The sequence below is a fragment of the Curtobacterium sp. GD1 genome (assembly GCF_020882855.1).
GTDB lineage: Bacteria > Actinomycetota > Actinomycetes > Actinomycetales > Microbacteriaceae > Curtobacterium.
In genome coordinates, this window is sequence record NZ_JAFEVQ010000013.1 from 57,672 (window position 1) to 115,158 (window position 57,487).

A 57,487-nucleotide genomic window follows, 5' to 3' on the forward strand; every position below is an offset into this window, starting at 1 on the left:
GCACGACCACGCCCCACGGCGACCCCGCGAACGCCGCGAGCACCGCCCAGAACAGCGCGATCCCCACCGTCGCGTACACGAACGCCCACGCCACGCAGCCCGGGACCATCGCGATCGTGTACCGCCACCACGGCACCCGGGCGATGCCGGCGGCCGCGTTCATGATCGTCTGCAGCCCCACGGTGAGGAAGCTGACCGTGACGACGGGCAGCCCCCAGCGGTCGAGCAACGCCGAACCCCGACGGACCGCCGCAGAGTCGAGCCAGCGGCCCCAGCGGGACCGCGCCGCGCCGGTGACCGCGAGCCGTGCCAGCCAGTAGGTCGCCTGCGCGCGGCAGAGCACCACGACGAAGAGCGCGAGGACCAGCCACCAGAACGGGAGCCCCTCGAGGAAGGACGGCACGGGCGAACCGTAGCGACCCCGACCGGGAATGTCCCGTCAGCGGCGGTCGGCGTCCTCGCGGATCTTGATGCCGTCCAGGACGTCCTGCGCGCGCTTCTCGTCCTGCTTCTCGATCTGCCGGGTGTCGCGTTCGGGGAGCTGGATGTCCTCCTCCGCACGGATGCCGGCCTGCAGCTGCCGTCCGCGCTCGAGCTCTGCGTCGAACTCCGCGCCGAAGAGCAGCGCGTTGTTCGTGATCCACACCCACAGCAGGAAGACGATCACGCCACCGAGGGATCCGTACGTGGCGTTGTAGTTCGAGAAGTTCCCGACGTAGAAGCCGAACCCGACGCTGGCGACGACGAGGATCAGGATGGCCACGATCGAACCGCCGCTGACCCACCGGAACTTCGGCTGCTTGACGTTCGGCGCCCAGTAGTAGAGCACCGCGACGACGATGATCGCGATGACGAGCAGGATCGGCCACTGCACGATGCTCAGGACGGTCGCGGCGGCGTCGCCGAGCCCGATCACGTCGCCGAAGCTGCGAGCGAGCGGGCCGGACACGAGCGCGAGCAGCCCGAGGACGAGCAGGACGACGGTGAAGAGCGTGACGCCGAGCATGGTCGGGCGGAGCTTCCAGATCGGACGCCCCTCGCGGACGTTGTAGATCCGGTTCATCGCGCGGCCGAACGCGCCGACGTACCCGGAGGCCGACCACAGCGCACCGACCACACCGACGATGAACGTGATCGGCGCCGCGGGCGAGCGCACGAGTCCCTCGATGGGGTCCCGGAGCAGGCTGACGACCTGCTCGCCACCGATGTTGTTGACGAGGTCGAGCAGCGTGTCGATCGTCTTCTTCGGGTCGGACACGAGCCCGAGGATCGAGACCACGGCCAGCAGACCGGGGAAGAGCGCGAGCACGGTGTAGTAGGTCAGGCTCGCGGCGAGGTCGGTGCACTGGTCGCTGGAGAACTCGCGGAGCGTCTTCTTCAGCGTGTAGACCAGCGTGGGCTTGGTGAGGTCCGCCGGGCTGTCGGGCTTGCGGGGGTCGTCGGGTTCGGGTTTGTGCTGCTCGCGTGCCACGGGACTACCCCCTCGCCTTCAGTGCCTGCTTCGAACGCTTGGCGGCCTGCTTGCGGTTCTTCGTCGCGCGGCGCTGGACCGCGGCGATCCCGGCGCGCTGCTTGACGCGTGCGCGGTGCTGCGGGTCGCGTTCGAGCGACTCCTCGGCGGCCTTCGCACGGGCCTTGCGCCCCTTGCGTCCGGGCTGGCTCTGCTCGGCGGCGCCCGGGCCGTCGCCACCACGGGCCCCGAACGGCAGCAGCGCGGTGAAGGCCGACGATGCGGGCGGCTCGGCGAGGTGCCCGGCGGGGTTGTTCCGGATCGCGATGCCGACGATGATCGCCGCGACACCGGCTGCAGCGGTCACGCCCATCGCCACGAGCGGGGTGGGGTCGCGGTGCCAGCGCTGCTTGGTCTTCGCGATCGCCAGGCGGGTGCGCGCCGGGATGTCCGCACGACGACGGATCTCGGTCACGGTGTCCGTGATGCCCTCACGTGTGCGGACGTTCGCGAGTTCGAGCTCGGGGAGACTGTCCTTGGCCATTCCCCATTTCGTACACGCTCGGGCCGGGGTCGTGTCCAGCCCCGGGCGTGTCCCGCGCACGGCGGACGCGGCCGGCGGGCACCGCCGGTGCCGATGCCGGTCTCGCGAAAGCGACAGATCCGCGGGCCGGCCCGCCGTCCGTGTCGCGAAAGCGACAGGGTGCCACGGGAACGCGGCGGCAGACTGTCGCTTTCGCGGGGCGGGAGCGCGACCAGACGGCGGCCTGGAGGCGCGGGTCGGGCCCGCACCGCGCCTCCAGTCCGTGCCGCCGGAGCGACCGACCCGTGGGCCGGCCCGTCGTCTGTGCCGCGGAAGCGACAGGGTGCCGCGGGACCGCGGCGGCAGACTGTCGCTTTCGCGAAGCGGGCCCGTCGGGCGTCAGGACGGGACGACGACGTCCTCGGGCAGGCCCGACGCCGCGGAGCGGCCCGCCGCCTCCATCAGCGCGAGGCTCCGCAGGTTGTCGCGACCGCTCGTCGCCGGCGCGGGACCACCGGACACCGAGCGCGCGAAGGCCTGCAGCCCGCCCTGCCGGTCGGTGTGCGCCATCGTCGGCAGCTCGACCGCCTCGGCCTCGTCGTCCTGCGTCCGGCGGACCGTCACGCGGTCCCCGGCCACCGCGTTCGGCTCCCCCGAGCGGCTCGTGAACCACAGTTCGCCGTCCTCGCCCTGGATGCTCCACTCACCGGCCCAGGCCGTCCGGGGGCCGCGCGACAGCCAGCTGCCGCGGTAGCTGACCACGAGGCCGTCGTCGAGCTCGATGATCATCGAGGCGACGGCTTCGTCCTGGTACTTGCTGTACGACGGGTACGACGACTTCGCGAACACGCGGACGGCCTCGCGACCGGTGATCATCCGGAGGAGGTCGAAGTGGTGGATCGCCATGTCGTTGATCATCGCGTGCGGGAACCGGTAGTGCGGGTGCTCCTCGAACGCGAGGTCGTTGTCCCACTGCCGGAAGTCGACGTTGATCGCCGAGAGCTCGCCGACGGTGCTCGCGGCGAGCAGGTCCTGCACGACCCGGGGTGCGGGGTACCAGCGGTAGTTCTGGCTGACCTGCAGCACGAGCCCGAGCTCCTCGGCACGACGGACCGCGGTGACGGCCTCGTCCGTGGTGTTGGCGAAGGGCTTCTCGACGAGGACGTGCTTGCCGGCCTCGAGCGCCTCGAGGGCGAGCGGCACGTGCGTCACGGCGGGGGCGGTGATCACGACGGCATCGGCTTCGATCCCGGCGAGCGCCTCGGTGAGGGACGCGAACGCCGCCGACTCCGGCAGGCCGAGGTCCGACCGCACGGCGTCCAGTGTCGCCGGGACCGGGTCGACGATCCCGACCACCTCCACTTCGGTGACCTCCGGGATGGCGGTGCGGGCCCAGTTGCCGCCCCACCCTCCGAGACCGACGTGGATGATCCGGACCGTCATGCGTGCACTCCTTCGTGGCTGGCGCCCCACGACTCCCGCGGCGCGTGCGTCCAGTCTGTCAGGGCACGGGTCAGTGCGTGAACGCGTACGCGATGAGTGCCATCGTCACGATGAACCCGGCGAGGTAGTTGATCCAGAGGAACCGCTTCCACCCGGCGTTCGCGGACTCGGCGCCCGCGTCGGTGACGTTCCACCACGGCAGCACGTTGAGGGCGTACGGCACCACGACGATCGCGGCGATCGGTCCCGGGAACGCCGAGAAGAGCAGGGCGACACCGGCCACGAGGTACGCCACGAACGCCAGGCGTACGGTGGCCCGGGCGCCGATGACGGTCGCCACGGAGCCGATCCCGCCGGCCCGGTCGGCGAGGACGTCCTGCACGGCACCGAACGCGTGCGACGCCACGCCCCACAGGAAGAACGCCACGCACACGGCGACGAGCTGGCCGGTCCAGTGCGGGCCGGCGAGCGCCAGGCCGTAGATCGCCGGCGACACGAAGTGGGTGCTCGACGTGAGCGAGTCGAGGAACGGCTTCTCCTTGAAGCGCAGCCCCGGTGCCGAGTAGGCGATGACGGCGAACACGCTGATCGCGAGGACGAGCCACGACCACGGCCCGTTGCCGGACACCGCGCCGAGCACGACGAGCGCGACCAGGAACGGCACGTTCGTGACGACGACGGCCCAGAGCGTGGTGCGGTGCACGCTCTTGTCGAGCAGGGCACCCTCGACCCCGCCCTTGCGCGGGTTCCGCAGGTCGGACTCGTAGTCGAAGACGTCGTTGATGCCGTACATCGCCAGGTTGTAGGGCACGAGGAAGTACACGACGCCGACGAGGAACGCGACGAGCGAGAACCCGCCGCCGCCCTCGACGCCGACCCCGCTGCCGAGCAGGTACGCGGCGCCGAACGGGTAGGCGGTGTTCACCCAGCTGATCGGCCGGGACGACACGAACAGGGCGCGCAGGGTCGACGGCCTGGAGGCGGTGCTCGCGTTCATCGGGTCGGTTCCTCTTCGTGGGATGGCCGGGTGGGTCGGTCGAACAGGACCCACAGGCTGGGGAGCAGCACGATCGCGGCGATCGAGTACGCGAGGTCCTCGACCGGGATCGCCCCGATCTTCGCACCACTGATGAGCGCCGGGTCGTACGCCACGATCCGCAGCGTCACGATGACGTTGTCGAACACGATCGTCATGACGAGCAGGGCGATGCCGGCGACGAGCCCGGTCACGAGGGCGATCCGCCGGCCGGTCGGTGCGCGGCGGCCCCGGGCACGTGCACGTCGTGCGGCGACGACCCCGGCGGCGACGGCGACCACCGCGACCGCGGCGAAGAACGGCAGCGCGAGCAGGGCGTACGCGCCGGAGCCGGTCACGATCGGCTCCGCTCGGCCCGCCGCAGGCCCCGCGCGACGAGGGGCTGCACGAAGCCGACCAGGTTCATGGTCGTGTAGCAGAGCAGCAGGAGGAAGAAGAGCTCCTCGAGCGGGACGTCCGGCGCGAGGAGGACCCCCGTCAGCAGGTTCTGCGGCCCGATGAAGAAGATGCCGAGGGCGACCCCGAGCACGTCCCACAGCAGGAAGAACGCGACGCCGACGACCATCACGGCCGCCGCACGCCACGGCGCCCGCCAGAAGAACAGATGGAGCCGGGCGTCGAGGACGGTCATGCCGACGAGCGACACCAGCAGCCCGGCGAGGTAGAGCCCGGGCATCAGTCAGTGGCGCCGGGCCGCCGGAGCGGTGCCGGGAGCGGTTCGGTGCTGGTGTCCCCGTGGATGCGCTTGAGGAGCACCTCGGCGCTGATCAGGCACATCGGCAGCCCGATGCCCGGGATCGTCGAGGCACCGGCGTAGTAGAGCCCGTCGACCTTCGCCGAGGCGTTCTTCTCGCGGAAGAACGCGCTCTGCTTGAGGGTGTGCGCCGGCCCGAGCATCGAGCCGCTCCAGGCGTTGTAGTCGTCGGCGAAGTCCCGGGGACCGATCGTCCGGCGGACCCGGATCCGGTCGCGGAGGTCCGGCACGCCGGCACGCTCGGCGACGACGTCGATGGCGCGGTCGGCGATCCGCTCGACCTCGTAGTCGCCGGCACCGTCGATGCCGCCCTTGCCGATCGACAGGTCGGCGGGCAGCGGCACGAGGATGAACAGGTTGCTCGATCCCCGCGGGGCGACCGAGGCGTCGGTCTCCGACGGAGCGCAGACGTAGATCGACGCCGGGTCGGGGACGTGCCGGTCGGCGCCGAAGATCGCGCCGAAGTTCGCCTTCCAGTCCTCGGTGAACACCAGCGTGTGGTGCAGCAGCCCCGGCACGGGCCCGTCGACGCCGAGGTAGACGAGCACCGCGCTCGGCCCCGGATCGCGCTTCGCCCAGTGTGCGGCGGGGTACGTGCGGTGCTCCGCGTCGAGCAGCTGCAGCTCGGTGTGCCGGAGGTCGGCGGCGCTCACCACGAGGTCGGCGGGCGCCGTGTGTTGCTCACCCGCGCGGTCGCGGTGGACGACACCGGTGACGTGGCCGTCCTCGACGACGATCCGCTCGACCTTGGCGCCGGCGATGATCTTCGCGCCTTCACGGCGGGCGACGCGTTCGACGGCGGAGATGACCTCGGTGATGCCGCCCTTCGGGTAGAGCACCCCGTCGGCGAGGTCGAGGTGGCTCATGAGGTGGTACATGCTCGGCGCCGCGTACGGGCTTGTGCCGAGGAACACCGCCGGGTAGCCGAGGACCTGCCACAGGCGGCGGTCCTTGACCGCGGACTCGGCGAAGGTCGAGAGCGGCTCGATGAGGAGGCGCGCGAGCTTCGGCAGCCGTCGGAGGACGTCGGGGGCCGCGAGCTTCGTGAGGTCCTGGAAGGTCGTGTAGAGGAACCGGCGGATCGCCATCGCGTAGGTGTCCTCGGACGAGGCCAGGTACTTCCGCATCCGTCTGCCGGCGCCCGGCTCGACGGACTCGAACAGGGCGATGTTCGCCTCCCTGTCGGCGCGGAGGTCGATCGGGTCGTCGTAGCCCTCGCTGTACACGCGGTACCCGGGGTCGAGCTTCTCGAGGTCGAGTTCGGCGTCGGCCGAGGTGCCGAGCAGCTGGAAGAAGTGGTCGAACACCTCGGGCATGAGGTACCAGGACGGGCCCGTGTCGAACCGGAAGCCGTCCTGCTCCCACGACCCGGCGCGGCCGCCGAGCTGCCCACGCTGCTCGAGCACGGTCACCGAGAAGCCGTCCCGCGCGAGCAGGGCGGCGGACGCGAGTCCGCTGATGCCGCCGCCGATGACGACGGCACGTCGGGCGGGCACCTTGCGCTTGGTCGTGGTGCCGGCTTCCTTCGGACTGGAGGCGCGGGGCGGGGTCACGCCGTGCCTCCCGTCCGGTGGTGGGTCGCGCGCGACCGCAGCGGCGCACGTCCGGCGAGCACCTGCGCGGCCAGGCGGGCCTTCACCGGGTTCGGGACGCGCACCCGGGTGGTGACCAGGCGGTCGGCGGGCGTGGCGGCGATGCGGTCGTTGAGCTCCTGGAAGAGCGCGTGCGCGAGGCCGACTGCGTTCCGCGCGTCGGCCGGCAGCAGCCGGACGGTGCGGGCGGCCCGGTCGAGGTCGGACTGGACGTCGGCGACCAGTCGCTCCTTCGTCGCCTCGTCGAAGCTGCGGATGTCGACTCCCGGGAAGTAGGAGCGGCCGAGCACCTCGAAGTCGGCGTGCAGGTCGCGCAGGAAGTTCACCTTCTGGAACGCGGCACCGAGCGCTCGGGCCCCGTCGACGAGCACGGTGCCGTCGAACGTCGGCCGGCCGGCGCGGTGGACGAACGCGCGCAGGCACATCAGGCCCACCACCTCGGCCGAGCCGTACACGTAGCGGTCGAAGGACTCCTGGTCGTGCTCGGTCCGCTCGAGGTCCATCCGCATCGAGGCGAAGAACGGCCGCGTGAGCTCCGGGCCGAACCCGGTGACCCGTGCGGTCCGGGCGAAGGCGTGCACCACCGGGTTGACGGAGAAGCCGAGCGCGATCGCCCGCTCGGTGTCGGCCTCGAGCTCGTCGAGGACCGTCCGGGCGAGGTCGTGGTCGAGTCCGGCCTCGGTCGCGGGTCCGTCGACGACCTCGTCGGCGACCCGGACGAGGGCGTACACGTTGCGGATGTGCTCACGCGTGTCCTTCGTGAGCAGCCGACTGGCGAGCCCGAAGGACGTCGAGTACCGGTCGATGACGACGCCCGACGCGGCCTCGGCCGTGGCGTCGTAGAGCGGGAGCCGGGTCGTGGGACGCGACTCCGTTCGGCTGTGGCTCACCGGGCGCGCTCCACGAGTTCGGTCACGAGGGCCTCCAGGCGGTCGGCGAGGTCGTACGGCAGTCCGGCGAGCTCGGCACGGGCGAGTGCGGTGTGCTCGGCGATCCGCGATTCGGCGGCGGCCCGGGCGCCGCAGGTGACAAGGGTCGCACGGAGTTCGGCCGCGCGCTCCTCGCTGAGGTCCGGGTCGCCGAGGTACGGCGCGATGTCCGGCCAACACTCGGTCGTCGCGGCGTGGGCGATCAGCATCGTGCGCTTGCCCTCGCGCAGGTCGCCGAGGACGGTCTTGCCGGTCGTGCCCTCGTCGCCGAAGACCCCCAGCAGGTCGTCGACGATCTGGTAGGCGATCCCGATCTCGCGGCCGAAGGCACCGAGCGCCTCGATGATCGGTTCGGGGGCGCCGGCCAGCACCGCACCGGACTGCAGTGGCGCCTCGAACGAGTACACGCTCGTCTTCGCACGCTCCATCTGCAGGACCTCGTCCACCGTCGGCATCACCCCGAGGGCGAGGTCGACGTCGGTCATCTCGCCCGCGGCGCTGGCGAACACGGCCTCGTCGAGGAGCTCGAGCAGGCGGGCACGTCGGTCACCCGTGACGCCGGCCGACTCGATGAACCGGGGTGCGCCCGCGAGCGCCAGGTCGCCGGCGATGACCGCGGCGCTCATGCCGCGGTGCTCGGCGGTGGGCAGCGGCAGGCCGCCCGTCGTGCCCGTGTCGCGGAAGGACCCGGCCACGTTCGGCTGCCCGCGGCGCGACCAGTCACGGTCGATGACGTCGTCGTGCACGACGAGCGCGGTGTGCAGCAGCTCGTACGCGGCACCGACGTGCGCGGCGGCGTGCAGGTCGTCGCCGCCGAGGCCGGTGTAGGCGGTGAGGACCATGCGCGGGCGGAAGCGCTTCCCGCCCATGCTCGCCTTGCGGAGCACCCGCCAGAGTTCCCCGGACGGTCGTCCGTACCGCTCGGCGCGCGCCGACGACACGGCGAAGAAGCGCTCGAGGCAGTCGTCGACGAGCGCGAGGTCGATGTGCGCCACGGTGGCCGCTTCCTCGCTCATTGGCCTAACCTATCGATGCAGATGACGACTTTCCCTGAATCCGTGGTGCTCCTGGCCGATGACCGTACCCCGATCGGTACGGCGGACAAGTTCACGGTGCACACCGACCACACGCCCCTCCACCTGGCCTTCTCGTGCCACGTGCGGAACACCGACGGCGACGTCCTGGTGACCCGTCGTGCGCTGTCCAAGAAGACGTGGCCCGGGGTGTGGACGAACACGTTCTGCGGCCACCCCGGTCCCGACGAGTCGTTCGAGGACGCGATCGCTCGACGGGCCTCGCGTGAACTCGGCATCACCGTCCGCGACGTCGAGCTCGTGCTGCCGGACTTCCGGTACCGCGCCGTCGACGCCTCCGGGATCGTCGAGAACGAGGTCTGCCCGGTCTTCCGCGCGGTCACCGACGACGTCCCGGCTCCGGCCGACGACGAGGTCGCCGAGTACGCCTGGGTCTCCGAGGCCGCGCTGCGCGAGTCGGTCGCCGGAGCACCGTTCGCGTGGAGCCCGTGGCTCGGGTGGCAGCTCACCGAGCTCGCGACGGCCGGTCTGCACATCACCCGCTGACCCGCGCGCGCCCGCCCGCGATTGTCAGGGCGCGTCATCGACAATGGTCGGTATGACCACGACGGAACGCGATGTCGCACCGCGGGCCGGAGCCGACGCCGTGCTCGACGCACTCCGCGACGACCCGGTGATCGCCAGCGTGAAGGACGCCTCCGCGCTCGACGAGGTGCTGGCCTCCGACCGGGGCGTCGTCTTCGTGCTCTACGGCAGCGTCCTCGACGTCGCGGACATCGTCGCCCGGGCGAAGGACGCCGGCAAGACCGTGCTCGTGGACGTCGACCTGCTCGACGGCTTCGCTGCCCGGGACGTCGTCGTGACCTGGATCGCCGAGCACACCCGAGCGGACGGCGTGCTCTCCACCAAGTCGAACCTCGTGCGAGCCGCCAAGCGCGCCGGGCTCGTCGCCGTGCAGCGCTTCTTCCTCGTCGACTCGTTCTCGTACCACCAGCTCCCCCGCGTGGTCGAGCAGGCCGGACCCGACGCGATCGAGATCCTGCCCGGGTGCATGCCGCGCGTGATCACCTGGCTCCGGGACGACACCGCCGTGCCGGTCATCGCCGGCGGCCTGGTGTGCGACAAGGCCGACGTGATGGCCGCCCTCGGTGCCGGAGCGGTCGCGGTCGCGTCGTCGAACCGCGACGTCTGGGGCATGTGAGCGTTCGTTCACTTGGCTCCGCCGACTCGACGGAGTAGGGTCGGGCGTCGGTCACGGGTGTGGCCACGAGGCTGCGCACCGCGGCCGACGGACCAGCAGAAGGGCAGGTGAGGCGCGATGTCGGGTGACCATCCTCGATCGGGCCGGCCGCCCCTGACGGTCGTCGCCGTGCCCGTTCGCTGAGCAAACCCCTCCCCCCGGATCACTCCGGGGTCACTTCGCGCCTGCCTGCTCCCGAGAGGAGCACGCACATGGCACTGATCGACAACGCGATCTACGTCGAGGGACGTCGCGTCGGGTCACCGTCGACCCTGTCGCTCGCCACCGGGGGCGACCTCGCCTGGATCGGGCTCTTCCGCCCGGACGACACCGAGCTCGAGGCCGTCGCGACCGAGTTCGACCTGCACGAGAACGCGGTGGAGGACGCCCGCAAGGGACACCAGCGCGCGAAGCTCGAGCGGTACGGCGACACGCTCTTCCTGGTGCTCCGACCCGCGTGGTTCGACACCACTGCCGAGACCGTCGAGTTCGGTGAGGTGCACCTGTTCGTCGGCGACCGGTTCGTGGTGAGCGTCCGGCACGCCGAGCGTCCCGACCTGGCGGCGCTCCGTGCCCGGGTCGAGGCCGACCCGGAGTTCCTCGCCCGGGGCTCCGAGGCCGTCACCGCCGCCGTGCTCGACGAGGTCGTCGACGGCTACGCCCCCGTGGTCGAGATCCTGCAGGACCACGTCGACGCCATCGAGGACCAGCTGTTCGCCGGGCAGGTCGACCCCGGCGTCTCGAAGCGGATCTACCAGCTCCTCAGCGAGGTCCTGGCCTTCCAGCGCGCCACGAAGCCGGTTCCCGCGATGGTGAAGGGGCTGCTCCGCGGCGCCGACAAGTACGGCGTCGACGACGAGGTCCAGCACCGCCTGCGGAACGTGCTCGACCACGCACTGCGGGTCACCGAGCGGGTGGACTCGTTCCGGGCCCTGCTCGAGAACGCCCTGACGCTGCACGCGACCCTGGTGTCGCAGGAGCAGAACGAGGCGATGCGCCGCATGACGAGCGCCAGCCTCGCGCAGGGCGAGGAGAGCCGGCAGCTCGCACGCGCCGCGCACCGGCAGGGCGAGGAGGTCAAGAAGATCTCTTCGTGGGCGGCGATCCTCTTCGCCCCGGGACTCATCGCGGGGGTCTACGGGATGAACTTCGACCACATGCCCGAGCTCCACTGGCGGTACGGCTACCCGGTCGCGATCCTCGGGATGCTCGCCCTGATGGGCGTGCTCTGGGCGATCTTCCGCAAGCGCAACTGGCTCTAGACGGACGCAGCGACGGACGGTCGCAGCGACGGACGGGAGGCGCGGTGCCAGCTGGCACCGCGCCTCCCGTCCTCCGAGCGGTCGCGTCGCACCCGTCAGCCGACGATGGCCGCCGTCCGCCGGTAGACCTCGTCGGTGTGCGCCGTCACGTCCGCGTGCACGGCACGCAGCGCGTCGTACACCGCCGCGGTCGACGGGTCCGGCGTGAAGCGGTCCCGCTCGACGACCATCGCCGCGGCCGCAGCCTCGAACGACGGGTGCACCCCGGTCGCGACCGCCGCGCAGATCGCCGCCCCACGCCCCGCAGCGCTGTCGCCCACCACACGGATGGTCGGCGCCTGGAACACGTCCGACATGATCTGCATCATCAGGTCGGACGACGAACCACCGCCGGAGACGACCACCCGGCGGTACGCCGTCCCGAGCTCGGCGGCCATGGCATCCCCGCGGTCGCGCATCGTCATCGCGATGCCCTCGAGGATCGACCGGTACACGTGCGCCCGGCCCTGCCGTCCGTCGAACCCGAGGATCGAGCCCTTCCGGAACGTCGCGTCGGCCGGCGCGAGCCAGTCCAGGACGGTCAGCAGCCCGTCCGAGCCCGCGGGGACGTCGGCGGCCTCGCGGCCCAGTCGGTCCTCGGCGCGCTCGCCCGCCGCGTCGGCCGCTGCCGCGAAATCCGGCCCGAGCAGGTCGCGGAACCAGCTCACGGTCCACATGCCGCGACGGATGCCGCCGGACTCGTAGAGGTAGCGGCCCGGCTCCGAGCCGAAGTTCGTCCAGAAGTCGGACGCCCCGTCGATGTTCCGCTCGCCGACCGACATGCCCGCGATGTAGGTGCCGAGTGACACGAGGAGCGTCGTCGGGTCGAGGAGTCCGCAGCCGAGGGCCTCCACGGCCTTGTCGTTGGCCGTCGCGACCACCGGCAGGCCGACCGGGAGGCCCGTGGCCGCCGCGGCCTCGTCCGTGACGGTGCCGAGGACCTCGCCCGGCGCGACGAGCTCGACCAGCTGGTCGCGTCGCATGCCGGTCGCGGCATACGCCGCTTCGTCCTCGCTCCACCGCCAGGTGTCGGTGTCGATCGGCCAGACGCCCTGGTAGTTGGCCGCGGTGTCCCGGAAGGCCCCGGTGAGCCGGTGCGTGACGTACCCGGAGGACGTCGTGACGTACGCCACGTCGTCCTGCTCGGCGACGAAGGGCGCGCCGACGCGGGCGTCCATCCAGCTCAGGACCGGCTGGGCGAGCGACCCGTCGGCGCGGAGCACCGCCCGGCAGAACCGGATCGTGCAGAGACCGACGCCGACGATCTCGGACGGGTCGCCCGGGAACGCCTCCATCGCGATCCGGCACGCCGCCGCGATCGAGTCCCAGAGATCGTCGTCCGGGTGCTCGACCACTCCAGGTGCCGGCGTGTGGTTCGGCCGCAGCGGCACACGCCCCTCGGCGACGACCCCGCCCCGCTCGTCGAAGACCGTGACCTTCGACGACTGCGAGCCGTTGTCGATGCCGACGAGGTACCTGGTCATGCGCCGGTGCGCCCGCTCGTCGCGCGACCGAACGTGGTGTCGGGGTCGGCCGCGGCCGGCTGGATCGCGCCCGGCTCCGGGAAGATCGTGCCCTTGTTCATGATGCCCTTCGGGTCGAACTGCGCCTTGAGTCCCTGCATGATCGCGAACGCCGAGCCGTGCTCCTCCTCGACCCAGGGGGTGCGGTACTTGCCGACACCGTGGTGGTGGACCATCGACCCACCGTGGCGCAGCGCCTCCTCGACGATGATCGCGTTGAGGGGGATGTGGTACTTCTCGATCTCCTCCTCCGGCGAGCAGTCGATGCGGTAGTCGTACACGAAGTACATGTTCGTGCCGGTCTGGTAGCTGTGCGACGAGTGGCCGCCGAGCATCGTCAGGTCGCCGGCGTACGGGTACTCCTCGCGGATGCGGCGCATCACCGCGTCGTACACGTCGCCGACCGCCGACCAGTCCGCCGAGACCTCGGTCGTGTAGCCGAGCTGCTTGTCGCGCAGCATGACGGCCTTCTCGGCGTCGATCTTGTCCTGACCCCAGTTGAGGTTGTCGAACCACGCCTCGATGAGCGCGGGGTCGACCTGCTCGTGCGGGTGCTGGGCGAGGACGCGCTGGATCTCCTCCGAGGTCGCACGGACGATGCCGGCGGGACCCTCGGCGACGAACACCACGACGCACTTGTCCTTCGAGAAGTGCGAGAAGTGCTGGTTGGCGTCCTCCGGCGAGTACAGCCGCACGACCGAGGGGTGGAAGCCGTTCGTGATGACCTCGCGCAGGATCGCGACGCCCGTCCGCATGTCGTCGACGAGCGCGCCGTGGAACTCGTTGTTCTCGGGCTGGTACTTGAAGAGCTTGACGGTGACCTCGGTGATGACGCAGAGCGCACCCTCGTTGCCGATGACCACGTGGCGGATGTCCGGGCCGGCCGAGCGGCGCGGGACGGCCTTGATGCGACGGACCTTCCCGCCGGGGAACACGGCCTCGAGCCCGACGACCATGTCCTCGATCGCGCCGTACAGGGTGGAGAACTGCCCGATCGAACGGGTCGCGACGAGGCCGCCGTACTGGGCGAGCGGCTTCGACTGCGGCGAGTGGCCGGTGGTGAGGCCCTGCAGGCGGAGCTCGTCCTCGAGGCGCTGGAGCGGCACACCGGCCTGCACCGTGACCTGCATGTTCTCCGGGTCGATCTTCAGGACGGCGTCCATCCGCGAGCAGTCGAGCACGATCGTGTCGACGACGCTCGTCTCGAGGCCGCCCTCGGTACCGGTGCGACCGGTGCGCGGGACGATGTTGACGAGGTTGTCGTCCGCGAACGCCAGGATCGCGGCGACGTCCTCGGTGGACTCGGCGTTGACGATCGCGACGGGGGTCGGGGCGTCGTGGATGCCGTGGACGGACTGGTACTTCTTGAACCGGTCGACGCTGGCGTCCTTGAGGTGCTGCTCGTCCGTGTCGATCTGTTCGGGGCGGACGATGCCGGCGAGACGCTGCAGGATCTCGGCCCGGTCGAGGGTGGCGATCGAGTCGATCATGGTGGTGAGCCCTTCGTTGGTGTGTTTCGTTGCTCTGGTCTGGTGGTCTGTTCCCAGGAGGCGCGTGGCGGCGCCGTCACGCACCTCCTGTCCGTCGTCAGCGGACGAGGTACCCGCCGTCGACGGTGAGGGTGTGGCCGTTCACGTAGTCGGATGCGCGCGAGGCGAGGAAGACCGTCGCGCCCATGAGGTCGGCGACGTCGCCCCAGCGCCCGGCCGGGATGTGGTCGAGCACGCGCTGGTTCGTCTCCGGGTCCGACCGGGTCTGCTCGGTGATCTTCGTGGCGAAGTACCCGGGCGCGATCGCGTTCACCTGCACGTTGTGCTGCGCCAGCTCGTCGCAGTACGCCTTCGTGAAGCCGACGATCCCGTGCTTGGTCGCGGCGTACGCGGGCGACCACTGTCCGCCGAGGAACGCGAACAGCGACGCGATGTTGATGATCTTGCCCGAGCCCTGCGCGACGAAGTGCTTCGCGACGGCGTGCCCGAGGGCGAACGGCGCGGTGAGGTTCACGGCGATCATCGGGTCCCACTTCGCGCGGTCGAACGCCTCGACGTCGTCGAGCAGGCAGATGCCCGCCGAGTTGACGAGCACGTCGACCCCGCCGAGCCGCTCCGTGCACGCGTCGACGATGCGCGTCGGGGCGTCGGCGGCGGTGAGGTCGACCTCGAGGAACGCGTACCGGCGTCCCTCGCCCTCGACGAGCGCCCGGGTCGTGCCGTCGTCGTCGACCACGCTCGGCACGAACACGTCGGCGCCGGCCTTGGCGAGGGCGAGCGAGAACGCCTGGCCGAGGCCCGAGTTGCCGCCGGTGACGATCGCACGCTTGCCGGCGAGCGAGAACAGGTCCATCGAGAAGTCGCGGATGTCCATGGGGTGAGGGGTCCTTTCGAGGTGGGTCAGGCGGCGACGACGACGTCGGGTGCCGGGCGGTTCCGCAGTTCGCGTGCACGGACGCGCATGGTGAGGGTGGTGAGCAGGAAGCCGAAGACGGCAGCGGCGAGGAGGACGGCGAACATGGTCGTGTAGCCGCCGCCCTGCGAGGGCACGCCGTTCGCCGGGTCGCCGACCCACCACGCGCCGAGGGCGGGGAGGAAGGCGTCCGGCAGGTAGGCGATGCCCGAGGCGAGCCCGATCACGCCGCCGCGCTGGGCGAGCGGGACCTCGACCTCGCCGACCTGCGCCCAGTAGATGCCGCGCGAGGTGAACACCGCGAGGCACATCACGATCATGAGCACGACGGCGATCCACACGAGGGCGGGGTCGTGCGGCAGGAGCAGGAAGCCCACGGCGCTGATCGCCGCGACGACGAACGCCCACCGGAGGAACGCCGGCGACGACTTCGTCCACCGGTCGACGAGCACGCCGCCGACCGGGCCGCCGACGATCTGGAACACGTACGTGCGGACGACGCCGATCGCCCCGAGGAGCACGACGGGCACCGCGAAGCCGTCCTGCAGCAGCGGCGTGAGGTAGCCGAGCAGCGTGTAGAAGCAGTACATCGCCATGATCGAGAAGCCGATGAGCCAGGTGTACTTGTTGCGGGCGGCGGCCCCGAGCTCCCGGAGCGACACGGCCTGGCGTCCGACCTGGCCGAGGGCGTCCCGGTCGGTGCGGACGACGACCAGGACGAGCACGGCGAACACCAGGCAGAGCACGCCGTAGATGCGCATCACCCAGAGGACCCCGCCCGTCTCGGCGATCGCGGCGGCGACGATGGCGGCGCCGACGAAGCCCACGACGGTCGACGTGATGCCGCGGACGCCCTCGAGCCAGCCGAAGAGCTTGCCCTGCTCGTCGGCGGTCCCGAGCATCGAGACGAGCTTCACGAGCGACGACCAGTACAGCCCCATGCCGAGGACGGCCATGAGCACGTGGGCGACCACGATGCCGGTCTCACCGGGCACCGTCGACAGCCAGAGGTCGACGATCCCCATCCCCGCGAGCGCGATCACGATGAGCGCCTTCGGCGAGAAACGGTCGGCGAACCAGCCGCCGCAGAAGTACATGAGCACGGCGACGGCGCCGAAGACCGACGTGATCTCGCCGTAGCGCTGGATGGTGAGGTCGAGCGCGTGCGCGGTGTCCGCGAGGAACACGAACCGGATGTAGGCGACCTGGAAGATCACGCCGCCGGTCATCGACAGGACGATGAAGCTCGTCAGTCTGCGGGCCTTGGTCAAGACCACTCCTTCGTGGTGGATGGGGTTCGGTGGACGCAAAAAAGAGAACAGCGACACCCCAGCGCTGGTGCGCTGCGGGTGTCGCTGTTCTCTGAGGTCTGGAGCGACTGCCGTCCTCGGGCGGACGGCCGATCTGCAGTTGTGCGTTCCGGTACGGGCGATATGCCGGATACGACGTGAACCGTACCCCACCGGATCGGGAAACGACAACTCAGGTGGCGTGGATGCCGGAGGCGTGCATAATGATCTGGCTCGGAATGTGAACGTGCACATGGGCGTGCCACGGCCCCGGGCAGGAAACGAGTAGCAATGGCGTCGACGCGGGCACAGCAACCGCGGTCGCCCAGCATCCGCGACGTCGCGCGGGTTGCCGGTGTGTCCCACCAGACGGTGTCTCGGGTGCTCAACAACTCGGACGCGATCCGGGCCGAGACCCGCGACCGTGTCCTCGCGGCGATGGAACAGCTGCAGTACCGGCCGAACCGCGCCGCACGGGCACTGGTCACCAGCCGGACGCGGACGATCGGTGTGCTCACCGCGCAGCGCTCGCACTACGGGCCGGCGGTGACGATGCAGGCGATCGAGGACGCCGCGGTCAGCCGCGGGTACTCCGTGACGACGGCGAACATCGCCGAGCCGACCGACACCGCCGTCCGCGACGGCCTCGGGCACCTGCTCGACCAGGACGTCGAGGGGATCGTGGTCATCGCGCCGCAGCAGCGGGTGTTCGACCTCATCGAGGAGCTCGGGATCCGGACGCCGTACGTCACGATGCGCTCGAGCGTCGGCGAGGACCCGACCGCGCTCTGGGTCGACCAGATGGAGGGCGCCCGGCTCGCGACTGCGCACCTGCTCGACCTCGGGCACGAGTACGTCCGGCACATCGCCGGTCCGCAGGACTGGATCGAAGCGGACGCCCGGATGCAGGGCTTCCTGCGCGAGATGTCCGACCGCGACATGCCCGTCGTCCCGCCGATCCTGGGCGACTGGTCCGCCGACTTCGGGTACCACGCCGGCCGGGAGCTCCTGCGTTGGCGGGACTGCACCGCGATCTTCTGCTCGAACGACGCGATGGCGCTCGGGGTGGTGCACGCCGCACGCTCGTACGGCCTCGACGTCCCCGGGGACCTGTCGGTGGTCGGTTACGACGACATCCCCGAGGCGAAGCACTTCTGGCCGCCGCTCACGACCGTGCAGGTGGACTTCGCCGAACTCGGCCGGCGGTGCGTGGACCTGCTCCTGCCCGGCGACGACGACGCCGTCCTCCGGCCGATCGACATCGTGCCCCAGCTCGTGGTGCGCGGCTCCACGGGCGCCCCGCGCAAGCGCTGAGCGCGGCGCGGGCGCGCGCGCGCCGCGGCTTCGTGAGCAGAAATGGTCGGGTCGGGCAACGCGACCCGACCATTTCTGCTCACGAAGCGGCGCGGGCGCGGCCCCGCGGGGCGGGCGCGGCCCTACGGGGCGGGCGCGCGCGTGCGCGGACGGGAGGCGCGGGGCGGCGCCGACCCGCGCCTCCAGGCCGTCATCGACCCACCCGGGTACCCCAACGCGGGGGACGTGCGGTGCCCGGTTCCGCCAGATCACGCGGCCCGTTACACAAACGCGACCAAACCGAATTGACAGGCGCGCCGATCGCGTGCGTAGTATTACCTCCGTTCCGCCGATGTGAACGGTCACATGACCGTCACGACACGGGACTCCGGACGCGACAACGAAGTCCACACAGGCCTCCTGTGCCCTTCGTCGCCGCTCGCAGAACCACCCGAAGGACTGCCGCATCGCAGCGGCAGAAGGAGATGCACCGTGGCGTCAACCCCGATCGACACCGGCCTCGAGACCCGGTCGATCACCGCACCCGAGACGATCCTCGAGATGCGCTCGATCACCAAGGAGTTCCCTGGTGTCAAGGCGCTGTCCGACGTCTCGCTCAGCGTCCGTGCCGGCGAGATCCACGCGATCTGCGGCGAGAACGGCGCCGGCAAGTCGACCCTCATGAAGGTCCTGTCCGGCGTCTACCCGTACGGCACCTACGACGGCGAGATCGTCTTCGAGGGCGAAGAGGTCCGGTTCAAGGACATCAAGCAGTCCGAGCAGTCCGGCATCGTGATCATCCACCAGGAGCTCGCGCTGATCCCGGAGCTCTCGATCACCGAGAACCTGTTCCTCGGCAACGAGCCGGGCAAGTTCGGCGTCATCGACTGGACGAGCGCCCAGCTCCGTGCACAGGACCTGCTCGCCCGCGTCGGCCTCGCCGACGACCCGGACACGCAGATCAAGAACATCGGCGTCGGCAAGCAGCAGCTCGTCGAGATCGCCAAGGCCCTGCACAAGGACGTCAAGCTCCTCATCCTCGACGAGCCGACCGCGGCGCTCAACGAGAACGACTCGCAGCACCTCCTCGACCTCATCGTCGGGCTGAAGGCCAAGGGCATCTCGAGCATCATCATCAGCCACAAGCTGAACGAGATCGAGCAGATCGCCGACGAGATCACGATCATCCGCGACGGCAAGACCATCGAGACGCTGAACGTCAAGGGCGACGGCGTCAACGAGGACCGCATCATCCGCGGCATGGTCGGCCGCTCGCTCGAGAGCCGCTTCCCCGACCGCACCCCGAAGATCGGCGAGACCTTCTTCGAGGTCCGCGACTGGACCGTCCAGCACCCGCTCGACTCCTCGCGCCTGGTCTGCAAGGGCTCGAACTTCCACGTGAAGCGCGGCGAGATCGTCGGCTTCGCGGGTCTGATGGGCGCCGGCCGCACCGAGCTCGCGATGAGCATCTTCGGCCGCTCCTACGGCACGTGGCTCGGCGGGCAGATCGTCAAGGACGGCGAGGAGATCAAGGTCACCAACGTCCAGCAGGCGATCGAGCACGGCATCGGCTACGTCTCCGAGGACCGCAAGGCGCTCGGCCTCAACCTGCTCGACACGGTCAAGCGATCGACCGTCGCGGCCGACCTGCAGAAGATCTCGAAGGCCGGCGTCGTGGACTCCCTCGAGGAGTACAACGTCGCCGAGAAGTACCGGAAGCTGCTCCGCACGAAGGTGCCGACCGTCGAGGAGAACGTCGGCAAGCTCTCCGGCGGCAACCAGCAGAAGGTCGTCCTGTCGAAGTGGATGTTCACCGACCCGGACATCCTCATCCTCGACGAACCGACCCGCGGCATCGACGTGGGCGCCAAGTTCGAGATCTACGGCATCATCCAGCAGCTCGCAGCCGAGGGGAAGGGCATCATCCTCATCTCCTCCGAGCTCCCCGAACTCCTCGGCCTCTCCGACCGGATCTACACGATCTTCGAGGGCCAGATCACGGCCGACATCCCCTCGGAACAGGCCGATCCAGAAACGCTCATGCGCAGCATGACCTCCGCGCGGAAGGGCGCTCTCGTCTCATGAAGAACCTGAAACTGCTGTTCGGCAAGGGCAACAGCATCGGCCAGTACGGCATGATCATCGCGTTGATCGCGATCGTGATCTTCTTCTCGATCACGACCAAGGGCCTGATCCTCGAGCCGACGAACGTCATCAACCTGTTCCTGCAGTACTCCTACATCCTCATCCTCGCGCTGGGGATGGTGATGGTGATCATCGCCGGCCACATCGACCTGTCGGTCGGTTCGGTCGCAGCGTTCGTCGGCATCATCGTCGCGCAGTCGATGTCTGTGTGGCACTGGCCGGCATGGGCCGCGATCATCCTCGGCCTGGCCGTCGGCGCCCTCGTCGGTGCCTGGCAGGGCTTCTGGGTGGCGTTCGTCCGGGTCCCCGCGTTCATCGTGACGCTCGCCGGGCAGCTCATCTTCCGCGGTGCGAACCAGATCATCGGCCAGTCGACCTCGGTGCCGACCCCGGACTCGTACAACGCCATCGGCGCCGGCTACCTCGGTGACTTCGGCCCGGACTTCGGGTACTCCAACGGCACGCTGCTCATCGGTCTGGCCACGATCATCGCCCTGATCGTCATCGAGGCCCGCGGCCGCTCCCGCCGCAAGAAGATGCAGGCCGAGGTCCCGCCGCTGTGGGTGTCGATCGTCCGCACGGGCGTCCTCGTCGCCGTCACGCTCGTCGCGACCTACCTGTTCGGCGCCGGCCCCGTCGGTACCTCGATCCCGATCGTCGCGATCATCCTCGGTGTCCTCACGATCATCTACGGCTTCATCACGAAGAACACGATCTTCGGTCGCCAGGTCTACGCGGTCGGCGGAAACGCGAGCGCCGCGGTGCTCTCCGGTGTCAGCGCCCGCAAGGTCAACTTCTTCGTCATGGCGAACATGTCCGTGCTCGCCGCGGTCGCCGGCATGGTGTTCGTCGGCTACTCGAACGCCTCGGGTCCGGCTGACGGCACCGGCTGGGAGCTCGACGCGATCGCCGCCGTGTTCGTCGGTGGCGCCGCGGTCGCGGGTGGCATCGGCACGATCTCCGGGTCGATCATCGGTGGCCTCGTGATGGCGCTCCTGTCGAACGGCCTCCAGCTCATGGGCATCGAGTCGAACAAGGTGCAGATCATCCGTGGTCTCGTCCTCCTCGTCGCGGTCGCCTTCGACGTCTACTCGAAGTCCCAGGGCCGCCCGTCGCTCATCGGCGGCATGATGCGGCAGTTCCAGAAGAAGGACACCGAGCAGAACACGGTGGCAGCCCAGCAGCCGCAGTCCATCCAGGACCAGCCGGACAAGGTCAACACCCAGTAAAGACGTGGCGCCCCGGGCTCCCGGGGCGCTCGAACCCCTCACCACAGCACCACCCCTCAACGAAGAGAAAGCACTCACATGCGCAAGAAGCTCATCGCCGGCATCGGCCTGGCGCTCGTCGCGGGCCTCGCCCTCAGCGGCTGCTCGGCTCGCGGCACCTCCGGCTCGGACTCGGGCTCGAGCACCGAGATCAAGAAGGGCGACCTCATCGGTGTCGCCCTGCCGGCCAAGACCTCGCAGAACTGGGTGCTCGCGGGCGCCGCGTTCGAGAAGTCGATCGAGGACGCCGGCTTCAAGGCCGACATCCAGTACGCCAACGCCGGCAACCCCGTCCCGGACCAGCAGTCGCAGATCTCGGGCATGGTCACCAAGGGCGCCAAGGTCGTCATCATCGGTGCCGCCGACGGTTCGCAGCTCGGCTCGCAGGTCAAGGCCGCCAAGGCGAAGGGCGTCACCGTCATCGCCTGGGACCGCAACATCCTGAACACCAAGAACGTCGACTACTACGTGGCGTTCAACAACTACAAGGTCGGCCAGCTGCAGGCGCAGGCACTCCTCGACGGCCTCAAGGCCGAGAAGGGTGACGGCCCCTACAACATCGAGCTCTTCGCCGGTTCGGCGGACGACGCGAACGCCACCGTGTTCTTCAACGGTGCGATGAACGTCCTCGAGCCGAAGATCAAGGACGGCACCGTCAAGGTCACGTCCGGCCAGGAGACCTTCCAGAAGGTCCAGACCAAGGGCTGGCTCGCGCAGAACGCCCAGTCCCGCATGACGGACCTCCTGTCGCAGTACTACTCGGGTGACACCAAGCTCGACGGCGTCCTGTCGCCGAACGACACCCTCGCCCGTGCGATCCTGACCGCGACGAAGGCCGCCGGCAAGCCGAACCCGGTCGTCACCGGCCAGGACTCGGAGACCGCGTCGATCCCGCTCATCATGCAGGGCACGCAGTACTCGACGATCTACAAGAACACCACCGAAGAGGCGCAGGCCGCCATCGACCTGGTGTCCGACCTCTCGAAGGGCAACAAGCCCGACACCAAGATCGACAAGACGAACAACTACAACGGCGTCAAGACGGTCCCGGCGATCGAGCTCACCCCGGTCCTCGTGACCAAGGAGAACGCGGTCGAGGCCTACAAGGGCAACGACACCCTCGAGGCACTCGCCAAGAAGGGCTGATCTCCCCGATCACACGACGACGGCCCCGTCTCGCTCCGGCGAGACGGGGCCGTCCCGCGTTCGCGGCGGGGGCACGGTCGGACGGGAGGCGCGGGCCGGGGCCGACCCGCGCCTCCCGTCCGTCACTGCGTCAGGTCCACTGCCCCTGCCGCGCCCCGACGGTCACCGCGCGCTGCGTGCGCGGCGCGCAGGCGGTGGACCGCCTCGCAGAGCGAGGGCACGTCCACCCGGGCCGTCCCGAACACGACGGCCGGCGTCGTGTCGAAGTACCGCCGGGTGAGGCGTTCGCCGAGGAGCGACACCCGCGACCACGGGATGCTCGGCTCGGTCGACGTCACCGCGCTCGGGAGCATCCGGACCGCCTCGCCGATCTCGACCAGTCGCATCCGGACCGCGTCGTACACGAGGCCCTCCGGCAGTGCGTCGTCGTCGACGTACGCACGGATCACCCCGCACGCACGGATCACGTCGTCGAGCCGGTCCCCGACGTCGCGGCTCACAGCGGCACCGCGTCCCGGACGGCGTCGGCGCCCATGCCGGCGGCGTCCACCACGTCCACCCGCACGCCGAGGAGCTGCTCCGCCTCGTCCTGGATCCGCATGAGCGCGAAGATGCCGAGCCCGGGATCGAGGTCCACCATCAGGTCGACGTCGCTCGCCGGGCCGTCCTCGCCCCGGGCCACGCTGCCGAAGAGCCGGGGGTTGCGGCCACCGAGGCGCTGCACGATCGCGACGAGTTCCCGCCGTGCGGCCATCACCCGTTCGCGGAGGGGCGGCGGTTCCTCGACGGGGTGCAGGTCGATCGCGGCCGTGAACCCCGCTGCGAGCAAGAGCCGCTGCAGTGCGGCGAGGGACGGCTCGCGGCGTCCGTTCTCGTAGGTGCTGATGACGCTCTGCGTGACGCCGGCGCGGTCGGCGAGCTGCACCTGGGTGAGTTCGGCGCGGAGGCGGGCGTCCCGGATGAGCCCGGCTGCCGACACTGGCGGCGCGGGTCGTGGGAGTACTGCGGACATGCGGCCACGATACACAGAATGCGACATTTCTTTACGCACATCCTGCGGTTCGGAGTGCCGCGTCCAGGAGATTGCGACGGGCGATATCGCGGGCCGCGTTATGCCCAGCCAGCAGCGCCCGTCAGGAGCGGCGGGAGACGTCCGTCCGCAGGAAGTTCTGCGCCGAACGAGACGGCGTCGGACCGCGCTGCCCCTGGTACCGCGACTGGTACTCGGCGGAGCCGTACGGCTTGTCGGCCGGGCTCGACAGCTGGAAGAAGCAGAGCTGGCCGATCTTCATGCCCGGCCAGAGCTTGATCGGCAGGGTCGCCACGTTCGAGAGCTCGAGGGTGACGTGCCCGGAGAAGCCCGGGTCGATGAAGCCCGCCGTGGAGTGGGTCAGGAGCCCGAGGCGCCCGAGCGAGCTCTTGCCCTCGAGCCGTGCCGCGATGTCGTCGGGCAGCGTGACGACCTCGTACGTCGAGCCCAGCACGAACTCCCCCGGGTGCAGGACGAACGCCTCGTCCGGGTCGGTCTCGACCAGCCGGGTGAGGTCGGGTTGGTCGACCGCCGGGTCGATGTGCGGGTACTTGTGGTTGTCGAACAACCGGAAGAACTTGTCGAGCCGGACGTCGATGCTCGACGGCTGGACGAGCGAGGCGTCGTACGGGTCGAGGCCGATCCGGCCCTCGGCCAGCTGGGCGGTGATGTCGCGGTCGGAGAGCAGCACGCGACGAGCCTAGCGGCAGCGGAACGGCACCGGTAAGCTGCGAGGCTGCCCAGCGTCGGGCGGCGTCACACGGCCAGGAGGAACCGACATGACCGCGTACACCGTTCACGAACTCGACGTGCCCGCCACCATGGACGACGACGCCGCGACGGTGCAGGCCTTCCGCGACTGGGTCCGCGTACAGAACGCCGCCGAGGTCGCCGTCACCCGGTTGCCCGAGATCCTCTGGACGCCCGAGGAACAGCTGCCGTACCTGCTCGACCCCGAGGCACCGAGCCGCCTCTTCGTCGTGCGCGATCCGGACGGCGACGTCGTGGCCGCCGGCTCCTACGACACCAAGGAGGCACCGGGGACCCCGAACTGCTGGATCGCGGTCGCCGTCGCACCGGACCACCAGCGGCGGGGCATCGGCACGCTGCTGGCCGAGCACCTCGAGGGCGTCGCCCGCGACGACGGTCGCACGCAGTGGAAGACGTACGCGGTGTCACGGCAGGTCGGGCCGGCGTCCGGACCGGGGTACCTCGTCCCGCCCACCGGCCACGGCGCCGTGCCCGAGGACGAAGCCGGCGCACGGTTCCTCAGCGGGCGCGGCTGGCGATTCGGGCAGGTCAACCGGATCAGCCGCCTGGCACTGCCCGCCGACCACTCCGTGGTGCGCGAGCTCCACGACCGGGCAGCGGCCGCCGCCGGACCCGACTACCGGGTGCACGCGTGGGCCGGGCCGACGCCGGAGCAGTGGCTCGACGGCATCGCGCTGCTGGAGACCCGGATGAGCACCGACGCTCCGGAGGGCGACATGGAGGAGCCGGAGGACGTCTGGACGCGCGAGCGCCTGCAGGAGCACGAGGCGCAGCTGCACCGCTCGCCGCGCACGATGGTCACGGTCGCGGTCGAACACCTCCCGACGACCACCTTGGCCGGTTTCACGCAGCTGGCGGTGCCGGACGCAGAGCACCAGCCGGTCATGCAGGGCGACACCCTCGTGCTGCGGGAGCACCGCGGGCACCGGCTCGGCTGGCTGCTCAAGGTGGCCGGGATCGAACGCGTCGAGCAGGACTTCCCGGGGCGACCCTCGATCATCACGTTCAACGCCGAGGAGAACCGCCCGATGCTCGACGTCAACGAGGCGGTCGGGTTCGTGGGCGTCGGGAGCGAGGGCATCTGGGAGCGCCGCGTCTGACGTCGTGACCTGAGGCGGGCCGCAGTCGGTGCGCGCGACGCACGCCGCGCCTCCAGGCCCACACGCCTACGATTGGACGGTCATGACCGTCACGTCACCCGAAACCCAGCCAGGAGGCGCGGCGCCGGAATCGGCGCCCGTCACCGCGCGCACGTCCACCGTCGCGACGGTCCTCGTCGTCGCCGTCCCGCTCGCGGTGGCGTGCTCGATCCTCGGGATGACGCTCACCGGCGCCTTCACGGCGAACCAGCAACTGGTGTCCGCCGGCGACCTCGTCGAGTACGGGCTGCCCGTCGCGCGCGTGGTGCACGACACCATGGCGGCGCTGACGATCGGCCTGCTCGTCGTCGCGGCGTTCGCGCTCCCGGCGCAGAAGAAGGACCACCGAGCGATGTCGAGCGTGCAGCACCGCGCCGCGCGCTGGGCGGCCGCGACGGGTTCGGTGTGGTTCCTCGCGGCCGTGGTGAGCATCGTGCTGACGGGGGCGAACACCCTCGGCGTCCCGCTGACGAACCCGGTGTTCGCGCGGAACTTCACCCTCTTCGCCTTCCAGGTCGAGATCGGGCAGGCGCTCGTGGTGTCGGCCGTGGCGATCCTCGTCGCGACCGTGGTCGCCGCGTTCGCCACCCGGGTGACGACGCTCGCGGTGGCGACCGTCGCCGGGTTGTTCGCGCTGCTGCCGCTCGCACTGTCCGGGCACGCGGCCGGGTCGCTCGAGCACGCGAACGCGGTGAACTCGCTCGCGGTCCACCTCGTCGCCGTCTGCGTCTGGGCCGGTGGCCTCGTCGCCGTGCTCGTCCTGCGCACCCGGACGAAGGGCGCCACCGGGCGGGTCGTGTCGCGGTACTCGACGCTCGCGGGGTGGGCGTTCGCCGCAGTCGCGTTCTCGGGCATCGTGAACGCGTCGCTCCGACTGACCGGCCCGCTCGACCTGTTCACGACGACCTACGGGTGGCTCATCACCGTCAAGGTCGCCATCCTCGTGCTGCTCGGGCTCGCCGGGGTCGTCCAGCGGCGGCGGCTCGTGCCGGGGCTCCTCCGCGCGCCCCTCGACCGCCGGGTGTTCGTGCGGTTCGCCCTCGCCGAGATCGTGTTCATGGCGATCGCCATCGGGGTCTCCGTCGCCGTCTCCCGCTCGCAGCCGCCGATCCCGCAGACGCCGGAGACCGGGGACGACACCCGCTCCGGACTCATCGGGTTCCCGTACCCGCCCGCACAGACCGTGCAGACCTACCTGACCCAGTGGCACATCGACTGGGTGTGGCTGGCGCTCGCGGTGGTCGGGGCCGGCTGGTACCTGCTCGCCGTCCGGAAGCTCCGGAAGCGCGGGGACAAGTGGCCCGTCGGACGCACGATCGCGTGGCTGCTCGGGTGCGCGCTGTTCATCTGGACGACCTCGGCGGGGCCGGCGGTCTACGGGATGATCCACTTCTCGTCGCACATGCTCCAGCACATGCTGCTCATGATGTTCGTGCCGCTGCCGCTCGTGCTCGGCGGGCCGGTGCTGCTCGCGCTGCGGACCCTGCCGGTGCGGAACGACGGCTCGCGCGGGGCCCGTGAGTGGCTCATGCTCTTCACGCACTCGCGGTACATGCAGTTCCTCGCGAAGCCGGCCGTCGCCGGGGTGATCTTCGCCGGGTCCCTCGTCGTGTTCTACTTCACGCCCGCGTACGAGTACGCCATGCAGTCGCACGAGTGGCACGTGGCGATGATCGTGCACTTCGTCTTCAGCGGGTACCTGTTCTTCTGGGTGTTCGTCGGCGTCGACCCGGGCCCGAAGCGACCGCAGTACCCGATCCTCATCATCGCCCTGCTCGCGACCCTGGCGTTCCACGCGTTCTTCGGCGTCGCGGTCATGACGTCGGAGTCGGTCTTCGCGATCGACTGGTTCCACGCGCTCGGGCAGACGAACGACGCTGCACTCCTGGCCGACCAGCACACCGGCGGCGGGATCGCGTGGGGTGCGTCCGAGCTGCCGATGGTGTTCGTCGCGCTGCTCGTCGTGCGCAACTGGGTCAGGTCGGACACCCGTGACGCGAAGCGCCTCGACCGCAAGGCGGAGCGGGACGGGGACGCGGACCTCAAGGCGTACAACGAGCGCCTCGCCGCGATGCACGACCGCGACTGACGGGAACAGGACCGCGCACCGTGCGAGGTCGCACGGTGCGCGGTCCTGTGGGGTCGGGCCGACCTGCTTGCTACTCCGAGGCGTCCCGGGCAGCGCGGGTCCGGCGGACCATCAGCAGCACCAGGCCGCCGAGGAGCAGTGCGGCCGCGAGGCCGATGCCCGTGCCCATCGCGAGCGGCGACCCGGTGAACGCGAGCGCACCGGTGCTCGACCCGACCGGCGCGTGCGACGGGGTCGCCGCTGCGGTCGGGTCGGCGGTCGGGTCCGCTGCCGGGGTGACCGTGGCGGGTGCGGCCACGACGACGACCTCGATCGTGGTGGTCGACGCCGCGAAGGACGCGTCCCCGCTGTAGGACACCGTCACGGTGTTCGTCCCGACGGGCAGCGCGTCGGTGTCGCAGCTCGTCTCGGGGAGCGTCGCCGTGCACAGGACGGTCCCGTCCGCCGCGGTGAAGGTCACCGTGCCGGTCGCGCCGGTCGGCAGGCCGGACGCACTGAGGCGGACCGTGGTGCCGACGACCGCACGGGTCGTGTCGGTCGAGCCGACCAGCTCGGTCGGCTGCGCGGTCACGACCAGGTCGAAGGGGTCACCCTCGGCCGGCTCGTAGTTGTCGTCGCCGCTGTACCGGGCGTGCACGCGGTAGGTGCCACCCGCGAGGTCGGCGGGGACGTCGCAGGTCGTGTCGGGCAGGGTCGCGGTGCAGAGCACGGTGCCGTCGTCGGTGACGTAGTCGATCGTCCCGGTGGCGTCCTTCGGCACGTTCGGGCTCCCGAGCGTGGTGGTCTCGCCGTGCGTCACGGTCACCGTCGTGTCGGTGCCGGGGCCGGACGGGTCGGACGGTCCACTCGGGTCCGTCGGGTCGGACGTTCCCGGCGTGATGGTGGTCGCGGCCTTCCGGACGGTGAGGTCGACCGCCACGGCCGTGGAGCCCTCGTACCGACCGTCGCCCGAGTAGACCGCGGTCACCGAGTGCGTCCCGGCGGCGAGCCCGGAGACGTCGCAGCTCGTGGCCGGCAGGGTCGCCGTGCAGAGGACCTTCCCGCCGGCGCGGAACTCGACGGTCCCGGTCGGTGCGGGCCGGTCGCCGTCGACGGCGTCGAGGCCGCCGACCGCGAGGGTCACGGTCGTGCCGTACGTCGTGGACGCCGGCGTCGACGTCACGGTGATCGCGGTCGGGACCTTCGAGACGACGAGCGAGCCGTCACCCGTGGCCGAGGCGTGGTCGGCGTCACCCTGGTAGGTCGCGGTGATCCCGCGGGTGCCGACCGTCGAGGTCGGGACGTCGCAGGACGCGGCTCCGGAGGCGAGCGTCGCGGTGCAGAGCACGGCGCCGGACTCGGTGTCCGTGAACACGACGGACCCGGTCGGCGTGGTCGCCCCGTCGGACTCCCCGGAGGCGACGCTCGCCGTCAGGGTGGCGCGGTCGCCGACGACCGCTGCGGCCGCACCGACCGAGACGGTGCTCGACTGCGGCTGGACCTCGACGGCACGGGTGACGGTCACGGCCTCGGCGTCGGTGGAGGCGACGACGGTCGAGACGGTGGCGGTGCGGGCGGCGCCGGACACCGTGTACGGGATCGTCAGCGTCGGCAGGACGGTGCCCGGCGTGCGGTCCGCCGCGGCCTGGTCGCACGTGACGACCTGACCGGCGGCGGTGCAGCTCCAGCCGTCGCCGCTCGCCGTGGCGACGTCGGGCGTGACACCCGTCGGGAAGGTGGTGGTGGTGCGCACGAGCTGCGCCTCCGAGCCACCGTCGGCCGACACGGTGGGGGTGAGGGTGTACGTGCCCGAGCCGGCGTGCGCGACCTTCGCCGTGCCTCCCGTCTGGGCGGTCAGCACCGGCACCGGACCGGCGACGGTCGTGGTCTTGAGTGCGTTGACCTCGTGCACGTCGTTCGATCCACCGGTGCCCGCGACCCATCCGTAGGTGAGCTTGTACGGGTACCCGGTGGTCTGGTCGACCCACGAGGACGGCACGCCCGCGACGTTGCTGCCGCCCTTCAGCGTGGGGAGCGCGCCGGCCAGGACCTGCCGGGTCCCACCGCTCGACGTGAAGACGACCTTGAACGTGCCCGGATCGACCGACACGTCCGTGTTCCCGGTGCCCTGCGCGCGCAGGGTCGAGGTCGTCGGGTTGATGACGATCTCGACGGGGACCTTCGCGGTGGTGCGGTCGGTCACCCCGGTCCGGCTGAGCGTGCCGTTGCCCGCGAGCGGGGTGCCCGCGGTCGTCGAGACGATGCAGTAGCCGTTCAGGCCGTTGCCGGGGCCCCGGACCGTGACGTTGTTCGCGTAGGCGGCAGCGGACGCGTCCGCGGTGCAGCCCGAGCCGCCGAACGCCTTGTTCGAGAAGTTGCCGAACCGGTCGAGGCCGACGCCGAGGTAGGCGTGGGAGAGCCCCGACGCCTTCGTGCCGATGGACGCGTTCTGGCTGTCGGTGATGCTCGCGCTGTAGCCCAGCGAGCCGCCGAGGTACCCGATCTTCTCGGGGACCTCGGGGTTGTACGGGTCGGTCGCGGCGAGGTAGAAGACGATCCCGTCCGCGCCGTTGCCGTTGTACTGGTAGCTGTCGAAGACGGCGTCGATGCCCTTGGTGATCGGGACCGACTGGCGGGAGCCGACGCCGCCGGCCTTGTCGCCCTGCGCGGTCGTCAGGCGGAGCGCCCCGTTGCCGCTGGCGTCACGGACCGAACCGGAGGCGATGCCCTTGCCGTCCGTGGTGCAGGTCGGGATGCTGCCGTCGTTGCTGGTGCCGGAGGCCGGGGCCGCGGTGAGGCACGCCTCGTTCGCCGCGCCGGACTGCGTGGACGGCAGGAGGTAGCCGTCGCCGACCGAACCGGTCGTGAACCCCTCGTTCACGAACGTGGTCTGCGCGGGAGCGGCGGCGGAGGCGGTGGACGCACCCGCCCCCACGAGCGCGAGACCGGCGAGGCCGGCGACGACGACGCCGGAGAGGATGCTGCGAGCGCGCGCGACGGCACGCTTCTGGGGTTGTGTACGCACTGGAGCCCTGTTCAGTGAGAAGAGCGGTGCCGACGAGGAGCGTGCGCGCCCGGCTCGTCGGCTCGGGTCCTCACACCGTAGGGCCGGATCGGGTACCCGCGGGTCTCGAAACGACCGTTCGCACCACAACTGGGGACACGCCCGGGCCCGCGAGTCGCGTCGAGCGCTCGCGCTGGCCCCACTCCGGGTGGCCGCAGAGGCGGTCGGTGCTCAGTCGCCGTGGACGATGCAGACCGCGTCGAGGTCCATCGCGGCCTCGAGCGCGGCGGAGATCCCGGACTCGCCGTCCGCCCCCTCGGGCGTCACGGTGTCCACCCACCACAGCGGCGTCGACAGCGTCGGGGCGTCCGGCAGGATCCGCTCGACCTCGTCGAGGGCGTCCACGCGCCGCACCGCGAGCACGGTGATCACGGGGTGCGTGGCGTCCCGGCAGACCTGCATCATCGGGCCGTCGTCGAGCGCCCGGACACCCCAGGACTCATCGTGCAGGAGCAGTGCCTCGGCGACGTCGCGCGTCTCCACCGGCCCGCGGCAGAGCAGGGTGACGTCACGGGGCACGGTGACCGCCGAACACGTGCGAACCGTCCCCGACGTGGCCGTCCAGCGTGCCCTCGTCGTGCGCCGGGTCGAGCGGGGCACCACCGACGAGCTGCAGGAACCGGTCCTCGTCGATGCGGTCGAGGAACGCCTCGAGCGCTTCCCAGCCGTCGTCGAAGCGCACGACGAGACCGCCGCCACCGAACGTCGAGGTGGTCGTGCGCGGCGGGGGCCACACGCCGTCCCGGTCGAGGAACTCGGTCGCCTCGGGTCCGACCACGACCGCGAGCGGCGCGGGTTCGCCGTGCGAGACGGCACGGACGAGGTGGTCGGCGTCACCACGACGCTGCATCACCACACCGAAGACGGGTTCGACGTCCTCGGCGACGCGGTGCACGGCGTCGAGGAGCCGCGGCGCGAGCGTCTGGTCGGCGCCGTCCTCGGGGATCGTGAGCACGGCGGACATCGTCTCGACGACCACGCCGTCGAGCAGGTGCGCGGTCATCGTCGCCGAGAAGCCCTCGCCCACGGCGTACGACGTCGACACCGCCGGGGCCTCGTGCTTGGCGTACTGCGTGACGACCCAGCGGTCCCACGGCACGGTGAGCGGTTCGGCGGTGCCCCAGCGCGTCGGGCAGGTGCCGACCGTCTCACACAGGGCCTCGATCGCGGACCCGATGTCGATCGCGCGTTCGGCGTGGTGGCGCAGCGTGAGGTCGATGCTGATCTGCCGCACCGAGTCGCGCGCGACGGGGTGCTCCGGCGAGGGCGTGCCGACGAGCTCGGGGCCGCGGTGCACGAAGTCCTCGATGCGGGAGGCTGCGACGCCGGTCCGCCCGTCGCGGAGCGTGCCGTCGGGATCCGTGACGGCCCACGCGGCCCCGTACGCGCCGAGGGCGTGCCGGAGCGCCGGTGTGAGCGCGGAGCCGGGCCCGGTGCGGAGGACGACGAAGCGTCCGGACTCGGATGCCCGACGGAGCAGGGAGGCGAGCGCCTCGGTCAGCCACACCACCGGCGAGGCCGAGTCGACCACGATCGCGGGGCCGACCACGTCGTCGATGAGGGGATGTCTGACCATCCGGGTCCTCCTCGGGTTCGCGGGTCGCTCGATCCACCTGGACGGTACACACGGGGGCGACACCTGTCCGTCAGACGGACCGGCTCACAGCGGAGACACGGGTCCGGCCAGGAGGCGCGGTGCGGGTCGGCAGCGCCACGCTCGGCGGGCACTCGGCTGGCGTCCAGCGCAGAATCCGCTAGGCTTGCGACGTCCCGCTGAGCGGGGTGCGCGAGTGTAGTTCAATGGTAGAACTCCAGCTTCCCAAGCTGGTAGCGCGGGTTCGATTCCCGTCACTCGCTCCAACTAGCATCGTGCTGTGGAGTCCAAGCCGGCATCTGTCCTCAAGGCGATCAGGGCCGAGATCATCGCCGGTACGCTGCCACGCGGCTCCCGCCTGAAGGAAGACGCCCTGGCCGAACGCTTCGGGGTCTCACGGGTCCCCGTGCGTGAAGCACTCCGTCAGCTGGAGACCGAGGGGTTCGTCGAGTCCGAGAAGTTCAAGGGCGTCCGCGTCGCCGACTCCTCGACCGAGGTCGTCATCGAGCTCATGCAGATCCGCCGCGGACTCGAGGTGCTGGCTGCCGAGCTCGCCGCTCGTCGCCAGGGCGGCGAGTGCGCCGACCTGCTGCGCGCCGTCGGTCACGAGGAACGATCCGACCAGGAGATCGAGGCCGCGCAGTCGCCGCGGTTCGCGTTCCACGGGCTGGTGGCGCGCGCCGCGGGGAACAGCCGACTCGAGACGATGATCGACCACCTGATCCACCAGACTGCCTGGGCCTTCGAGCGCGTGACGCAGGACGAGGTGGCGTCGAGCAGCGATGACCACACCGCCGTCGCCGGCGCGATCCTGCGCGGCGCCTCGGTGCAAGCGGGCCTGCTGATGGACGAGCACCTGCGCCGCGACGAAGCGATCTACCGGGCGCTGAACCCGTAGGAACGTATACGAAACCCCACGAGGGACTTGGGCGGCGCCAGCCGTGATGCTTGAATGTCCGCGTGACACAGGCAGCCGTAACGAACCGTCTCGTGTTCGAAACCAGCCCGAAACAGCTTTTCGTATACAAAAGAGTGACCGCACGGTGCACCGCCCTCACTCTTCCCCCGCTGGAGTCACGAATGTCCGCTGTCACCCGCTCCACCGCACCAACCCGAACCGCGTCCGCCGCCCGACCCGAGGGCGGCATCGGATCCGCCCTCGACTCGATCGGCTTCACCCGGGCCCAGTTCTGGGTCCTCATGCTCATCCTCGCCGGGGAGTTCTTCGACACGCTCGAGCAGAACTCCGTCGGCGCGATGGCCACCAACATCAAGGCCTCGCTCGCCATCGGCGACGTGCAGCTCTCGACGATCAACACCGCCACCGTCCTGGGTGGCCTGGTCGGACGGTTCCTGGCCGGCTGGCTCGCCGACAAGTACGGCCGACGGTTCTCGCTCGGCCTCAACCTGCTCGTCTACACGCTCGGCGGCCTGCTCAGCGCGGTGTCGTTCAACTTCGACATGCTGCTCGTCAGTCGGTTCATCGTCGGCATCGGCGTCGGCGGCGAGTTCATGATCGGCATCGCGATGCTGTCCGAGATGGTGGCCACGAAGTACCGCGGTGGTCTCATCGCGACCATCAACGTCGGTGCCGGCGGCATCGGCAACTTCATCTCCTACGGCCTCTTCCTGCTGCTGCTCGGGCCGCTGGCCGTCCCGCTCGGTGGTGACGACCACGTCTGGCGCTGGACCTTCGTGATCCTCGCGATCCCCGCACTGTTCGTCGTCCTGTACCGCCGCAAGCTGCCCGAGACGCCGCGCTGGTTGCTCTCGAAGGGCCGTGTCGACGAGGCGAACCGATCGCTCGCGATCCTCGCTTCGAACACGCTCACGCCGCCCGCCGAGACCGCGCCCCCGGTGCGTCTGACGCCGGCTGACCTGCCCCCGGTCGCGCTGCACTCCTCGCCCGCCGCGGTCTTCCACAAGCTGGTGCTCCGCCGGACGATCGCGATCGGCGTCGCGTCGTGGATGGCCTTCGGCGTCCAGGTCACGCTGAACTTCCTGATGCCGACCCTGCTCGTCGAGCGCGGCTACACGGTGTCGCAGAGCCTGCTCTACACGATGATCATGAACATCGGTTCGCTCCTCGGGTGCACGGCAGCGGCACTCCTCGCCAACCGCGTCGGACGCCGGCCCCTCATCGCCGTCGCGGGCATCCTCGGCTGCCTCACCGCCCTGGCGTTCGCGGCGTTCGGCAACGACACCGCCGCGATCCTCGTGCTCGGCGCCCTCTTCCAGTTCTTCACGATGCTGACGAACACCACGCTCGCCGCCTGGACCGCCGAGGTCTACCCGACCGCGATCCGTGCATCCGGCGCCTCGATCGTCAACGGCATCGGCAACATCGCCGGAGCGGTCATGCCCTTCGCGGCCATCGCCCTGTACGGCTCGTGGGCCTTCGCCGGTGTCTTCGGACTCGCCGCCGTCATGTACGCGGTGCTCGTGGTCGCGTCGCGCTTCGCCCCCGAGACCCGCGGGCGTTCCCTCGAGGACGTCAACGAGAACGCCCTCTCGACCCCCACCGCCTGACCGACTGCACCACCCGCACCACCCCGGTGGGCCGGACACCCCGGCCCACCACCCCACGATCGGAGAACACCATGGACACCCTGAAGATCTCGGCGACCGCGAACGGCCTGAACTACCTGCCCGAGTACGTCGCCGACGTCGGCGGACTGTTCGCCGAGCGCGGCCTGGCCGTCACCGCGAAGGCGTGCGACCCGTGGACCGGCGTGCTCGACGACATCGACTCGCACGAGGCCGACCTCGCGCTCGGCGGCCTGTGGGTCCCCGCGATGTACGCCGGCACCTCGAGGAAGCTCTCCGTCGTGGGACAGCTCAACCACCGGTTCCCGATGACCATCGTCGCCCGCGACGAGACCGCACCGATCACCCTGGACTGGCTCGCCGGCAAGATCGTCCTGGCGCCCGGGGCCGGCGGCAGCGCACCGTACGAGTTCACCGCCGGACTCGTCCGCGAGGCCGGGTTCGACGTCGCCGCGACCCGCTTCGTCCGTGACCTCTCCACCGCGATGCTCATCGAGCTCTACCAGGGCGGCCTCGGTGACGCGATCATCCTCGACCTCGTCTCCGCCCAGGAACTCGTCGCCGCCGGTGGGGGCACCATCGTCTTCCGGCACCTCGACGCCGGTGGCGTGATGCCGAACAGCGTCTACTACACGCGCACGGACCGCATCGACGAGCTCGGCGACCGGGTCGACCGGTTCGTCGACGGCATCGCCGCCGCGATGGCCAAGATCACCGCGGGCGACGCCGACGCCGAGATCGCGGCCGTGCTCGCCGCCCGGTGGCCGGAGAAGGACGCTGCCCTGCTGCGGCGGGCCGCCGACGAGATGGCCGCCGGGGGCGTCTGGGACACCGCGGTCGTCGACCGCGACGCCTCCGACCGCTGGATGCGCATCCTGTTCGACGGCGGGCTCACGACCCACACCCCGTCGCTCGAGGAGCTGCTCGGCGCCTCGACCGCCGTCGCCGCGTCGTGACCGTCGTCCTCGGCGCCGCCGACGTCGCCGGTCTCATCGACGCCGTCGACGTCGTCGGGGCCGTGGAGGCCGTCCACGCCGACCTCGGGACCGGCGCGATGCAGCAGCCGGCTCCGGTCGCCCTGACCGGCGCCGACGACGCGCTCTTCCTGCCGATGGCCGTGCGGTCCGACCGACTCGGGCTCGTCGCCGTCAAGCTGATGGCCGACATCCCCGGGAACAGCGCACGGGGGCTGCCCTCGCAGCGGTCGACGATCCTGGTGTCCTCGTCGGTGACGGGCGAGTGCGTGGCGGTCCTCGACGGCATGGCCATCACCCGGGCCCGGACCGCGGCGACCACCGTGGTCGCGACGAAGCACCTCGCCCGCTCGGGCAGCCGGACCCTCGGGATCCTCGGCGCGGGCAACCTCGCCGTCGAGCACGTCCGCGCGTTCGAGGCCGTGCGACCGTTCGAGCGGATCGTCCTCTGGTCGCGCTCGTCGGGAACGGTCGCCCGCTTCCTCGACGCCGTCGGCCCGGACGTCGCCGGGCGGTGCGGGGTGGTGCACGAGGCCCGTCGGGTGGTCGAGGGGTCCGACGTGCTCTGCACCCTCACGCCCTCGGTCGATCCCGTCGTCCGAGGAGCCTGGTTGCACGCGGGCCAGCACGTGAACGCGGTCGGAGCACGTCCGCGCCCGACCCACCGGGAGCTCGACGGCGCCGCGATGGCGCGCGGCACCCTGTTCGTCGACAGCCGTGCGACGGCGTGGACGAAGTCCGGCGACCTGCTCGAGGCCGTCGTCGAGGGGACGGTCCCGCAGGCCCTCCACCCCGCTGAGCTCGGCGAGGTCGTCGCCGGGCGTGCCCCGGGCCGGACCACGGACGACGAGGTCACCGTGTTCGACTCGGTCGGGCTCGGCGCGCAGGACCTCGCCGTCGCCGCCCGCGTGATCGAGCTCGCGCGGGAACGGCGCGTCGGGACGGAGGTCGCGGTCGCACGGGTCGGGGTACCGGTTCCCGGCAGGTGACCAGGGTCGGGCGGCAGGGTGCTGCCATGCGCCGTGCTCTCCCCCCACTCGTCGCCGGCATCGTCGCCGCACTCGCCCTGACCGGCTGCAGCGGCGGGAGCCCGGGCACCACCGCGGCCGCACCGTCACCGACGCGCACACCCCCGTCCTCACCGACGCCGACGCCCTCGCCGACCCCGACCATCACCGCCGCCGACCGGGCTGCCGTCGCCCGCACCCTCGCCGACCTCGAGCGGGAGTACGACGCCACGGTCGGCGTCGTCGCGACCGACACCACCACCGGCGAGACCGTCGCGTACAACGGCGACCGCCGCTTCGGCTACGCGTCGACCCTCAAGGCGTTCGCGGCGGCGCAGTTCCTCCGCGCGGTGCACGGTGCCGACCGGGACGAGCGGGTGCGCTGGAGTACGGCGGACGCCACCGCCGCCGGCCACTCCCCCGTCACGAGCGAGCACGTCGCCGACGGCCTGACGATCGCCCAGCTCGCCGAGGCCGCGGTCCGACAGAGCGACAACCTGGCCCTGAACCTCGTCCTCGACCGCATCGGTGGCCCCGCGGGTCTCGACCGAGCACTGGCGGAGCTCGGGGACCGCACCACCGAGGTCGTGCACGACGAACCGGCCCTCAACACGATCGAGCCCGGCAGCACCGAGGACACCACGACCCCGGCGGCGTTCGCGGCGACGCTCGCCACCGTGCTCGACGGCCAGACCCTCGGGCGCTCCGACACCGCGCTGCTCGAGCACTGGATGCGCGGCAACACCACCGGCGACACCCTCGTCCGCGCAGGCGCTCCCGAGGGCTGGACGGTGGTCGACAAGTCCGGTGGCGCGGGCGGCATCCGGAACGACGTCGCGCGCGTGACCCGGCCGGACGGCGGCCCGATCGTCATCGCCGTCCTCACGACCCGCAACGCCCCCGACACCGCCTACGACGACGCCCTCGTCGCGCGGTCCGCCGCGGCGGTGCTCGACGCGTTCGACGGCTGACGGCCGCCCGGCGTCACACGGCGTCATGCACGACACCTGTCGGGGACGCCGGGCAACTACGATCTGGTCATGTCCTCCCCCGACTCCCCCACGGTCGTCGTCGGCGCCGGCATCATCGGTCTGAGCACCGCGTGGCACCTCGCCGACCTCGGGCAGCGCGTCGTCCTCGTCGACAGCGGCCCCGCCGCCGGTGGCACGACGACCGCCGGCGCCGGGTTCGTGGGCCAGTGGGCGGCCGGGTACGCCTGGTACTGGAACGAGTCCGAACGCGACGTCGAGCAGTACGGCATCGACTTCTACCGTCGGCTGGCCGAGTCCGGCCACGGTCCGACGGGCTACCGCCGCAACGGGAACGTCTGGCTGACGGTCACCGAACAGGGCCGCACGGACCACATCCCGCCGTTCGAGGACCACCCGCTGCGCCCGGCCGGTGCGCGGACGCTCACCCCGGCGGAGGCGGCCGAGCTCGTCCCCGGACTCGACCCGTCCGCCGTGACCGCCGGATTCCTCCACCCGGACGGCATCCAGATCAGCGCGCCCGACACGGCCGCCGCGCTGGTCGGTGCGCTGCGTGCGAAGGGCGTCGCGATCCGTGAGCACACCGCGGTCGCGGGCCTGGAGGCACGGGACGGCTCCGTCACGGGCGTCCGGACCGCGGGTGGCGAGGTCATCGATGCCGCGCGGGTCGTCCTCGCCGCCGGCAGCTGGACGAACGCCCTGCTCGCGCCCCTCGGTCGCGAGCTCCCGACGGTGCGCGTGGTCGCGAGCCGCCTCGTGACGAAGCCGTTCGGCCTGCCGGGCACGCTGCCGACCCTGATGCTCCCCGAGCTCGAAGGGCTCTGGATCCGGGAGCACCGCGGCGGCCTGACCTACGGCGCCGGGAGCGGGTACGAGGCGCTGCACGTCGGTGGCGCGGACCGGGGCGCCGATCCCGCGCGCCGCCCGGTCCGGACGGACCTGCTCGACGCCATGCGGACCTCCGTGCACCCGATCGTCGCGCGGCTCCTGCCAGCCGCGGCGGGCGTGCTCGGAGCGGACGAGACCCCGACGCAGGGCGTGGTGTCGATGACCGCCGACCGGAACTTCATCGTCGGCCCGGTCCCCGAGCTCGCCGGGCTCGTGGTGGCCGGCGGGGACAACGAGTCCGGCGTCACCCACGGCCCCGGTCTCGGCCGGATCGCCGCCGAGCTGAGCGTCACGGGGACGACCACCCTCGGCGACCCGAGCCGGTACGACCCCGCACGCTTCCCGGCCCGTGCGCCGAGCGAGGCCGACGTCGTGGCGATGATGCCGGCCCGACGCGAGGCCGATGCCCGACGCGCCGGAGCGACGGCATGAGCGACCGGACGACGACGCACGTCGTGATCGGCGGCGGGGTCGTCGGTGCCGCCACCGCGTACGCCCTCACGCTCCGCGGCGAGCGCGTCGTGCTCGTCGAGCAGCACGAGCGGGGGCACCACCGGGGGTCGTCGCACGGCGCCACCCGGATCTTCCGGCAGGGCTACGCCGATGCCGAGTACGTCGCACTGACCACCCGGGCGCTCGCGCTGTGGGAGGCGCTCGAGGCCGCGGCGGACGAGGAGCTGATCGTCCGGACGGGCGCCGTCGACCACGGGCGGCCCGAGGTCGTCGACGCCATCGCCACGGCGCTCGCGGACGCCGGCATCCCCCACGAGACCCTCAGCCCGGACGCCGCCGCCGCGCGCTGGCCGGGCATCGCGTTCGAGGGGCACGTCCTGACGCACGCGACCGCGGGGCGGATCCGGTCCGACCGCGCGATCGAGGTGTTCCTCACGCTGGCCGACCGCACGGGGCTCGCCGACCTCCGCTTCGACACCCGGGTCACCGGGCTCGAGGACCACGGCGACGAGGTGACCGTGGCGCTGTCCGACGGGTCCACCCACCGCACGTCCTCGGTGGTCGCGGCCGTGGGGTCGTGGGCACCCACGCTGGTGGGCGACCTGCTCGCGGAACGCGGGGCGCGCCTCCCGGCCCTCCGTGTCACGCAGGAGCAGCCCGCCCACTTCCCCAGCCACCTGCCGGACGAGGCGTGGCCGAGCTTCGTGCACTGGGCCGACGGCGACGACGTGTACGGCCTGCTGACCCCGGGCGAGGGCGTCAAGGTCGGGTTCCACGGCACCGGCCCCGTGGTCGACCCCGACCACCGCGACTTCACCCCCGTGCCCGCCGAGGCCGAGCGCCTGCAGGCGTACGTCGCCCGGTACGTGCCGGGGGTCGACGCGACGAAGCCGACGTTCATCAGCTGTCTGTACGACAACTCCCCCGACGAGGACTTCGTGATCGACCGTCGAGGTCCGGTCACGGTCGCGACCGGGTTCTCCGGCCACGGCTTCAAGTTCGCTCCGTTGCTCGGCGACATGATCGCCGACCTCGCGACCGACGGGCCACCACCCCCGGCCCGCTTCTCCCTCTCGAAGCACCACCCCACTCCCTCAGGACCATGACGACCCGACTCCTCAGCGCCATCGCGCTCACCGCCACCGCCGCCGCCGTGCTCACCGGTTGCGCGTCCACCGGCTCGTCCGGCACGGACGCCGTCGACGGGCTCGTCGTCGGCACCACCGACGTCGTGACGTCCCTCGACCCGGCCGGCGCCTGGGACCGCGGGAGCTACACGGTGCAGACACAGCTCTACCAGCATCTGCTCACCTACCCCGCCGGGAAGACCACGACCAGCCCCGAGGTCGCGAAGTCCTGCGACTTCACCGACGGCACGCACTACGTGTGCGAGATCCGGGACGGCCTCACGTTCTCGAACGGCGACGACCTGACCGCCAAGGACGTGGTGTTCTCGTTCGAGCGCCAGGTGTCCCTCGGGTCGACGAACGGCCCGGGCTCGCTGCTGGCCAACATGGCGTCCGTGTCGGCTTCGGGCAGCACCGTGACGTTCACCCTGAAGCAGGCGGACGACCAGACGTTCCCGTACGTGCTCGCGAGCATGGCGGGGGCGATCGTGGACTCGAAGGTGTTCTCCGCGACGAAGGTGCACGCGAACGACGGGGTGGTGGGCTCCGGGCCCTACGCGCTGCAGGACGCCGCGGACGGCGGGGCGACGATCGCCCTCACCGCGAACACTCGGTACGACGGCGACGCGCCGGCCACGAAGAGCGTCACGATCAAGCAGTACACGAAGTCCGCGGACCTCAAGCTCGCCGTGCAGAAGGGGGACGCCGACGTCGCCTACCGCCAACTGACCCCGACCGAGGTGACGTCGCTGTCCTCGGACGACTCGCTGCAGACCGTGCACGGCGACTCCGGCGAGGTCCGGTTCCTGGCGTTCAACCTGCAGACGATGCCCGGGAAGGACGCCGCGCAGAAGCAGGCGATCCGGCAGGCCGTCGCGGCGACGATCGACCGCGAGGCGATCGCGAAGGACGTCTACCAAGGCACCTACACCCCGGCGTACTCGATCGTGCCGAACGGGTTCCAGGGCGCCACCGAGGCGTTCGAGGACGCGTACGACGGCGCCGACGCGAAGTCGATCCTGCGGGATGCCGGCGTGACCACTCCGGTACGGCTGCCGATCGAGTACACGACCGACCACTACGGCTCGGGCTCCGACGACGAGTACGCGCTCATCCAGCAGCAGCTCGAGGACACCGGCCTGTTCACGGTCGACCTGCAGTCGGCCAGCTGGGACACCTACGTCGGGAACGTCGGCAAGGGCGAGTACCCCGTGTTCCAGCTCGGCTTCTTCCAGGACTACCCGGACGCCTCGTCGTACCTGACCCCGGCGTACGGCGCGACCGACGTGAACCTGCTCGCGAACCACTTCGACGACGCCACGGTGAACGGCCTCGTCGCGTCGCAGGCCGTCGAGCCGGACGCGGCGAAGCGGAAGCAGCAGATCGAGCAGATCCAGCAGGACACCGCCGAGTCGGTGCCGCTCATCCCGCTGCTCGCCGGACAGGAGAACGTCATCGGGCAGGGGTCCCTGACCGGGCTGTCGAAGTCGGTCGACGCGTCCGGCGAGTTCCGGATCTGGGAGATCGGGCGCTCGTGAGCAGCTCACCGCTGCGCGCCGCCGTCCGCGCCCGCATGCCCGCCGGGCTCGACGACCTCGCCGCGCTCGTCGCGATCCCGTCGGTCCACGACCCCGCCGTGCAGTCGCTCGACGACTGCCACCGGGTCGCGGAGGCCGTGCGGGTCGCGTTCGCCGACCTCGGCCTGGAGGCGCGACTCGCCACCACCGCGGACGGCTCGCAGGCGGTCATCGCGACCCACCCCGCGCCGGCCGGGGCGCCGACGGTGCTGCTCTACGCGCACCACGACGTGCAGCCCGCGGGCGACCTCGCGGCCTGGACGAGCGATCCGTGGACCCTGACACCGCGGGACGGGCGGCTCTACGGTCGCGGCGCGGCGGACTGCAAGGGCGGGATCGTCACGCACCTCGTGGCACTCCGGGCGCTGCTCGACGTGCACGGGGCGTTCCCGGTCGGGCTCGTCGTGGTCGTCGAGGGTTCGGAGGAGCAGGGCACCGACGGCCTCGAGCAGTACGTGTCGTCGCACGCCGCCGACTTCCGGCACGTGGACACCGCCGTCGTGATGGACGCCGGGAACGCCGCGGTCGGGGTGCCGGCGCTCGTGACGACGCTCCGGGGCACCGCGTTCGTCGAGCTCCGGGTCCGCGCGCTGCGGGGCACCGTGCACTCCGGGATGTTCGGCGGGGCGGCGCCGGACGCGATCGCGGTGCTGGTCGCGCTCCTCGCCACGCTCCGGGACGAGGTCGGCGACACCACGGTCGACGGCCTCGACGCCTCGCAGACCTGGGACGGCCTGCCGTACGACGCCGACCGGTTCGCCGCGGACGCCGGGCTGCTCGACGGCGCGGTGCCGATCGGCTCGGCGGACCCGGCGTCCCAGGTCTGGGCGCGCCCGGCCCTCACGGTCGTGGGCATCGACGCCCCGGCGGTCGCAGGGTCCTCGCCGTCCGTGCAGGCGACCGCCGGTGCCGCGCTGAACCTCCGCGTGCCGCCGGGTGTCGACCCCGCGGCGGCCGGCGAGCTGCTCGTCGCGCACCTGCTGCGTCGCGCACCGGCCGGCGTCGAGGTGACGGCTCGGGTCACCGGGGTGGGCGCCGGGTTCCGTGCCGAGGGCGGTCCGTCGTCGGCGGCGTTCCGCGCGGCGCTCTCGGAGGCGTACGACGGGGCCCCGGTCGGGTCGCTCGGCGGCGGCGGCTCGATCCCGCTGTGCGCGACGCTCGAGCGGGCGATCCCGGACGTCGAGGTGATCCTGGCCGGGGTGTCCGAGCCGGCGGCGAACGTGCACGGCCCGGACGAGAGCGTCGACCCGTCCGAGATCGAGCACATGGCCCTGGCCGAGGCGCTCTTCCTCGCCTCGCTCACCACCCCCTGACCCCGCGGGGGCCGATCACGCCGCGCGTTGGTGTCCGTGTTCGGTCTCGGCCGTGACCGTCCTGGTTCACGAATCCCGGGTCTCGCGAACCAGAACGGTCACCGACGCCGACCGATGGCGGGTCCCGCGCAGGTGACGGACGGCATCCCCCACCCTGGCAGTCCGGGGCGCGCCGGCCGTCGGAACCGCCGCTGCCGTCCGAGCGGGCCGGACCACCCGGCCCCTCCGGACCAACCAGCCCGTCCGGACCACCCAGCCCGTCCGGACCACCCAGCCCGTCCGGACCACCCAGCCCGTCCGGACCACCCAGCCCGTCCGGACCACCCAGCCCGTCCGGACCACCCAGCCCGTCCGGACCACCCGGCCCGTCCGGGGCGCCAGGGCCGTCCGGGGCGCACGGGCCGTCTGGGCCGTCCGGGGCGCCGGGGCGCACGGGCCGTCCGGGCCGTCCGGGCCGTCCGGGGCGCGCGGGCCGTCCGGGGTGCGCCGGCCGTCCGCTACGGTGGTGCCGTGCGCATCGTGGTGGCTCCGGACTCGTTCAAGGGGACCGCGACGGCGGCCGAGATCGCAGCGGCCGTGCGCGACGGCTGGCTCGCCGAACGTCCGGGCGACGAGGTCGTCCTGGCACCGATGGCGGACGGCGGCGAGGGCACGCTCGACGCCTTCGAGACGGCGATCCCGCTGACCGTCCGGGTGCCGATCACCGTCACCGGTCCCGCCGGCACCCCCGTCGACACGCACTGGCTGCAGCTGCCCGACGGCCGCGCCGTGGTCGAGCTCGCCGCCACGAGCGGGCTCCCCCTGCTGTCCGAGTTCCTGCCCGACACCGCGACGAGCCGGGGCTTCGGCGAGGCGATCGCCGCCGCCCTCGACGACGGGGCGACCGGGCTCGTGCTCGGCATCGGCGGCAGCGCCTCGACCGACGGCGGCGCCGACGCCCTGATCGGGCTGGGAGCACTCGTCCACCGGGATCCCGCGGTCCCCGAACACCCACCGCGGCCGCGTCAGGGGGCCGAGCTGCTCGACGACGTCACCGGCGTCGACACCACGTGGATGCGCCGGCTGCCGGAGCACGGCGCTGTCGTGCTGACCGACGTGACCTCACCCCTGCTCGGACCGTCCGGCGCCGCGGCGGTGTTCGGCCCGCAGAAGGGCATCGGACCAGAACGCATCGCCGTCTTCGACGCCCGGCTGGCCGACTGGGCGCGCTGCTTCCCCGACGTCGACCCGACGACCCCCGGCGCCGGAGCGGCCGGCGGTGTCGGGTTCGGACTGCTCGCCTGGGGTGCGACGCTGGCGGGCGGAGCGGCCGCCGTCGCCGAGGTCCTCGGGCTGCCGGCGCTCCTCGACAGCGCCGACGTCGTGATCACCGGCGAGGGCCGGTACGACGGGCAGTCCGCGGCCGGCAAGGTGCCGAGCGTGGTGCGCGCCCTCGCGTCGACGCACGCACCGGCTGCCCGGGCGATGCTCGTGGCCGGGGCGATCGACGCCGCGCTCGACGACTTCGACGCTGCCGCCTCGCTCACCGTGCTGGCCACGCAGACGACGGGCGAGCCGGACGACGCCCTCGCCGACCCGCTGCGCTTCGCCCGGATCGCCGGCCAGCGACTCGCCCGCCTGGCCTGACGCCCGGCGAGCCCGGCGCCCGCACGCGACACGCCCGCATTCCGTGCAGGGGTGCCCCAACGGGACCTCCCACCCGATGGCGCGCTCCACCACACTGGTGGAGGGCCGGAACCGGCCCGGACGCACCACCCACGAGGAGACCATGCGCACCGTCAACGCGTACGCCGCACCGTCGGCCACCGAGCCGCTCGTCAAGACCACCATCACCCGTCGCGACGTCGGCCCGAACGACGTCGAGATCGACATCGCCTACGCCGGCATCTGCCACTCGGACATCCACACCGTCCGCGGCGAGTGGGGCGAGATCCAGTACCCGCAGGTCGTCGGCCACGAGATCGTCGGCCACGTCACCTCCGTCGGGGAGAACGTCACCAAGCACCAGGTCGGCGACCGCGTCGGCGTCGGCTGCATGGTGAACTCCTGCGGCGAGTGCGAGAACTGCGTCAAGGGCGAGGAGCAGTACTGCCTCAAGGGCAACATCCAGACCTACGCCGGCGTCGACCCCGCCGACGGCAGCATCACCCAGGGCGGCTACTCGCAGGCCGTCGTCGTGAACGAGGACTTCGTCCTCCGCGTCCCCGAGTCGCTCGACATCGAGAAGGTCGCGCCGCTGCTCTGCGCCGGCATCACCACCTACTCGCCGCTGCACCACTGGGGCGTCGGCCCCGGCTCGAAGGTCGCCGTGATCGGCATGGGCGGGCTCGGCCACATGGCCGTGAAGATCGCCGTCGCACTCGGCGCCGAGGTCACCGTCCTGTCGCAGACCACCTCCAAGCAGGAGGACTCGCTCCGCTTCGGCGCGAAGGCCCACTACGCGACGAAGGACCCGGAGACGTTCGAGAAGCTCGCGAGCTCCTTCGAGCTGATCATCAACACGGTCTCCGCGAAGATCCCGATGGGCGCCTACCTCGGCCTCCTCAAGGTCGACGGCACCCTCGTCAACGTCGGCGCACCGTCCGAGCCGCTCGAGGTCCCGGCGTTCGCCCTGATCCCCCGCCGGCTCAGCTGGGCCGGGTCCGCGATCGGCGGCATCCGCGAGACCCAGGAGATGCTCGACTTCTGCGCCGAGCACGGGATCCTGCCGGAGACCGAGCTCATCAGCGCCGACCAGATCAACGAGGCCTACGAGCGCGTCCTGTCCTCGGACGTCCGCTACCGCTTCGTGATCGACGCGGCGACGCTCGCGTAGCACGCGACCACCGACGCGACGGGAGGCGCGGTGCCGGCTGGCACCGCGCCTCCCGTCCGTCCCGCGGTCTGTCCCCACAACGCGAGCCGGTCGTCCGGCTGGCGCAGCTGACGGGCCGGGCACAGCCACGCACGCCAGACTCGATCCATGAGCAGCACGGCGGACGAGGGTCCCGCGTCCCTCGTGTCCGTCGCCGGGACGGACACCGACACCGCGGTCGCCGACCTCGCCGGCATGTACGCCGGCCGTGCCTGGCACTCCGGCCGCACCGACGGCGACTACTGGTACCGCTACGTCGGGATCGGCGACGAGCGCATGAGCGTCCGACGGTCGCAGATGCACGGGTCCCTCCGCGGGGACGTCGCCGTCCAGGGCGAGGTCGTCGTGCAGTGGATCGACGCCGGCACCGCCACCGTGGACGTCGGCGGTGACGCCGTCCAGATGCAACCGGGTGTCCCGACGTTGTTCCCGATCGAGCGCCGGTTCGACGTCGAGTACCGCGACTGGGACCAGCGACTCGTGCACCTCGACCGCGACCTCGTGCTCGACGTCGCGTCCGAGCGGTACCTCGTCGACGACACCGTCGACTTCGACCGCTCCACACCGCCGACGGCCGCGGCGATCACCCGGTGGCGCGGAGCGGTCGCCTCGTCGGTGCAAGCACTCCGCAACTCGGGGAGCGGTTCGCTGGCCTGGCACGAGTCGCAGCGCGCGGTGACGTCGGCGCTGCTCGACCTCTACCGGTTCCGTGCCGAGGCGGTCCCGCCGGGGTGGGGCGAGCACCGCAACGCGCGCATCCGAGCCGCCGTCGAGTACCTGCACGCCCACGCGCACGAGCCCCTCACCGTGTCGGACGTCGCCCGGGTCGCCGACCTCAGCGTCCGCGGGCTGCAGGAGGCGTTCCAGCGCACGCTCGACCGGTCGCCGATGCAGTACCTGCGCGAGGTCCGCCTCCGTCGCGCCCACGAGGACCTCCTCGCCGCCCACCTCGGTCAGGTCTCCGTCGCGGACGTCGCTGCGCGGTGGGGCTTCACGCACATGGGCCGGTTCTCGGGCGAGTACCTGCGGCGGTTCGGGGAGTACCCGAAGCAGACGCTCCGCCGCTAACCGACCTCGTCGCCGGACGGCAACGCCGTGCACCAGTCCACGGACCCGGCGTCGACGCTCGCCTCGAGCGCGCCGGAGGACGCGTCGACGATGCTCACGAGCACGCCGCCGGCCGACTTCGTCGCCACGGCGACGAACTGCCCGTTCGGGGACGGGCAGACGGCCGTGACGCTCGCGTCGTCGGGGACGGAGACGGGCAGCCTGGAGGCGCGGCTCCCCTCCACGCGCACGATGCGTTGGGCGAGTGTCCCGTCGGCACGCACGTCGCCCACCACCCGCAGGTAGCCGTCGTCGGTGAGCGGGGCGATCCGGCCGAGGTACGCCGCGTCGGTGCTGCCGGCCGGTGCCCGCAGCGCGGTGCGCTTCCCGTCCGTCAGGTCGAGGCGGACGATCCCCGTGCCGGTCTCGACCACCGCCGTGGTGCCGGTGCCGACGAAGCCGTGCAGGTACGTGGCGCTCCCCAGCCGGACGGGGTCGGTCCGCCCGCTCATGTCGACGAGCACGAGGTCGTCGCTGCCGGTGCGGACGAGGGCGCTCTCCGTGCGGGGCACGTAGGCCCACTGCCCGACGCTCATCGGGACCGCCCCCGTCCTCGGCTTCCCGCTCGCGTCGATCGCGGTCGGCAGGTGAGTGCCGGTCATGTCGACGACGTAGAGCCCGACGTTGCGCGACTGGCCGGTGGACGTGTCGGCGTACTCGAAGCCGAACGAGGCGCCGTCGTCGGCGGCGTGCAGGGCCGTGACGCGTCCCTCGGCGGTCGGGAGCGTCAGGTGCTCGACCGGGAGGTCCTCGTCCTGCACCCCGCCGGCGAGCGGCACGATGTCGACCGACGACCCGGCGTCCGTGCCGCTCACCACGACGAGCGACCGGCCGAGGCGGACGTACTCCGAGATGCCGGTCCCCTCGTACACGGTGGTCGCTCCCCCGGCGTCGAGGGACCGGCGGACGATGCGGTCCTCGCTCCCGGCGGCACCCGGGACCAGCGCGAGCACGTCGGTGCTGCCCGTGCGGATCGACGTGCGGAGGTCGGCGGTCGCGCGCTGCCCCGGCGCCCGGACGCCCGCGACCGAGATCTCGTACGAGCGGTCGTAGGCCAGGGGTCCGGTGAACTCGACCGCGATGGTGTTGCCGCTCGACGTCACGGTGTGGGCCGCTGCCGGACTGACCCGGACGTCCTGCGACGACACGCGCTCGATCGCCTGGTTCGCGGTGAGGATCACGCGCTGTGCCGGTCGGGACACCAGGCCGGAGGCGTCGTACGACACGTCGCGCAGCCGTGGGCCCTGCTGCGACCCGACGACCGCCGCGGCGCTGCCGACGACGACGAACACCAGGACGGTCGCGGCGAGGCGACGGCGGAAGCGGTTCCGGGGGCGTTCACGCAGCTCAGTACTCATACGGGTCCTCGGGCTGCTCGACGCCCCGCACCGTGGCGGCGCGGATGACGATGCGGGCGTCCGCCGACTGGTCCGGGTTGGCGGCGAGCGCTCCGCGGACCCGGACCCACGCACCCTGGCTCGGGACCGTCCCGTCGGTGTCGACCCCGATCCCGACGGGTTGGGCGTCCACCGCGCAACAGCTGATCACGAACCGGGTGAGGGTGAAGGACCCGTCGGCGCCCGGGACGACGAAGCCCGTCAGGTCGACCCGTTTGCCGACGAGCGACGTGGTGTCGGTCGTCTGCCGGATGAGGGCGGCCCAGTCCTTGACGCCGTACTCGGAGGTGTCGACCGAGGTACTGCCGAGCAGGGACACCGCGGCCTGGGACCCGGTGGCGTTCGACAGGGTCGCCGAGTCGACGCTCCGCTGCTGCGCGGTGCGGGCGGACAGCGTCGTCGGGGGCAGGACCAGCATGGCGGCGGTGACCCCGACGGTGACGAGGGCGGCCACGCCGCTGAGGACGATCCGTGTGCGGCGAGCCGCGCCTCCTGGGCGGTGGTCGTGCCCCTCGTCGTGACCGTGACGGTGTCCGCGCGCGGTCACCACCAGGCCAGCGATCGACGCGGGCACCGCGACGGCCGCGAGCACGACCGTGAAGACCGAGTAGCGCGGGTTGATGTACAGGTCGAGGTGCCCGGCGAGGGCGAGCCACAGGGTGCACAGCGCCACCGCGAGCACGGACCCGAGGCCGAGGGACGACGACAGGCGGGACTCAGACGAGGACATTCATCACCAACCCGACGGTCGCGGCGAACAGGACGCAGACGACGGCGAGCAGCACCAGGAAGCGCGCACGGAACGTCGTCCGGAGGAGGGCGATCATCTTCACGTCGATGATCGGCCCGATGATGAGGAACGCGGTGATCGACCCGGGGAGGAACGTCGACGCGAACGACAGCGCGAAGAAGGCGTCGACGTTCGAGCACAGGGAGACCGTCATCGCGAGGAGCATCATCGCCGCGACGGAGAGCACCGGGTTCGCGCCGATCGACACGAGCGTGGACCGGGGCACGGCGACCTGGATCGCTGCGGCGAGCCCGGCGCCGACGAACAGCGCGGGCATCATCGTCGCGGTCTCGCCGCCGAACTGCGCGGCGCTGTCCCGCCAGCGGTTCCGGGACCGAGGCGCACCGACGGCCGCTCGGCAGCGGGCCTCGAACGCGGGCAGCAGCAGCTCGGTCGGACGACGGTGCGCGGCGACGATCCAGCCGACGAGGTTCGCGATGACGAAGCCGCCGACGATGCGCACGGGCAGGATCCAGCCGGACCACCCGAACGCCTGGGCGGTGCTGATGATCACGAGCGGGTTGAGGATCGGGGCGGCGACGAGGAAGGTGACGGCCTCGGCGGGTGTGAAGCCGCGCATCATGAGGCCGCGGGCGAGTGGCACGTTCCCGCACTCGCACACCGGGAAGAGCATGCCGATCAGGGAGATCACGGCCCGGCGCGGGATCGGGCGCTGCGGTAGTACCTTCTCGAGCGCGCCGACGGGGACCCACACCTCGACGACGATGGACAGCAGGATGCCGAGCACCACGAACGGCAGGGACTCGACGACGACGCTGATCGCGAGCGTGAGGAAGTCCTGCACGACGTCGGGCAGACCCGCGGTGCCGACGGCCGGCGAGAGCAGGCGGATGCCGAGCAGCACGGCGACGGCGAGCAGCACCAGCCCGGGGCCGGTGAGGCTCCGGGAGCGGGACGCGGCGGTGGGGCGCTGCTGCGGCGGCGTGGTCGTCGTCACCGGGCAAGGATAAGCCGCTCGCGCGCTCCTACGGTCAGCGCCGCGCGAGCCCGTCGAGGTGCCGGTCGAGCACGTCGATCGCCCAGTCGCCCGACTCCCCCGGGGCGAGCCGCACGAGGTGCATCGCGAGCCCGTCGATCAGCGCGTGCAGCCGACGGACCTCGTACTCGCGGTCGGCCGCCGGGACGCCCACGAGCTCGAGCACCTCCTCGCTCCACTCCCGCATCTCGACCACGACCAGGTCGAGCGCCGGCCGCAGTTCGGCGTCCGTGAGGGCCGCGTTCGCGAGCGCCAGGTACACCTCGAGCTCGATGACCCGCTCGTCGTCGAGGGGCAGCAGCTCGAGCAGGAGGTGGTGCGCGCGCTCGCGGGTCGGCAGCCCCTCGGGGATCGCGGCGATCCGTTCCCGGGTGCGGTCGAACACGAGCGTGATGGTGTGCTCGCGCAGGCTCGACTGCGTCGGGAAGACGTAGCGGACGGTGCTCGGCGGCAGGCCGGCCTCGGCCGCGACGTTCCGCACGCTCAGCGCGCCGAGGCCGTCACGTGCGAGGACCCGCCACGCCGCCTCGGACACGGAGCGACGTCGTTCCTCGATGTCGATGCTCCTGGCCACGGGCCAATACTCGCACAGTCGTACGAGTTCGTGCTACCGTGGAGTTCGTTGTCGCACAGTCGTGCGACTTGCGGAACGAGATCGAAGGGAGACCGTCATGGCGTGGACAGTCCTCGTCCTGTCGGGCGTGCTCGAGGCAGTGTGGGCCACTGCACTGAGCGCATCGAACGGCTTCAAGAAGGTCGTACCGACGATCGTGTTCGTCGTCGGCATGGCACTCAGCATGGTGGGCCTGGCGTTCGCCATGAAGGAGATCCCGGTCGGCACCGCCTACGCGGTCTGGGTCGGCATCGGCGCATCGCTCACCGTGATCGTCGCGATCCTCCGCAGGCAGGAGGCCGCGTCCGTCGCCCGGGTCGCCCTCGTGCTCGGGCTCGTCGCCTGCGTCGTCGGCCTGAAGGTGGTGAGCTGAGGTGCCGTGGATCGTCCTGTTCGTCAGCGCCGCGCTCGAGACCGTGTGGGCCACCGCCCTCGGTGCGAGCGACGGCTTCACCGAGCCCCGTCCGACGATCGTCTTCGCGATCACCATCGTGGTGAGCCTCGGGGCCTTCGGGTACGTGCTCAAGCACATCCCGATCAGCACCGCCTACGCGGTGTGGACGGGGACCGGAGCGGCCCTCACGGTCCTCTGGGGCATGGCCACCGGCGCGGAGCCCGTGACGGCGCTCCGCCTGCTGCTCATCGCCGGGATCGTCGGCTGCGTCGTCGGCCTGAAGCTCGTCCCGGCCCGCCCGGCCCACGCCGCTACCAACCCGCGAGACTCGGCCCCGCGGACACTTCCGCGCGAGGAACGCGCGAGTTCTGTCCGGTAGCCCGAGACTCGCGACGGCGAGGTGGGTGGCGACCCGAGACGGACTGGAGGCGCGGTGCCAGCTGGCACCGCGCCTCCAGGCCATCAAGCGGTCACGCGATCAGACGGACGCACCCGTCCACTCGTCCTCGGCGGCGACGTGGTCGCTGCCCAGGGTGCCGGCGGCCATCGCCGCGGCCACGCGGTCGGCGTGCGACGGCGGGTTCGAGGGGACACCTTCCGGGCGGCCCTCCTCGTTGATCTTCCGCAGCTCGGGGACGATGTCCTCGGCCAGGATGTCGATCTGCTCGAGCACCGTCTTGAGCGGCAGCCCGGCGTGGTCGACGAGGAACAGCTGGCGCTGGTAGTGCCCCACGTGGTCCTTCATGGCGGCGTACCGGTCGATCACCTGCTGCGGCGAACCGACCGTGAGCGGGGTCTGCTCGGTGAAGTCCTCCATCGAGGGGCCGTGCCCGTAGACCGGGGCGTTGTCGAAGTACGGGCGGAACTCGTCGATCGCGTCCTGCGAGTTCTTCCGCGCGAAGAACTGGCCACCGAGCCCCACGATCGCCTGGTCGGCGCGGCCGTGCCCGTAGTGCTCGAAGCGCTGGCGGTACAGACCCACCATCTGCTCGGTGTGCTGGATCGGCCAGAAGATGTTGTTGTGGAGGAATCCGTCGCCGTAGTAGGCGGCCTGCTCCGCGATCTCCGGCGTACGGATCGACCCGTGCCACACGAAGGGCGCGACGCCGTCGAGCGGACGCGGGGTGGACGTGAAGCCCTGCAGCGGCGTGCGGAACTTGCCCTGCCAGTTGACGACGTCGTTCTCCCAGAGCTGGCGGACGAGCGCGTAGTTCTCGATCGCGAGGTTGACGCCCTGGCGGATGTCCTGCCCGAACCACGGGTAGACCGGCCCGGTGTTGCCGCGGCCCATCATGAGGTCCATGCGGCCGTCGGAGATGACCTGGAGCATCGCGTACTCCTCGGCGATGCGCACCGGGTCGTTCGTGGTGATGAGGGTCGTCGACGTCGAGAGCGTGATGTGCTTCGTGCGTCCCGCGAGGTAGCCGAGCATCGTCGTCGGGCTCGACGCGACGAACGGCGGGTTGTGGTGCTCACCGGTCGCGAAGACGTCGAGTCCGGCCTGGTCGGCGTGCTCGGCGATCGTCAGGATGTCGCGGACCCGCTGGGTGTCGTCGGGGGTCCTGCCGGTGACCGGGTCGGTCGTGACGTCACTGACCGTGAAGATGCCGAACTGCATGATGCGCCGCCTTCCGCGGAGTCCCTCCGCCTGCGATTTCGATGCGTTTGCATCGACTTGCTCGGTACAACGTAGCGCAGGCCCAGGCATTCCCGCCAGCGGCGACTACGCGGCGTCGTCGTCCAGCACGCGGTTCCGCAGCACCTTCGACTCCCGCCACAGCATGTACGCGCCGGTCCACACGAACATGATCGCCACCAGCGCCAGGCAGGGGAAGAGGAAGACGAAGTCGAGCGTCGTCCCGATCGGCGGGGCGCCGGGCATCGCCGACCGGAGCGCCGGGAACGACAGCAGCGTGGCGCTCAGCCAGATCACGTTCGCGAACTCGAGCTTCCGCCGGAGGATCGCGCTGCCGATCGTCACGACGGCCATCAGCGTCGTGAAGAGGATCGCCATGATGTAGAACGACACGATCACGACGCTCAGGGTGTCCCGGTGCCCGTCGATCTGCATCGGGACGAGGGTGCGGTCGCTCTGCACCTCGGCGGCGCTCCGCTCGGCGTTCATCACCCACGGCCGGGCGGAGTTCGACATGTCGACCTCGAACGGCACGGCGTCCCCGGAGTCGTCGTCCTGCACGCTCAGCTGGAAGTTCGCGAACGGCTGGTCGAACGGGTACGAGGTGTCGCCCCGGTCGAGCGTCAGCGTCAACGAGGTCGCGTCCACCACCGACTGCCCCGGGAACGTCACGACGCTCGTCGTCACCCCGCCGCTCGAGACCTCGATGCGGAGCGGCTGCGAGATCTCGCCGGCCTTCTCGCCCTCGAACGAGCCGTGCGGGATCGGCAGGACGTTCGCCTGCATCACCCGGTTCGAGAGATCGACGTCCTGCACGCTCATCCGCAGCGTCATGTAGTCGCCGGACTGACTGTTCGACCCGCTCACCGGGACGGCGGTCGTCGTCTTGAGCGCTCCGGAGAGGCCGATCACGACGTAGTAGACGGCCAGGAGGACCACCGCCACGAGCAGGATGACCGGCGCGGGGTTCCTGCGGGTGCGCTTCGCGGTCGGGGTACCTGGTGCGCCGGGTGCGTCGGTCGGGGCGTCGGTCGTGTGGGTCATCGGTTGCTCCCGGACGGTGGGTCGGTGGTGGGTCGGCTCGGGTCGGTGGCGGGGCCGCTCGGACCGGTCGGTGCGGCGGTCGGACCGCTCGGTGCGGCGGTCGGACCGCTCGGTGCGGCGGTCGGACTGGAGGCGCGGTTCCCGTCCGACGGACCGGCCCCGGTCGGCGAGGCGGTCGCCGCTGCGGCGGGGCCGCTCGTCGCCCGCCGACCGACGACGGTCGCGGCGAGCGCGAAGAGCAGCATCGCGAGGAGCGGCACCATCGCGCCGGGGAACTCCGTGGCGTTGAAGGTCGTGATCTGGTCGGCCAGCTGCGACGCCTCGGTCTCGCCCTTCGCGACGGCCGTGGTCACCGTCATCGCGTTGGACTGCGACGCCCGGTTCGACGCGAGCGAGATCTGCTGGACGGCGGTGTCCGGCGCGTTCACCGGGTCGGCGTACACCCGGACGTCGACGTCCGCCTGCTGCCCGGGGTCGAGCGGGATCATGCACGAGAACGAGCTCGTGGCGACGGTGCAGTCGAGCGGGGAGTCGTCGACCTCGACGTTCACGTTCCGGTAGACCATGCCGGTCGTGATCCGGGCCTCGAACGTGATCGCGACGGTCGCCCCGGAGGCGTTCGGGCCGAGCGTGCCCCGCATGTCGGCCGCGGTGCCGGGCACGATGCGCTGCGTGCCGAAGCGGAGGTCCATCGCGAGGGGACCGTCGTCCGTGCCGCCGCTGCCCGCGCCAGCACCGCCGCTGCCGCCCCCGCTGCCGTTGCCGTTGCCGTTGCCGGCGCTCTCCCCCGGCGCGGGCGGTGCGGTCGAGGGCGGCGACGACGGACCGGTGCTGCCGCCCGTGTCTCCCGACCCGACCCCCTGGCCGGCGCCGGAACCGCTCCCGGCTCCCGTGCTCGGGCTGCCGGGCGTGCTCGGCGCGGTCGGCGCGGTCCCGCCACCGGCGCCGCCGGGACCGCCCGTGGAACCGCCGCCGGCGCCGGGGAGGCCACCCGCGCCTCCTGGAGGGGCCGGTGTCGCGACCGTCACCGTGAAGGCGGTCGACGCGCGCGCGGACTCGACGCCCCCGTACGTCTGGGTCGCCGTCAGCGCGACCGCACCGAGGGCGAATGCGCGCTCCGGCGTGCAGGCGAAGGAGGTGCCACGAGTCGCGGTGGCCGTGCAGACCACGGTCCCGCCCTGCCGGACGGTCACGACGGCGTTCGGGATCACGCCGCGGCCACGGACCTCGGGTGTGCGGTCCGTCGTCGACGTGCGGTTGCCCGGAGCGGTGATCACCGGCGCTCCGGGAGCGATCGTGCGGACGGTGCTGCCGGACTCGACCGGTGAGACGGCCGCGGTGGTGGAGGACGCCCGGGCCGTGATGGTGAACGCCGATGCGGGGACGGTCCCGGACCGGGCGGCGACCGTCAGCCGGAGGACGTGCCGGTCGCCGGGAGCGATCGTGCCGAGGTCGACCCCGGCGGCGAGGCCGGCGCAGTCGATCGTGGCGCCGTCGAGCTCGCACACGGGGACCTGCAGGCCGCCGGTGTCGGCGGTGAGGAGGACGCCTCTCGCCTCGCCCTCGCCGGTGTTGGCCAGTGTGACCGTCCGGATCGCCGGGAAGCCCGCGTAGAGCTGCGTCGCACCGGCCTGGGTCACGCTGAGGCCGGCCGGCGCCAGGACCGTGAACGTGCTCGTCGCCGCCGGGGAGACCTGCCCGAAGCGGTCCGTCTGCGTCGCGCTGACGGTGTGCTGTCCGACCGCGAGCGGCTCGGTCGGCGTGCACGACCAGTCCGGGGTCGTCGCCGGGTCGACCGTGCACAGCGGCTCGCCGTCGATCGTGGCCGTGAGGGTCGTTCCCGTCGTGTCCGCCGCACCGGCCACCTTCGTGCCGGTGATCGTCGGCTGCGTCGCGATCGACTCGTCGCCCGCGGGCGGGCCGGTGATGGTGGGGGCAGCGGGGGCCGGGGGCGCGACGACCGTGATCGAGTAGGGCGCGGCGGCCTCGAACGGGCTGATCTCGGACGAACCGGCGACGGTCCCGAGCGGCGAAGCCGGATCGATCGTCATCGTGATGGCGACCTGGTTGCCGGTCCCCCACGTGCTGGCGCCGCACGCCGCCTGCGTCCCGCCGTTCGTGGGCACGCAGGTGAACTGTCCGAGCCCGGGTGCGGGGACCGACTGCGCAGCCGTGATCGTCGTGTTGGGCGGCGCGGTGATCGTCCAGGTCCCGGTGCCGGCGGCCTGGTTCTGCACGACGGCCTGCACGGAGCTCCCGGGGACGCCGGTCGGTGGGGCGCCGACCTGGGTCATGGCGGATGCGGAGGTCGCGGGGACGAGCACCCCGGTGGCGACGAGGAGCGCCCCGAGGGCAGCGGCGACGGTGCCACGGACCCGACGTGCCCGCGTCGGGGTGTGCTCCACCCGCATGTGTTCCCCGTCCACGACGGCTCCCGAGGCCGGCGTGTGGACGACGCTAGTCGGACAAGGGCCGTCCGGTCCGGAGGCGTTACAGGCCTGTAACCCTTACGGATGCGATGGCTACCGGCCGGGGAGCGCCTCGGAGTCCGTACGTGCCGCGTGGTGCATGCCGTCGGCGATCCACACGATCGTCACGACGGCCAGCACGCTCGCGCTCGACGCCATCCGGCCCGCGACGAGGATCGCACCGTGGTCGTGTGCCCCGCCCGAGATGCCGTACACGAGCGCCGCGACACCGACCAGGAACGTCACCCCGGTGGCGACGAGGAGGACCCAGGTCACCAACCGACGCGGACCACGGTGTCCGTCGCGGTCGCCGCGCGCGCCACGGTCGACCCGTGGTCCGAACGCCCGGACGGCCCCGACCCAGAAGAGCGCGATCGCGCACGCGCCGATGATGTCGCTGACCCGGTGCCAGCCGTAGACCACGGTCTGGTTCGCGACGAAGACCGCGTAGGCGGCGCCGACGATCACGACGAGCGGGCGGAACCGACGCGGCGTGACCATGAGCACGGCGAACAGGGCGGCGAGGGCGATCGTGGCGTGACCGGACGGGAACGAGTTCGGCGTGGTCGACTGGGCGATCTCCGGGCGCTCGGCGATACGCTTGACGAGCGTCGAGGTGGCCGCCGAAGCGAGCACGACGACACCGGCTCCGAGCCCCACTGCGAGCCGGCGCCGAGCGAGCGCGACGGCGGCGATCACGACCACGAGCAACAGGATCACCGGTACCGAGATGACGTTCAGGGCAGTGTCCGACGAGAACAGGTCGGATTCCCGGACCCCGCCGAGTGCGGCGTCCTCGACCCGCTGCCCCACCGGCGTCAGCACCGCCACCGCGTAGACGAGAGGCACGATCACGAACCCCAGAGCCGACAACAGTCCCCACCGCAACCGCCGTGAGACGCTCGGTCCACGCGACTCGGGTGCGCTGCGTTCGGGCGTTCGGGTCACCGGGCTGGTCCTCCTCGGGGTGCTGGTCGTCGGTGTCGTCGCACGCCTGTTCACGCGCGTGCGATTCGGACGGTCGGGGTCCGACACGATACCGTTGGGACGCCGGTCGGAGCCTGGGAACCGCGGGACAGCGACCTTCGGATCCGGCAACGCACCGACCGGCCGCGCGCGGGCGAACGCACCGGCGCGCATCGCCGGACCGACGTACACGGCGTCGGCTGCGTACGAGGAGGAAACCGAAGTGGCCATCAAGGAACCGAGCATCACCGCTTCCCCGAACCGCGGTCTCGCGCTCACCGTGGGCGCGCTGCTCCTCATCTGGGGCATCC

The 57,487-nt window shown here is 71.6% G+C and carries 52 protein-coding genes and 1 tRNA gene (2 of these 53 only partly in view); 25 read left to right on the forward strand and 28 right to left on the reverse strand.

What is annotated here, in order from left to right:
• The 10 genes from JSX79_RS09130 to JSX79_RS09175 all read right to left on the reverse strand — a co-directional run.
• A protein-coding gene (locus JSX79_RS09130) for a DedA family protein (RefSeq protein WP_229085892.1) crosses the window boundary here: on the reverse strand, positions 1-403 show its 5' portion. The gene continues 80 nt to the left of window position 1, outside the view; the window shows 403 of its 483 coding nt (coding positions 1-403); it begins with the start codon at positions 401-403; its stop codon lies off the left edge, out of view.
• A 36-nt stretch (positions 404-439) separates the two neighbouring features.
• Entirely contained in the window at positions 440-1,471 is a 1,032-nt protein-coding gene (locus tag JSX79_RS09135) for a YihY/virulence factor BrkB family protein (RefSeq protein WP_092384718.1), read from the reverse strand.
• A gap of 4 nt (positions 1,472-1,475) precedes the next feature.
• Positions 1,476-1,994, reverse strand: coding sequence for a hypothetical protein (locus tag JSX79_RS09140; protein WP_229085893.1), 519 nt, complete (start codon positions 1,992-1,994; stop codon positions 1,476-1,478).
• A gap of 378 nt (positions 1,995-2,372) precedes the next feature.
• A complete protein-coding gene (locus JSX79_RS09145; RefSeq protein ID WP_229085894.1) occupies positions 2,373-3,416 on the reverse strand; it encodes a Gfo/Idh/MocA family protein in 1,044 nt (347 codons plus the stop codon).
• A 70-nt stretch (positions 3,417-3,486) separates the two neighbouring features.
• A complete protein-coding gene (locus JSX79_RS09150; protein ID WP_070417104.1) occupies positions 3,487-4,413 on the reverse strand; it encodes a prenyltransferase in 927 nt (308 codons plus the stop codon).
• Positions 4,410-4,790, reverse strand: a complete 381-nt coding sequence (locus JSX79_RS09155) for a lycopene cyclase domain-containing protein (protein WP_071294389.1) — start codon at positions 4,788-4,790, stop codon at positions 4,410-4,412. Before JSX79_RS09155 ends, JSX79_RS09150 begins: the two co-directional genes overlap by 4 nt.
• Complete coding sequence (locus JSX79_RS09160) at positions 4,787-5,128, reverse strand: lycopene cyclase domain-containing protein (RefSeq protein ID WP_070417106.1); 342 nt, start codon at positions 5,126-5,128, stop codon at positions 4,787-4,789. The genes JSX79_RS09155 and JSX79_RS09160 overlap by 4 nt, the downstream gene beginning before the upstream one ends.
• On the reverse strand, positions 5,128-6,759 hold the full coding sequence (crtI, locus tag JSX79_RS09165; protein WP_229085895.1) for a phytoene desaturase family protein: 1,632 nt from the start codon (positions 6,757-6,759) through the stop codon (positions 5,128-5,130). The genes JSX79_RS09160 and crtI overlap by 1 nt, the downstream gene beginning before the upstream one ends.
• Complete coding sequence (locus tag JSX79_RS09170; RefSeq protein WP_229085896.1) at positions 6,756-7,688, reverse strand: phytoene/squalene synthase family protein; 933 nt, start codon at positions 7,686-7,688, stop codon at positions 6,756-6,758. Before JSX79_RS09170 ends, crtI begins: the two co-directional genes overlap by 4 nt.
• A complete protein-coding gene (locus tag JSX79_RS09175; RefSeq protein ID WP_229085897.1) occupies positions 7,685-8,743 on the reverse strand; it encodes a polyprenyl synthetase family protein in 1,059 nt (352 codons plus the stop codon). The genes JSX79_RS09170 and JSX79_RS09175 overlap by 4 nt, the downstream gene beginning before the upstream one ends.
• A gap of 21 nt (positions 8,744-8,764) precedes the next feature.
• Between JSX79_RS09175 and idi the strand changes: the two genes are divergently transcribed.
• The 3 genes from idi to JSX79_RS09190 all read left to right on the forward strand — a co-directional run bounded on the left by idi (position 8,765) and on the right by JSX79_RS09190 (position 11,263).
• Positions 8,765-9,307: an isopentenyl-diphosphate Delta-isomerase gene (gene idi / locus JSX79_RS09180; protein ID WP_070417109.1), complete on the forward strand. Its 543-nt coding sequence runs from the start codon at positions 8,765-8,767 to the stop codon at positions 9,305-9,307.
• Between the two features lie 52 nt (positions 9,308-9,359).
• Complete coding sequence (locus tag JSX79_RS09185) at positions 9,360-9,962, forward strand: glycerol-3-phosphate responsive antiterminator (RefSeq protein WP_071294384.1); 603 nt, start codon at positions 9,360-9,362, stop codon at positions 9,960-9,962.
• 251 nt (positions 9,963-10,213) lie between these two features.
• Positions 10,214-11,263, forward strand: a complete 1,050-nt coding sequence (locus JSX79_RS09190) for a magnesium and cobalt transport protein CorA (protein WP_070417110.1) — start codon at positions 10,214-10,216, stop codon at positions 11,261-11,263.
• Positions 11,264-11,358: 95 nt separating this feature from the next.
• Here the strand turns inward: JSX79_RS09190 and JSX79_RS09195 are convergent, their stop codons facing one another.
• The 4 genes from JSX79_RS09195 to JSX79_RS09210 all read right to left on the reverse strand — a co-directional run bounded on the left by JSX79_RS09195 (position 11,359) and on the right by JSX79_RS09210 (position 16,499).
• Positions 11,359-12,786 carry an FGGY-family carbohydrate kinase gene (locus tag JSX79_RS09195; RefSeq protein ID WP_229085898.1) on the reverse strand — a complete coding sequence of 476 codons (1,428 nt, stop codon included), beginning with the start codon at positions 12,784-12,786 and terminating at the stop codon, positions 11,359-11,361.
• The gene (locus tag JSX79_RS09200) at positions 12,783-14,315 is read right to left on the reverse strand and encodes an FAD-binding oxidoreductase (protein ID WP_229085899.1); all 1,533 of its coding nucleotides are present in this window, start codon (positions 14,313-14,315) and stop codon (positions 12,783-12,785) included. The genes JSX79_RS09195 and JSX79_RS09200 overlap by 4 nt, the downstream gene beginning before the upstream one ends.
• Positions 14,316-14,412: 97 nt before the next feature.
• Positions 14,413-15,189, reverse strand: a complete 777-nt coding sequence (locus tag JSX79_RS09205; RefSeq protein WP_229085900.1) for an SDR family oxidoreductase — start codon at positions 15,187-15,189, stop codon at positions 14,413-14,415.
• 26 nt (positions 15,190-15,215) lie between these two features.
• Positions 15,216-16,499, reverse strand: a complete 1,284-nt coding sequence (locus JSX79_RS09210; RefSeq protein ID WP_229085901.1) for a nitrate/nitrite transporter — start codon at positions 16,497-16,499, stop codon at positions 15,216-15,218.
• Between the two features lie 309 nt (positions 16,500-16,808).
• Between JSX79_RS09210 and JSX79_RS09215 the strand changes: the two genes are divergently transcribed.
• The 4 genes from JSX79_RS09215 to JSX79_RS09230 all read left to right on the forward strand — a co-directional run bounded on the left by JSX79_RS09215 (position 16,809) and on the right by JSX79_RS09230 (position 22,369).
• Positions 16,809-17,831 (forward strand): LacI family DNA-binding transcriptional regulator, encoded by a 1,023-nt coding sequence (locus JSX79_RS09215; protein WP_070417111.1) that lies wholly within the window; start codon positions 16,809-16,811, stop codon positions 17,829-17,831.
• 540 nt (positions 17,832-18,371) lie between these two features.
• A complete protein-coding gene (mmsA, locus tag JSX79_RS09220; protein WP_229085923.1) occupies positions 18,372-19,895 on the forward strand; it encodes a multiple monosaccharide ABC transporter ATP-binding protein in 1,524 nt (507 codons plus the stop codon).
• A complete protein-coding gene (mmsB, locus tag JSX79_RS09225) occupies positions 19,892-21,184 on the forward strand; it encodes a multiple monosaccharide ABC transporter permease (protein WP_070417112.1) in 1,293 nt (430 codons plus the stop codon). Before mmsA ends, mmsB begins: the two co-directional genes overlap by 4 nt.
• A gap of 78 nt (positions 21,185-21,262) precedes the next feature.
• The gene (locus tag JSX79_RS09230) at positions 21,263-22,369 is read left to right on the forward strand and encodes a sugar-binding protein (protein WP_070417113.1); all 1,107 of its coding nucleotides are present in this window, start codon (positions 21,263-21,265) and stop codon (positions 22,367-22,369) included.
• 122 nt (positions 22,370-22,491) lie between these two features.
• Here the strand turns inward: JSX79_RS09230 and JSX79_RS09235 are convergent, their stop codons facing one another.
• From JSX79_RS09235 to dcd, 3 genes are all read right to left on the reverse strand, one after another.
• On the reverse strand, positions 22,492-22,869 hold the full coding sequence (locus JSX79_RS09235) for a DUF86 domain-containing protein (protein ID WP_070417114.1): 378 nt from the start codon (positions 22,867-22,869) through the stop codon (positions 22,492-22,494).
• Entirely contained in the window at positions 22,866-23,381 is a 516-nt protein-coding gene (locus tag JSX79_RS09240) for an XRE family transcriptional regulator (RefSeq protein WP_083403123.1), read from the reverse strand. Before JSX79_RS09240 ends, JSX79_RS09235 begins: the two co-directional genes overlap by 4 nt.
• A 121-nt stretch (positions 23,382-23,502) precedes the next feature.
• A complete protein-coding gene (dcd, locus tag JSX79_RS09245; RefSeq protein ID WP_070417116.1) occupies positions 23,503-24,090 on the reverse strand; it encodes a dCTP deaminase in 588 nt (195 codons plus the stop codon).
• 88 nt (positions 24,091-24,178) lie between these two features.
• On the opposite strand from dcd, the gene JSX79_RS09250 reads away from it, so the two are divergent.
• Together JSX79_RS09250 and JSX79_RS09255 are read left to right on the forward strand one after the other, a co-directional pair.
• Complete coding sequence (locus tag JSX79_RS09250) at positions 24,179-25,270, forward strand: GNAT family N-acetyltransferase (RefSeq protein WP_229085902.1); 1,092 nt, start codon at positions 24,179-24,181, stop codon at positions 25,268-25,270.
• Positions 25,271-25,352: 82 nt separating this feature from the next.
• A complete protein-coding gene (locus JSX79_RS09255; RefSeq protein WP_229085903.1) occupies positions 25,353-27,398 on the forward strand; it encodes a cytochrome c oxidase assembly protein in 2,046 nt (681 codons plus the stop codon).
• 70 nt (positions 27,399-27,468) lie between these two features.
• Here JSX79_RS09255 and JSX79_RS09260 read toward each other — a convergent pair whose 3' ends face one another.
• From JSX79_RS09260 to JSX79_RS09270, 3 genes are all read right to left on the reverse strand, one after another.
• A complete protein-coding gene (locus tag JSX79_RS09260; RefSeq protein WP_229085904.1) occupies positions 27,469-30,402 on the reverse strand; it encodes an Ig-like domain repeat protein in 2,934 nt (977 codons plus the stop codon).
• A gap of 210 nt (positions 30,403-30,612) precedes the next feature.
• Entirely contained in the window at positions 30,613-30,960 is a 348-nt protein-coding gene (locus tag JSX79_RS09265; protein WP_070417120.1) for a hypothetical protein, read from the reverse strand.
• Positions 30,950-32,017 carry a DUF6177 family protein gene (locus JSX79_RS09270; protein WP_070417121.1) on the reverse strand — a complete coding sequence of 356 codons (1,068 nt, stop codon included), beginning with the start codon at positions 32,015-32,017 and terminating at the stop codon, positions 30,950-30,952. Before JSX79_RS09270 ends, JSX79_RS09265 begins: the two co-directional genes overlap by 11 nt.
• Positions 32,018-32,227: 210 nt before the next feature.
• Between JSX79_RS09270 and JSX79_RS09275 the strand changes: the two genes are divergently transcribed.
• The 13 genes from JSX79_RS09275 to JSX79_RS09335 all read left to right on the forward strand — a co-directional run bounded on the left by JSX79_RS09275 (position 32,228) and on the right by JSX79_RS09335 (position 46,832).
• Positions 32,228-32,301: transfer RNA gene (locus JSX79_RS09275), tRNA-Gly, on the forward strand.
• A 14-nt stretch (positions 32,302-32,315) separates the two neighbouring features.
• Positions 32,316-32,933: a GntR family transcriptional regulator gene (locus JSX79_RS18660; RefSeq protein ID WP_070417122.1), complete on the forward strand. Its 618-nt coding sequence runs from the start codon at positions 32,316-32,318 to the stop codon at positions 32,931-32,933.
• A 182-nt stretch (positions 32,934-33,115) separates the two neighbouring features.
• Positions 33,116-34,564, forward strand: coding sequence for an MFS transporter (locus tag JSX79_RS09285; protein WP_229085905.1), 1,449 nt, complete (start codon positions 33,116-33,118; stop codon positions 34,562-34,564).
• 71 nt (positions 34,565-34,635) lie between these two features.
• On the forward strand, positions 34,636-35,538 hold the full coding sequence (locus tag JSX79_RS09290) for an ABC transporter substrate-binding protein (protein WP_229085906.1): 903 nt from the start codon (positions 34,636-34,638) through the stop codon (positions 35,536-35,538).
• On the forward strand, positions 35,535-36,545 hold the full coding sequence (locus JSX79_RS09295) for an ornithine cyclodeaminase family protein (RefSeq protein WP_229085907.1): 1,011 nt from the start codon (positions 35,535-35,537) through the stop codon (positions 36,543-36,545). Before JSX79_RS09290 ends, JSX79_RS09295 begins: the two co-directional genes overlap by 4 nt.
• 26 nt (positions 36,546-36,571) lie before the next feature.
• A complete protein-coding gene (bla, locus tag JSX79_RS09300; RefSeq protein ID WP_229085908.1) occupies positions 36,572-37,534 on the forward strand; it encodes a class A beta-lactamase in 963 nt (320 codons plus the stop codon).
• Between the two features lie 69 nt (positions 37,535-37,603).
• Positions 37,604-38,872 carry an FAD-binding oxidoreductase gene (locus JSX79_RS09305; RefSeq protein WP_229085909.1) on the forward strand — a complete coding sequence of 423 codons (1,269 nt, stop codon included), beginning with the start codon at positions 37,604-37,606 and terminating at the stop codon, positions 38,870-38,872.
• Positions 38,869-39,999, forward strand: coding sequence for an FAD-dependent oxidoreductase (locus tag JSX79_RS09310; RefSeq protein WP_229085910.1), 1,131 nt, complete (start codon positions 38,869-38,871; stop codon positions 39,997-39,999). The genes JSX79_RS09305 and JSX79_RS09310 overlap by 4 nt, the downstream gene beginning before the upstream one ends.
• The gene (locus tag JSX79_RS09315; RefSeq protein ID WP_071294369.1) at positions 39,996-41,558 is read left to right on the forward strand and encodes an ABC transporter substrate-binding protein; all 1,563 of its coding nucleotides are present in this window, start codon (positions 39,996-39,998) and stop codon (positions 41,556-41,558) included. The genes JSX79_RS09310 and JSX79_RS09315 overlap by 4 nt, the downstream gene beginning before the upstream one ends.
• On the forward strand, positions 41,555-42,910 hold the full coding sequence (locus JSX79_RS09320; protein WP_229085911.1) for a M20/M25/M40 family metallo-hydrolase: 1,356 nt from the start codon (positions 41,555-41,557) through the stop codon (positions 42,908-42,910). Before JSX79_RS09315 ends, JSX79_RS09320 begins: the two co-directional genes overlap by 4 nt.
• Before the next feature lie 510 nt (positions 42,911-43,420).
• Positions 43,421-44,536, forward strand: coding sequence for a glycerate kinase (locus tag JSX79_RS09325; RefSeq protein WP_229085912.1), 1,116 nt, complete (start codon positions 43,421-43,423; stop codon positions 44,534-44,536).
• A gap of 142 nt (positions 44,537-44,678) precedes the next feature.
• A complete protein-coding gene (locus JSX79_RS09330) occupies positions 44,679-45,725 on the forward strand; it encodes an NAD(P)-dependent alcohol dehydrogenase (protein ID WP_229085913.1) in 1,047 nt (348 codons plus the stop codon).
• Between the two features lie 147 nt (positions 45,726-45,872).
• Positions 45,873-46,832 carry an AraC family transcriptional regulator gene (locus JSX79_RS09335; RefSeq protein ID WP_229085914.1) on the forward strand — a complete coding sequence of 320 codons (960 nt, stop codon included), beginning with the start codon at positions 45,873-45,875 and terminating at the stop codon, positions 46,830-46,832.
• Here the strand turns inward: JSX79_RS09335 and JSX79_RS09340 are convergent.
• Genes JSX79_RS09340 through JSX79_RS09355 form a run of 4 tightly spaced genes read right to left on the reverse strand, consistent with a single transcriptional unit; the run spans position 46,829 to position 50,629 of the window.
• Entirely contained in the window at positions 46,829-48,229 is a 1,401-nt protein-coding gene (locus JSX79_RS09340) for a lactonase family protein (RefSeq protein ID WP_229085915.1), read from the reverse strand. The two genes, JSX79_RS09335 and JSX79_RS09340, sit on opposite strands and share 4 nt — an antisense overlap.
• On the reverse strand, positions 48,219-48,998 hold the full coding sequence (locus tag JSX79_RS09345; protein ID WP_229085916.1) for a TIGR03943 family protein: 780 nt from the start codon (positions 48,996-48,998) through the stop codon (positions 48,219-48,221). Before JSX79_RS09345 ends, JSX79_RS09340 begins: the two co-directional genes overlap by 11 nt.
• The gene (locus JSX79_RS09350) at positions 48,985-50,016 is read right to left on the reverse strand and encodes a permease (RefSeq protein WP_071303407.1); all 1,032 of its coding nucleotides are present in this window, start codon (positions 50,014-50,016) and stop codon (positions 48,985-48,987) included. The genes JSX79_RS09345 and JSX79_RS09350 overlap by 14 nt, the downstream gene beginning before the upstream one ends.
• A 34-nt stretch (positions 50,017-50,050) precedes the next feature.
• Positions 50,051-50,629: a TetR/AcrR family transcriptional regulator gene (locus JSX79_RS09355; RefSeq protein WP_229085917.1), complete on the reverse strand. Its 579-nt coding sequence runs from the start codon at positions 50,627-50,629 to the stop codon at positions 50,051-50,053.
• A gap of 97 nt (positions 50,630-50,726) precedes the next feature.
• On the opposite strand from JSX79_RS09355, the gene JSX79_RS09360 reads away from it, so the two are divergent.
• Together JSX79_RS09360 and JSX79_RS09365 are read left to right on the forward strand one after the other, a co-directional pair.
• Positions 50,727-51,041: a multidrug efflux SMR transporter gene (locus tag JSX79_RS09360; protein ID WP_071303405.1), complete on the forward strand. Its 315-nt coding sequence runs from the start codon at positions 50,727-50,729 to the stop codon at positions 51,039-51,041.
• Position 51,042: 1 nt separating this feature from the next.
• Entirely contained in the window at positions 51,043-51,441 is a 399-nt protein-coding gene (locus JSX79_RS09365; RefSeq protein WP_229085918.1) for a multidrug efflux SMR transporter, read from the forward strand.
• Between the two features lie 99 nt (positions 51,442-51,540).
• Here JSX79_RS09365 and JSX79_RS09370 read toward each other — a convergent pair whose 3' ends face one another.
• From JSX79_RS09370 to JSX79_RS09385, 4 genes are all read right to left on the reverse strand, one after another.
• Positions 51,541-52,680: an LLM class flavin-dependent oxidoreductase gene (locus JSX79_RS09370; protein WP_070417138.1), complete on the reverse strand. Its 1,140-nt coding sequence runs from the start codon at positions 52,678-52,680 to the stop codon at positions 51,541-51,543.
• Positions 52,681-52,785: 105 nt separating this feature from the next.
• Positions 52,786-53,742 carry a DUF4436 family protein gene (locus tag JSX79_RS09375; protein WP_071303403.1) on the reverse strand — a complete coding sequence of 319 codons (957 nt, stop codon included), beginning with the start codon at positions 53,740-53,742 and terminating at the stop codon, positions 52,786-52,788.
• Complete coding sequence (locus JSX79_RS09380; RefSeq protein WP_229085919.1) at positions 53,739-56,168, reverse strand: Ig-like domain-containing protein; 2,430 nt, start codon at positions 56,166-56,168, stop codon at positions 53,739-53,741. The genes JSX79_RS09375 and JSX79_RS09380 overlap by 4 nt, the downstream gene beginning before the upstream one ends.
• Positions 56,169-56,264: 96 nt before the next feature.
• Entirely contained in the window at positions 56,265-57,065 is an 801-nt protein-coding gene (locus JSX79_RS09385; protein ID WP_071295521.1) for a phosphatase PAP2 family protein, read from the reverse strand.
• Positions 57,066-57,399: 334 nt separating this feature from the next.
• Between JSX79_RS09385 and JSX79_RS09390 the strand changes: the two genes are divergently transcribed.
• Positions 57,400-57,487: the 5' end (the start) of a DUF4383 domain-containing protein gene (locus JSX79_RS09390; RefSeq protein ID WP_175473751.1), read on the forward strand. 365 nt of this gene lie beyond the right edge of the window; only the first 88 of its 453 coding nucleotides appear in the window; it begins with the start codon at positions 57,400-57,402; its stop codon lies beyond the right edge, outside the window.

Bases quoted from the DNA above. Each gene is read 5' to 3' on its own strand.
- JSX79_RS09290 (WP_229085906.1), top strand. From the start codon at position 34,636: ATGGACACCCTGAAGATCTCGGCGACCGCGAACGGCCTGAACTACCTG.
- JSX79_RS09270 (WP_070417121.1), bottom strand. From the start codon at position 32,017: ATGGTCAGACATCCCCTCATCGACGACGTGGTCGGCCCCGCGATCGTG.
- JSX79_RS09370 (WP_070417138.1), bottom strand. From the start codon at position 52,680: ATGCAGTTCGGCATCTTCACGGTCAGTGACGTCACGACCGACCCGGTC.
- JSX79_RS09340 (WP_229085915.1), bottom strand. From the start codon at position 48,229: ATGAGTACTGAGCTGCGTGAACGCCCCCGGAACCGCTTCCGCCGTCGC.
- JSX79_RS09195 (WP_229085898.1), bottom strand. From the start codon at position 12,786: ATGACCAGGTACCTCGTCGGCATCGACAACGGCTCGCAGTCGTCGAAG.
- JSX79_RS09255 (WP_229085903.1), top strand. From the start codon at position 25,353: ATGACCGTCACGTCACCCGAAACCCAGCCAGGAGGCGCGGCGCCGGAA.
- JSX79_RS09160 (WP_070417106.1), bottom strand. From the start codon at position 5,128: ATGCCCGGGCTCTACCTCGCCGGGCTGCTGGTGTCGCTCGTCGGCATG.
- JSX79_RS09305 (WP_229085909.1), top strand. From the start codon at position 37,604: ATGTCCTCCCCCGACTCCCCCACGGTCGTCGTCGGCGCCGGCATCATC.
- JSX79_RS09150 (WP_070417104.1), bottom strand. From the start codon at position 4,413: ATGAACGCGAGCACCGCCTCCAGGCCGTCGACCCTGCGCGCCCTGTTC.
- JSX79_RS09240 (WP_083403123.1), bottom strand. From the start codon at position 23,381: ATGTCCGCAGTACTCCCACGACCCGCGCCGCCAGTGTCGGCAGCCGGG.
- JSX79_RS09190 (WP_070417110.1), top strand. From the start codon at position 10,214: ATGGCACTGATCGACAACGCGATCTACGTCGAGGGACGTCGCGTCGGG.
- JSX79_RS09345 (WP_229085916.1), bottom strand. From the start codon at position 48,998: ATGTCCTCGTCTGAGTCCCGCCTGTCGTCGTCCCTCGGCCTCGGGTCC.
- mmsB (WP_070417112.1), top strand. From the start codon at position 19,892: ATGAAGAACCTGAAACTGCTGTTCGGCAAGGGCAACAGCATCGGCCAG.
- JSX79_RS09145 (WP_229085894.1), bottom strand. From the start codon at position 3,416: ATGACGGTCCGGATCATCCACGTCGGTCTCGGAGGGTGGGGCGGCAAC.
- JSX79_RS09185 (WP_071294384.1), top strand. From the start codon at position 9,360: ATGACCACGACGGAACGCGATGTCGCACCGCGGGCCGGAGCCGACGCC.
- JSX79_RS09310 (WP_229085910.1), top strand. From the start codon at position 38,869: ATGAGCGACCGGACGACGACGCACGTCGTGATCGGCGGCGGGGTCGTC.
- JSX79_RS09335 (WP_229085914.1), top strand. From the start codon at position 45,873: ATGAGCAGCACGGCGGACGAGGGTCCCGCGTCCCTCGTGTCCGTCGCC.
- mmsA (WP_229085923.1), top strand. From the start codon at position 18,372: ATGCGCTCGATCACCAAGGAGTTCCCTGGTGTCAAGGCGCTGTCCGAC.
- JSX79_RS09200 (WP_229085899.1), bottom strand. From the start codon at position 14,315: ATGATCGACTCGATCGCCACCCTCGACCGGGCCGAGATCCTGCAGCGT.
- JSX79_RS09140 (WP_229085893.1), bottom strand. From the start codon at position 1,994: ATGGCCAAGGACAGTCTCCCCGAGCTCGAACTCGCGAACGTCCGCACA.
- JSX79_RS09205 (WP_229085900.1), bottom strand. From the start codon at position 15,189: ATGGACATCCGCGACTTCTCGATGGACCTGTTCTCGCTCGCCGGCAAG.
- JSX79_RS09360 (WP_071303405.1), top strand. From the start codon at position 50,727: ATGGCGTGGACAGTCCTCGTCCTGTCGGGCGTGCTCGAGGCAGTGTGG.
- JSX79_RS09285 (WP_229085905.1), top strand. From the start codon at position 33,116: ATGTCCGCTGTCACCCGCTCCACCGCACCAACCCGAACCGCGTCCGCC.
- JSX79_RS09175 (WP_229085897.1), bottom strand. From the start codon at position 8,743: ATGAGCGAGGAAGCGGCCACCGTGGCGCACATCGACCTCGCGCTCGTC.
- JSX79_RS09330 (WP_229085913.1), top strand. From the start codon at position 44,679: ATGCGCACCGTCAACGCGTACGCCGCACCGTCGGCCACCGAGCCGCTC.
- idi (WP_070417109.1), top strand. From the start codon at position 8,765: ATGACGACTTTCCCTGAATCCGTGGTGCTCCTGGCCGATGACCGTACC.
- JSX79_RS09250 (WP_229085902.1), top strand. From the start codon at position 24,179: ATGACCGCGTACACCGTTCACGAACTCGACGTGCCCGCCACCATGGAC.
- JSX79_RS09375 (WP_071303403.1), bottom strand. From the start codon at position 53,742: ATGACCCACACGACCGACGCCCCGACCGACGCACCCGGCGCACCAGGT.
- JSX79_RS09215 (WP_070417111.1), top strand. From the start codon at position 16,809: ATGGCGTCGACGCGGGCACAGCAACCGCGGTCGCCCAGCATCCGCGAC.
- JSX79_RS09230 (WP_070417113.1), top strand. From the start codon at position 21,263: ATGCGCAAGAAGCTCATCGCCGGCATCGGCCTGGCGCTCGTCGCGGGC.
- bla (WP_229085908.1), top strand. From the start codon at position 36,572: ATGCGCCGTGCTCTCCCCCCACTCGTCGCCGGCATCGTCGCCGCACTC.
- JSX79_RS09315 (WP_071294369.1), top strand. From the start codon at position 39,996: ATGACGACCCGACTCCTCAGCGCCATCGCGCTCACCGCCACCGCCGCC.